The organism is Chelatococcus sambhunathii (assembly GCF_001418005.1).
GTDB classification, from domain to species: domain Bacteria; phylum Pseudomonadota; class Alphaproteobacteria; order Rhizobiales; family Beijerinckiaceae; genus Chelatococcus_A; species Chelatococcus_A sambhunathii.
The window spans coordinates 56,990-112,402 of record NZ_LIOL01000002.1 but is presented as its reverse complement, the minus strand read 5'-3'; the positions used below and the strand labels follow the sequence as shown (position 1 = coordinate 112,402).

At 67.6% G+C, this 55,413-nt stretch carries 53 protein-coding genes and 2 tRNA genes (1 of these 55 running past the window's edge); 19 read left to right on the top strand and 36 right to left on the bottom strand.

All coding sequences use genetic code 11. From position 1 onward, the window contains the following. The 4 genes in view from ASC46_RS04135 to phnG are tightly spaced (at most 8 nt apart) and all read right to left on the bottom strand, a layout consistent with a single transcriptional unit that may run on beyond the window. A protein-coding gene (locus ASC46_RS04135) for an alpha-D-ribose 1-methylphosphonate 5-phosphate C-P-lyase PhnJ (RefSeq protein ID WP_055458459.1) crosses the window boundary here: on the bottom strand, positions 1–164 show its beginning. Its footprint begins 760 nt before the window's first position; only the first 164 of its 924 coding nucleotides appear in the window; the start codon lies at positions 162–164; its stop codon lies beyond the left edge, outside the window. Positions 165–172: 8 nt separating this feature from the next. Continuing rightward, positions 173–1,282 (bottom strand): carbon-phosphorus lyase complex subunit, encoded by a 1,110-nt coding sequence (locus tag ASC46_RS04130; RefSeq protein WP_055458048.1) that lies wholly within the window; start codon positions 1,280–1,282, stop codon positions 173–175. 1 nt (position 1,283) lies between these two features. Continuing rightward, on the bottom strand, positions 1,284–1,883 hold the full coding sequence (gene phnH / locus ASC46_RS04125; RefSeq protein ID WP_055458047.1) for a phosphonate C-P lyase system protein PhnH: 600 nt from the start codon (positions 1,881–1,883) through the stop codon (positions 1,284–1,286). Beyond that, complete coding sequence (gene phnG, locus ASC46_RS04120; protein WP_072249436.1) at positions 1,883–2,377, bottom strand: phosphonate C-P lyase system protein PhnG; 495 nt, start codon at positions 2,375–2,377, stop codon at positions 1,883–1,885. Before phnG ends, phnH begins: the two co-directional genes overlap by 1 nt. Positions 2,378–2,445: 68 nt before the next feature. On the opposite strand from phnG, the gene phnF reads away from it, so the two are divergent. Further along, positions 2,446–3,252: a phosphonate metabolism transcriptional regulator PhnF gene (phnF, locus tag ASC46_RS04115; RefSeq protein WP_342585595.1), complete on the top strand. Its 807-nt coding sequence runs from the start codon at positions 2,446–2,448 to the stop codon at positions 3,250–3,252. Positions 3,253–3,508: 256 nt separating this feature from the next. Here the strand turns inward: phnF and phnE (ASC46_RS04110) are convergent, their stop codons facing one another. From phnE (ASC46_RS04110) to phnC, 4 genes are all read right to left on the bottom strand, one after another. Further along, positions 3,509–4,390 carry a phosphonate ABC transporter, permease protein PhnE gene (gene phnE, locus ASC46_RS04110; RefSeq protein WP_055458045.1) on the bottom strand — a complete coding sequence of 294 codons (882 nt, stop codon included), beginning with the start codon at positions 4,388–4,390 and terminating at the stop codon, positions 3,509–3,511. After that, a complete protein-coding gene (gene phnE / locus ASC46_RS04105) occupies positions 4,387–5,271 on the bottom strand; it encodes a phosphonate ABC transporter, permease protein PhnE (RefSeq protein ID WP_055458044.1) in 885 nt (294 codons plus the stop codon). The genes phnE (ASC46_RS04110) and phnE (ASC46_RS04105) overlap by 4 nt, the downstream gene beginning before the upstream one ends. A gap of 178 nt (positions 5,272–5,449) precedes the next feature. Next, complete coding sequence (gene phnD / locus ASC46_RS04100) at positions 5,450–6,376, bottom strand: phosphonate ABC transporter substrate-binding protein (protein ID WP_055458043.1); 927 nt, start codon at positions 6,374–6,376, stop codon at positions 5,450–5,452. A 62-nt stretch (positions 6,377–6,438) separates the two neighbouring features. Further along, a complete protein-coding gene (phnC, locus tag ASC46_RS04095) occupies positions 6,439–7,254 on the bottom strand; it encodes a phosphonate ABC transporter ATP-binding protein (protein ID WP_055458042.1) in 816 nt (271 codons plus the stop codon). 167 nt (positions 7,255–7,421) lie between these two features. On the opposite strand from phnC, the gene ASC46_RS04090 reads away from it, so the two are divergent. Beyond that, complete coding sequence (locus ASC46_RS04090; protein WP_210165965.1) at positions 7,422–8,042, top strand: DapH/DapD/GlmU-related protein; 621 nt, start codon at positions 7,422–7,424, stop codon at positions 8,040–8,042. Positions 8,043–8,049: 7 nt separating this feature from the next. Here ASC46_RS04090 and ASC46_RS04085 read toward each other — a convergent pair whose 3' ends face one another. From ASC46_RS04085 to ASC46_RS04060, 6 genes are all read right to left on the bottom strand, one after another. Then, a complete protein-coding gene (locus ASC46_RS04085) occupies positions 8,050–10,023 on the bottom strand; it encodes an alpha/beta hydrolase domain-containing protein (RefSeq protein ID WP_245280464.1) in 1,974 nt (657 codons plus the stop codon). 108 nt (positions 10,024–10,131) lie between these two features. Next, positions 10,132–11,646 carry a malonate--CoA ligase gene (locus ASC46_RS04080; RefSeq protein WP_055458040.1) on the bottom strand — a complete coding sequence of 505 codons (1,515 nt, stop codon included), beginning with the start codon at positions 11,644–11,646 and terminating at the stop codon, positions 10,132–10,134. Positions 11,647–11,674: 28 nt separating this feature from the next. Then, positions 11,675–13,033 carry a malonyl-CoA decarboxylase gene (locus ASC46_RS04075; RefSeq protein ID WP_055458039.1) on the bottom strand — a complete coding sequence of 453 codons (1,359 nt, stop codon included), beginning with the start codon at positions 13,031–13,033 and terminating at the stop codon, positions 11,675–11,677. Positions 13,034–13,052: 19 nt separating this feature from the next. Then, entirely contained in the window at positions 13,053–14,372 is a 1,320-nt protein-coding gene (locus tag ASC46_RS04070; protein WP_055458038.1) for a TRAP transporter large permease, read from the bottom strand. Beyond that, entirely contained in the window at positions 14,369–14,896 is a 528-nt protein-coding gene (locus ASC46_RS04065; RefSeq protein WP_055458037.1) for a TRAP transporter small permease subunit, read from the bottom strand. The genes ASC46_RS04070 and ASC46_RS04065 overlap by 4 nt, the downstream gene beginning before the upstream one ends. 108 nt (positions 14,897–15,004) lie before the next feature. Next, positions 15,005–16,003 carry a TRAP transporter substrate-binding protein gene (locus tag ASC46_RS04060; RefSeq protein ID WP_055458036.1) on the bottom strand — a complete coding sequence of 333 codons (999 nt, stop codon included), beginning with the start codon at positions 16,001–16,003 and terminating at the stop codon, positions 15,005–15,007. Between the two features lie 139 nt (positions 16,004–16,142). Between ASC46_RS04060 and ASC46_RS04055 the strand changes: the two genes are divergently transcribed. The 3 genes from ASC46_RS04055 (at position 16,143) to ASC46_RS04045 (ending at position 19,837) form a co-directional block, all read left to right on the top strand. Beyond that, the gene (locus tag ASC46_RS04055; RefSeq protein ID WP_055458035.1) at positions 16,143–16,799 is read left to right on the top strand and encodes a GntR family transcriptional regulator; all 657 of its coding nucleotides are present in this window, start codon (positions 16,143–16,145) and stop codon (positions 16,797–16,799) included. A 194-nt stretch (positions 16,800–16,993) separates the two neighbouring features. After that, positions 16,994–17,788, top strand: a complete 795-nt coding sequence (locus tag ASC46_RS04050; RefSeq protein ID WP_055458034.1) for a PstS family phosphate ABC transporter substrate-binding protein — start codon at positions 16,994–16,996, stop codon at positions 17,786–17,788. 9 nt (positions 17,789–17,797) lie between these two features. Beyond that, a complete protein-coding gene (locus ASC46_RS04045) occupies positions 17,798–19,837 on the top strand; it encodes a methyl-accepting chemotaxis protein (RefSeq protein WP_055458033.1) in 2,040 nt (679 codons plus the stop codon). 114 nt (positions 19,838–19,951) lie between these two features. Here the strand turns inward: ASC46_RS04045 and ASC46_RS04040 are convergent, their stop codons facing one another. Both ASC46_RS04040 and ASC46_RS04035 read right to left on the bottom strand, forming a co-directional pair. Then, positions 19,952–21,100, bottom strand: coding sequence for a 2Fe-2S iron-sulfur cluster-binding protein (locus ASC46_RS04040; RefSeq protein WP_055458032.1), 1,149 nt, complete (start codon positions 21,098–21,100; stop codon positions 19,952–19,954). Positions 21,101–21,171: 71 nt separating this feature from the next. Next, the gene (locus ASC46_RS04035; RefSeq protein ID WP_055458031.1) at positions 21,172–22,941 is read right to left on the bottom strand and encodes an ethylbenzene dehydrogenase-related protein; all 1,770 of its coding nucleotides are present in this window, start codon (positions 22,939–22,941) and stop codon (positions 21,172–21,174) included. Positions 22,942–23,120: 179 nt separating this feature from the next. Here ASC46_RS04035 and purU point away from each other — a divergent pair, with 179 nt between their 5' ends. Continuing rightward, positions 23,121–23,984 carry a formyltetrahydrofolate deformylase gene (gene purU, locus ASC46_RS04030; protein ID WP_055458030.1) on the top strand — a complete coding sequence of 288 codons (864 nt, stop codon included), beginning with the start codon at positions 23,121–23,123 and terminating at the stop codon, positions 23,982–23,984. 248 nt (positions 23,985–24,232) lie between these two features. Next, on the top strand, positions 24,233–24,448 hold the full coding sequence (locus ASC46_RS04025; protein WP_063185224.1) for a hypothetical protein: 216 nt from the start codon (positions 24,233–24,235) through the stop codon (positions 24,446–24,448). 140 nt (positions 24,449–24,588) lie between these two features. Here the strand turns inward: ASC46_RS04025 and ASC46_RS04020 are convergent, their stop codons facing one another. From ASC46_RS04020 to ASC46_RS03975, 10 genes are all read right to left on the bottom strand, one after another. Next, complete coding sequence (locus tag ASC46_RS04020) at positions 24,589–26,049, bottom strand: aldehyde dehydrogenase family protein (RefSeq protein WP_096335325.1); 1,461 nt, start codon at positions 26,047–26,049, stop codon at positions 24,589–24,591. Between the two features lie 140 nt (positions 26,050–26,189). Continuing rightward, a complete protein-coding gene (locus tag ASC46_RS21675; protein ID WP_055458028.1) occupies positions 26,190–28,031 on the bottom strand; it encodes an ABC transporter ATP-binding protein in 1,842 nt (613 codons plus the stop codon). A gap of 3 nt (positions 28,032–28,034) precedes the next feature. Further along, entirely contained in the window at positions 28,035–28,895 is an 861-nt protein-coding gene (locus ASC46_RS04010; RefSeq protein ID WP_055458027.1) for an ABC transporter permease, read from the bottom strand. Further along, a complete protein-coding gene (locus ASC46_RS04005) occupies positions 28,892–29,839 on the bottom strand; it encodes an ABC transporter permease (RefSeq protein ID WP_055458026.1) in 948 nt (315 codons plus the stop codon). The genes ASC46_RS04010 and ASC46_RS04005 overlap by 4 nt, the downstream gene beginning before the upstream one ends. 166 nt (positions 29,840–30,005) lie before the next feature. Next, a complete protein-coding gene (locus tag ASC46_RS04000) occupies positions 30,006–31,505 on the bottom strand; it encodes an ABC transporter substrate-binding protein (protein ID WP_082464691.1) in 1,500 nt (499 codons plus the stop codon). 224 nt (positions 31,506–31,729) lie between these two features. Next, positions 31,730–33,010: an acetylornithine deacetylase/succinyl-diaminopimelate desuccinylase family protein gene (locus ASC46_RS03995; RefSeq protein ID WP_055458025.1), complete on the bottom strand. Its 1,281-nt coding sequence runs from the start codon at positions 33,008–33,010 to the stop codon at positions 31,730–31,732. 103 nt (positions 33,011–33,113) lie between these two features. Beyond that, the gene (locus tag ASC46_RS03990; protein ID WP_055458024.1) at positions 33,114–34,394 is read right to left on the bottom strand and encodes a TRAP transporter large permease; all 1,281 of its coding nucleotides are present in this window, start codon (positions 34,392–34,394) and stop codon (positions 33,114–33,116) included. Then, a complete protein-coding gene (locus ASC46_RS03985) occupies positions 34,394–34,927 on the bottom strand; it encodes a TRAP transporter small permease (RefSeq protein ID WP_055458023.1) in 534 nt (177 codons plus the stop codon). Before ASC46_RS03985 ends, ASC46_RS03990 begins: the two co-directional genes overlap by 1 nt. A 317-nt stretch (positions 34,928–35,244) precedes the next feature. Next, complete coding sequence (locus ASC46_RS03980; protein ID WP_055458022.1) at positions 35,245–36,222, bottom strand: TRAP transporter substrate-binding protein; 978 nt, start codon at positions 36,220–36,222, stop codon at positions 35,245–35,247. Between the two features lie 118 nt (positions 36,223–36,340). Continuing rightward, a complete protein-coding gene (locus ASC46_RS03975; protein WP_055458021.1) occupies positions 36,341–37,162 on the bottom strand; it encodes a 2-keto-4-pentenoate hydratase in 822 nt (273 codons plus the stop codon). A 197-nt stretch (positions 37,163–37,359) separates the two neighbouring features. Here ASC46_RS03975 and ASC46_RS03970 point away from each other — a divergent pair, with 197 nt between their 5' ends. From ASC46_RS03970 to kduD, 3 genes are all read left to right on the top strand, one after another. Beyond that, positions 37,360–38,037, top strand: coding sequence for a GntR family transcriptional regulator (locus ASC46_RS03970; protein WP_096335324.1), 678 nt, complete (start codon positions 37,360–37,362; stop codon positions 38,035–38,037). A 64-nt stretch (positions 38,038–38,101) separates the two neighbouring features. Next, positions 38,102–38,944: a 5-dehydro-4-deoxy-D-glucuronate isomerase gene (kduI, locus tag ASC46_RS03965; RefSeq protein WP_055458019.1), complete on the top strand. Its 843-nt coding sequence runs from the start codon at positions 38,102–38,104 to the stop codon at positions 38,942–38,944. 11 nt (positions 38,945–38,955) lie between these two features. Continuing rightward, positions 38,956–39,744 (top strand): 2-dehydro-3-deoxy-D-gluconate 5-dehydrogenase KduD, encoded by a 789-nt coding sequence (gene kduD, locus ASC46_RS03960; RefSeq protein WP_055458018.1) that lies wholly within the window; start codon positions 38,956–38,958, stop codon positions 39,742–39,744. A gap of 356 nt (positions 39,745–40,100) precedes the next feature. Here kduD and uxuA read toward each other — a convergent pair whose 3' ends face one another. After that, the gene (uxuA, locus tag ASC46_RS03955) at positions 40,101–41,285 is read right to left on the bottom strand and encodes a mannonate dehydratase (protein ID WP_055458017.1); all 1,185 of its coding nucleotides are present in this window, start codon (positions 41,283–41,285) and stop codon (positions 40,101–40,103) included. Between the two features lie 169 nt (positions 41,286–41,454). On the opposite strand from uxuA, the gene ASC46_RS03950 reads away from it, so the two are divergent. Both ASC46_RS03950 and ASC46_RS03945 read left to right on the top strand, forming a co-directional pair. Then, complete coding sequence (locus ASC46_RS03950; protein ID WP_055458016.1) at positions 41,455–41,814, top strand: hypothetical protein; 360 nt, start codon at positions 41,455–41,457, stop codon at positions 41,812–41,814. A 198-nt stretch (positions 41,815–42,012) separates the two neighbouring features. Next, on the top strand, positions 42,013–42,294 hold the full coding sequence (locus ASC46_RS03945) for a hypothetical protein (protein ID WP_055458015.1): 282 nt from the start codon (positions 42,013–42,015) through the stop codon (positions 42,292–42,294). A 12-nt stretch (positions 42,295–42,306) separates the two neighbouring features. Here ASC46_RS03945 and ASC46_RS03940 read toward each other — a convergent pair whose 3' ends face one another. From ASC46_RS03940 to ASC46_RS03920, 5 genes are all read right to left on the bottom strand, one after another. Next, on the bottom strand, positions 42,307–42,813 hold the full coding sequence (locus ASC46_RS03940; protein WP_055458014.1) for a hypothetical protein: 507 nt from the start codon (positions 42,811–42,813) through the stop codon (positions 42,307–42,309). A gap of 292 nt (positions 42,814–43,105) precedes the next feature. After that, on the bottom strand, positions 43,106–43,822 hold the full coding sequence (locus ASC46_RS03935; RefSeq protein WP_141659664.1) for an amino acid ABC transporter ATP-binding protein: 717 nt from the start codon (positions 43,820–43,822) through the stop codon (positions 43,106–43,108). Between the two features lie 81 nt (positions 43,823–43,903). Then, positions 43,904–45,055, bottom strand: a complete 1,152-nt coding sequence (locus ASC46_RS03930) for an amino acid ABC transporter permease (protein WP_055458012.1) — start codon at positions 45,053–45,055, stop codon at positions 43,904–43,906. 10 nt (positions 45,056–45,065) lie between these two features. Next, a complete protein-coding gene (locus ASC46_RS03925) occupies positions 45,066–46,262 on the bottom strand; it encodes an amino acid ABC transporter permease (protein WP_055458011.1) in 1,197 nt (398 codons plus the stop codon). A gap of 306 nt (positions 46,263–46,568) precedes the next feature. Next, on the bottom strand, positions 46,569–47,585 hold the full coding sequence (locus ASC46_RS03920) for an amino acid ABC transporter substrate-binding protein (protein WP_055458010.1): 1,017 nt from the start codon (positions 47,583–47,585) through the stop codon (positions 46,569–46,571). Positions 47,586–47,942: 357 nt separating this feature from the next. Between ASC46_RS03920 and metC the strand changes: the two genes are divergently transcribed. Next, positions 47,943–49,121 carry a cystathionine beta-lyase gene (metC, locus tag ASC46_RS03915; protein ID WP_055458009.1) on the top strand — a complete coding sequence of 393 codons (1,179 nt, stop codon included), beginning with the start codon at positions 47,943–47,945 and terminating at the stop codon, positions 49,119–49,121. A gap of 79 nt (positions 49,122–49,200) precedes the next feature. On the opposite strand, the gene ASC46_RS03910 is transcribed toward metC, so the two are convergent. From ASC46_RS03910 to ASC46_RS03900, 3 genes are read right to left on the bottom strand one after another with little or no spacing between them, the layout of a single operon-like run. Further along, on the bottom strand, positions 49,201–49,542 hold the full coding sequence (locus ASC46_RS03910) for a lipid-A-disaccharide synthase N-terminal domain-containing protein (RefSeq protein WP_055458008.1): 342 nt from the start codon (positions 49,540–49,542) through the stop codon (positions 49,201–49,203). Next, complete coding sequence (locus ASC46_RS03905) at positions 49,542–50,294, bottom strand: glycosyltransferase family 2 protein (RefSeq protein WP_055458007.1); 753 nt, start codon at positions 50,292–50,294, stop codon at positions 49,542–49,544. Before ASC46_RS03905 ends, ASC46_RS03910 begins: the two co-directional genes overlap by 1 nt. Before the next feature lie 52 nt (positions 50,295–50,346). Then, on the bottom strand, positions 50,347–52,077 hold the full coding sequence (locus tag ASC46_RS03900) for an ArnT family glycosyltransferase (RefSeq protein ID WP_055458006.1): 1,731 nt from the start codon (positions 52,075–52,077) through the stop codon (positions 50,347–50,349). Between the two features lie 366 nt (positions 52,078–52,443). Here ASC46_RS03900 and ASC46_RS03895 point away from each other — a divergent pair, with 366 nt between their 5' ends. From ASC46_RS03895 to ASC46_RS03875, 5 genes are all read left to right on the top strand, one after another. Then, positions 52,444–52,653 carry a cold-shock protein gene (locus ASC46_RS03895; RefSeq protein WP_019402418.1) on the top strand — a complete coding sequence of 70 codons (210 nt, stop codon included), beginning with the start codon at positions 52,444–52,446 and terminating at the stop codon, positions 52,651–52,653. Between the two features lie 373 nt (positions 52,654–53,026). After that, positions 53,027–53,103, top strand: a tRNA-Pro gene (locus tag ASC46_RS03890). A gap of 87 nt (positions 53,104–53,190) precedes the next feature. After that, positions 53,191–53,496, top strand: coding sequence for an ETC complex I subunit (locus ASC46_RS03885; RefSeq protein ID WP_055458005.1), 306 nt, complete (start codon positions 53,191–53,193; stop codon positions 53,494–53,496). A gap of 22 nt (positions 53,497–53,518) precedes the next feature. Then, a tRNA-Arg gene (locus ASC46_RS03880) sits at positions 53,519–53,595 on the top strand. 147 nt (positions 53,596–53,742) lie between these two features. Then, positions 53,743–54,003 (top strand): glycine zipper domain-containing protein, encoded by a 261-nt coding sequence (locus ASC46_RS03875; RefSeq protein ID WP_055458004.1) that lies wholly within the window; start codon positions 53,743–53,745, stop codon positions 54,001–54,003. A gap of 80 nt (positions 54,004–54,083) precedes the next feature. Here the strand turns inward: ASC46_RS03875 and ASC46_RS03870 are convergent, their stop codons facing one another. Next, positions 54,084–54,398 carry a DUF2853 family protein gene (locus ASC46_RS03870; RefSeq protein WP_055458003.1) on the bottom strand — a complete coding sequence of 105 codons (315 nt, stop codon included), beginning with the start codon at positions 54,396–54,398 and terminating at the stop codon, positions 54,084–54,086. A gap of 311 nt (positions 54,399–54,709) precedes the next feature. On the opposite strand from ASC46_RS03870, the gene ASC46_RS03865 reads away from it, so the two are divergent. Further along, positions 54,710–55,021 (top strand): hypothetical protein, encoded by a 312-nt coding sequence (locus ASC46_RS03865; protein ID WP_055458002.1) that lies wholly within the window; start codon positions 54,710–54,712, stop codon positions 55,019–55,021. Positions 55,022–55,413 lie beyond the last annotated feature (392 nt).

Below are 55,413 nucleotides of genomic sequence, written 5' to 3'. Positions count from 1 at the left end.
GGCATCTCGCGGCTGGCAAACGGCACCTGATAGCCGGGAATGGCGATCGCCTTCAGGATCGCCCGCCGGATCATGCGCTTCGTCTGCTCGTCGAGATAGGCGAAGTTGTAGGCCTCCGTTTCCTTCCCCACCTCTGTGCGGGGAAAAGGAAGATCATCCCGCATCGCCGCCCTCATTCCGCTGCCTCCTTCATCTCGCTCGCCTCGCCACGACGGGCGGCATATTCGGCGCGCATGCGGCGCACGAGGTCGAGCTCGGCCTGGAAGTCGACGTAGTGCGGTAGCTTCAGATGCTCGACGAAGCCGGTGGCCTGCACGTTGTCGCAATGGGCGAGCACGAATTCCTCGTCCTGTGCCGGGGCCGTCACCTCCTCGCCGAAGTCGCGGGCGCGCAGCGCCCGGTCGACCAGCGACATCGCCATGGCCTTGCGCTCGCTCTGGCCGAAGACGAGACCGTAGCCGCGCGTGAACTGCGGCGGTACCTCGGCCGAGCCCTTGAACTGGTTGATCATCTGGCACTCGGTGACGTCGATCGTGCCGAGCGGCACGGCAAAACCGAGTTCCTCCGGCACGAACTCCACCGCGACCTCGCCGTAGCGCACCTCGCCGACGAAGGGATGCGTACGGCCGTAACCGCGCTGGGTGGAATAGCCGAGTGCGAGCAGGAAACCCTCGTCGCCACGGGCGAGCGCCTGCAGGCGCAGGTCCCGCTCGGCCGGGAAATCGAGCGGCTCGCGCGTCAGGTCGCCGACCGGCATGTCGCCGTCGGGCGCGACCTCGCGCTCGATCAGGTCCTCGCCGTCGAGGAGGTCCGTGACACGCGCCATCGGCTCGCCCTCGCCCGCCGCGGCCTCCGCCGGCTCGGGCGGCGTGGCGCCGGCGGCGAGCAGGAAGTCGATGAGCCGGTGGGTGTAGTCGAAGGTCGGCCCCAGCACCTGCCCGCCCGGCAGGTCCTTGTAAGTGGCGGAGATGCGGCGCTCGACGGCCATGGCCGCGGTGTCGACCGGCTCGCTGTAGCCGAAGCGCGGCAGCGTCGTGCGGTAGGCACGCACGAGGAAGATGGCCTCGACGAGATCGCCCCGCGCCTGCTTGATGGCGAGCGCGGCGAGATCCCGGTCGTAGAGCGAGCCTTCCGCCATCACCCGATCCGCGGCGAGCTTCAGCTGCCCGCCGATCTGCTCCGGGGAGATCTCCGGAATGGCGGGGTCGCCGCGCCGCGCATGGGCGAGCAGCCGGTGGGCGTTGTCGATGGCGGCTTCGCCGCCCTTGACCGCAACATACATGTCAGCCCTCCGGCAGGATCTGCGTGGTGCGGGGCAGCGCCGCGACAGAGCCCGGCGCGACGAAGACGCAGTCGACACCGCGCGGGAAGAGCGCCCGGTTCGCCGCGCGCTGGACGAGGAAGTCGCCCGGCAGCGGCGCGATGGCGATGTCGGCCCGGCCCAGAATGCCCGGCCCCTCGCAGGCGAGCCCCTGCCCCGCCGCGAGTCTCCGCACCGCCATGACGACGGTGGTGGAGCGGTCGGGATATTCGTCGGTGCCCACGGCGAAGGCGCCGAGCGGCGGCATCGCATCGGGCTCGGCGACGAGGGCGAAGGCCGCCTCGTCGGGCGCCTCGACGATACGGGCACCGGTGTGGAAGCGCAGATAGGCGGCAACCGCCGGCACGGCGGCGAGCGCCGCATCGAGCCACAGCGGCGCCTCGTGGTCGGCGAGCGCCAGAGCCACCGCGGCGAGCTCCGGCGTCAGCGGCGCCGGCGGCGCAAGGTCCGTGGCGAGCGGCTGGACGGTCGCCGGCCGCGCGGTGGCATCCATGACGGCGCGGAAGACGCGCTGCGCATCGAAGACGGGCTCGGTGAAGCCGGGTGCGAGGGCGATGCTCATCAATCCTCTCCGCGGATCATGGTGAAGAAGTTGACGCGCGTCGCCGCCGTGCGGCGCGCGGCCGTCTCGCGCTCGGCCGTGAGCCGTTCGTGCACCGGTGCGAGCGCCGCCTCCACAGCCTGCCGCCGGCCCGGCAATTGCCAGAGCGCGTCGATGACGGCGGCGGCGCGCGCCCGCGCCGCGTCGCGGCCGAGGTGATAGGCGAAGCCATTGACGGTGCGTCCGCCCTCCGCGATGCGCACCGCCGCGCGCGTCACCGTCGCCTCGCCGAGGTTGAACGGCGCCCCGTCACCGCCGGCACGCCCGCGCGTCATGACGAGGCCCGTCTCCGGCCGGCGCAGGTCGCTCGCCTCCGGCAGCGGCGCGAGCGCGGCGAGCACGCTGTCCAGCTCCTCGCGCCGTGCCGCGGCCGAAACGGCCATCACGGCTTGCCGCGCCGCGATTTCCCGATCATCGTCAGCTGGATGGATTTCACCTGGACCGACTGCGGTCATGATCACCCGCCCTCGCTGCCCTGTTGCAGCGCTTCAATAATCATTTGTCTAGTGGTATAGACAACTACATGAAAAAGTCCAGTGACACTTCCATGACGGGCGAGGCCATAGCGGATTTCGGCGACGAACCGATGACCGGGACGAGCGACGGCGCGCTCGCCCGCGCCGCCGGCGTCACCGCCTGGCGGCAGATCGCCGATGCCATCGAGGCGGATGTGATGAACGGGCGCCTGACGCCCGGCAGCCAGCTGCCGACGGAGGCGCGTCTCGCCGAGCGATTCGCCGTCAACCGCCATACCGTGCGCCGGGCGATCGCCGCGCTCGCCGCCAAGGGCCTGCTGCGCGCCACGCAGGGACGCGGTACCTTCGTGGAGGCGAAGCCCCTCGCCTATCCCATCGGCCGGCGCACGCGCTTCACCGAGATCGTCTCGCGCGAAGGCCATGAGGCGGGCGGCGAGCTGATGTCGGCGACCGAGACGGTGGCCGACGAGGAGACGGCCCGGCGCCTGCGCCTCATGCCGGGCGCGCCGGTGCTGCGGACGGAGGTGCGCCGCTTCATCGACGGCACGCCTGTCTCTTACGGCACGTCTTTTTTCCCCTTGCCGCGCTTTGCCGGCGTCACCGCCGTGCTGCGCGAGACGGGATCGATCACCCGGGCGCTCGCCGCCTGTGGCGTGACGGACTACATGCGCGCCGAGACGCGCATCACCGCCCGCCTCGCCACCGGCGACGATGCGGCGCGGCTCGACCTCTCGCCGGGGCGCATCCTCTTCGTCGTCGATGCGCTCAACGTCGACGGCACGGGCACGCCCGTGCAGGCGGCCCACGTCGTCTTCGCCGCCGACCGCGTCGAGCTAGTGGTCGAAAACGGCTAGAGCAGGACGAATGCAAGCCGGCCGCAAGGTTCTTGGCTTGATCCCTCCCCTCAAGGGGAGGGTGGATCGCGCCGAAGGCGCGAGACGGGTGGAGTCAAGACCGGGATCGACGCCCTTGTTGTCAACCCCTACCCCCTCCGTCGCCGCTTCGCGGCGCCACCTCCCCCATACGGGGGAGGATCAGCGCGCACCAAAGTGCATCCGCCCGCGAAGTGGATGCCGGCTGGGGGAATAGGCGGATGCGAACATAAACGGTTCAGGCCGCGATCTTCGCATTGCCGATGATGGCGAAGCGCAGCCGGCCTGAGACGAAGTCGATCACTGCCACCGTGAGAAGGATCATCAGAACGAGGAAGGAGACGTGCTGCCATTCGAGCATGCGGATCTGCTCGTAGAGATGCAGGCCGACGCCGCCGGCGCCGACCACGCCGATGATGGTGGCGGAGCGGGTGTTCGATTCGAAATAATAGAGCACCTGGCTGACGATGACCGGGAAGACCTGCGGCAGGAGGCCGAAGCGTACCTGATGCAGCTTGCCGCCGCCGGTTGAGGCGACGCCTTCCACGGCCTTCTTGTTCATCGCCTCGATGGCCTCGGAGAAGAGCTTGCCGAACTCGCCGAAATTGCTCGTCGCCACGGCGAGGATGCCGGCGAAGGGCCCGAGCCCGACAACATTGATCCAGATGAGCGCCCAGATCAGCACGTCGACGCCGCGCACCACATCGAGCCCGCGACGCAGCGAAAAATGCAGGAATACGTTCGGGATGACGTTCTTGGCCGCGAGGAAGCCAAAGGGAAAGGCAAGGATCGCCGCCGTCAGCGTGCCGAGGAAGGCGATCGCCAGCGTCTGCGCCAGCGCCATGAGATAGGTGAGGAAAGTCGCGTAGCTGCCCGGCGACGGCGGCAGCATGAAGCCGGCGAACTCGACGAGCTTGTCAAGGCCGCCGGCGATGCGGGCGAAGGAGAAGCCGAGCGCCCAGAAGCCCGAGACGAACAGGCCCGCGAGCACGGCGACGATCGCGACGCTCAGCAGCCGGCGCGGCCAGTTCACGCGGAAGATGGAAGGATGGCGCGCCGCGAGCCCCCTCAGGCCGGCGAGCGCCTCGGCCTCGAAACGCTGTGTCCGTGTCGCGCTCATGAGCGGCGCTCCATGCCGATCAGCGCATGGCGCAGCCGCTCGGTCGCAAGGTCGATGACCATGACGGTGGCGATGATGATGAGGAGGATGGCGCTGACGTCGGAATAGTAGAACTTGCGGATGGATTCGATGAGGTCCTGGCCGATGCCGCCGGCGCCGACGAAGCCCATCACGGCCGCGCCGCGCACGTTGATCTCGAAGCGCAGGAGGCCATAGCTGGCGAAGTTGGACAGCACCTGCGGCAGCACGGCGAAGCGCACCGTCTCCAGCCAGGTCGCGCCGGTGGCCGAGACGCCCTCGACCGGCTTCATGTCGATGTTCTCGACGACTTCGGAAAAGAGCTTGCCGAGCGCCCCGGTCGTGTGGATCGCGATGGCGAGCACGCCCGGCACCGGGCCTAGGCCGAAGGCCGCGACGAAGATGAGCGCGAAGACGATCTCCGGCACCGTGCGGCAGAATTCGAGCACACGCCGCACCAGCCAGCGCACCCGCGCCGAGCGCGAGAGATTGGCCGCGGCAAGGAAGCAGAGGCTGATGGCGCAGAGCCCCCCGAGCATGGTGCCGAGATAGGCTATGAGCAGCGTCTCGCCCATGAGCCGCAGCCAGTAGCCGAGCCCCCAATACCACTCGGCGAGATCCTCGCCGAGATGGGCGAGCCGGAGCGTCGGCACGATGTCGCCGATGTAGCTCGGGAAGCGCCAGAGATTGGCGAAGAACTTCGCAAGGTCCACCTCGCCCGCCCAGGCGGACAGGCCGACGAGCGCGGCAAGGACGAGGCCGCCGAGAAGAACCTGCCGGCGCTTGGCGGCGACGGCCGCGCCGTAGGCATCTTCGAGCGCGCGCAGGCGCGGCTCAGGCAGACGGGCGATGACGTGCGACATGAGATGGTTGCTTTGTCAGCCGGTGGGCCGGAGGCAGCACGCCGTCATGCCCGTCCCTGTTGCGGGCCTCCACGCCTGACCGCAAGCGCCGTCGAAGGCCATGGATGGCCGGGACAAGCCCGGCCATGACGATGGAATGCGCGATGGGCGGCAGGGATGGCCTGCCGAACGGATGCGCTCAGGACGCCTTCTTGCGCTTCAGGCGGTCGACGAACTCGATGAGTTCGATGGTCGCCTTGTAGTCCTCCGTGGTGATCGGCGCGAAGCCCTTGTCCTTGCCGTCGGAGAGCTTGTCGAAGGCGGCCTTGTTCTTCTGCGGCGCCTCCTGGAAAGCCTTGGCGATGGCCTGCTTGAGGTCCGCCGGCAGGTCGGTGAGATAGGCGTAGGGCGAGCCCTGGATGAGGTCCGACTTGTAGATGATCCGGAAGTTCTCCTTCTTGGCCATGCCCTTGTTGGCCATGCGCGTCAGGTTGGAATCGTTCTCGGAGTTCCACCAGTTGAAGGCGACGTCGACCGTGCCCTGCTCAAGCGCGGTAACGGCATTCTCGTGGCTGCCGGCATAGACCACCTTGCCGAAGAACTGCTCGGGATCGATGCCCTGCTTGTCGAGGGCAAAGCGCGGCACGTTGTTGCCCGAGGTCGAGTTGGGATCGACGAGGCCGAGGTTCTTGCCCTTGAGGTCGTCGATCGACTGGTAGGGGCCGTCCGCCTTCACATAGGCGACGGAATAATAGCCGACCGTGCCGTCGGAGTTGATCGTCGTCACGAAGGGCTCGACGCCGCCGTTCGTCACCTTGACGGCGCGGGAGAGCGAGGCCGGGCCATAATAGGCGATGTGGATGTTGCCAGCCTTCTGGCCCTCGATGACCGCGGCATAGTCGTTGGCGATGCGCAGCTTCACCGGCACGCCGAGTTCCTTCGACAGATAGGCGACGAAGTCGTCGTAGCGCTCGTTCACGCCCGAGGCGTTCTCGGCCGGCACGACGGCGAAGATGAGCTCGGGATACTTCGCCTTCCAGTCCCCAGCGAAGGCCGGAATCTGGGCCATGCCGGCGAAGGCGAAGGACGCGGCGGCGGCACCGATGAGGGCGCGGCGGTTCAACATCGTGGTCTCTCCTCAAGAGTAAGGTCCGGCGCGGATCGCTGCGCCGGCGTCCATCGCGGCGCTCAGGCCGGGATCGCGACAGGGGAACGGGCGCCCCATCCGGCGGCGGCCGGGGACGTTGCGCCCTCGCCGATGACGTCAGCGGCCTCGAGCCCGTAGAGCTCGCGCGCCACGTCGTCGGTCAGGCTTTCCGGCAGGCCGTCGAAGACGACGCGGCCCGCGGCCATGCCGACCAGACGGTCGCAGTAGCCGCGCGCCAGTTCGAGCGAATGCAGATTGCAGATGACGGTGATGCCGTAGGTGCGGTTGATGCGCTGCAGCGCGTCCATGACGATGCGCGTGTTGCGCGGATCGAGCGAGGCGATCGGCTCGTCGGCCAGGATGATCTCGGGCGACTGCGCGAGCGCGCGGGCAATGGCCACCCGCTGCTGCTGGCCGCCGGACAGAGAATCCGCGCGCTGCGCCGCGAGCCCGGCGATGTCGAACTGCTCGAGCGCCGCGAGCGCGATCGCCTTGTCCTCCACCCCCCACAGGCGCACGAGGGATTTCGCCGAGGGCGCGGCATTGAGCCGGCCCATGAGCACGTTGGTGAGCACGTCGAGCCGGCCGACGAGGTTGAACTGCTGGAAGATCATGGCGCAGCGCGCCCGCCAGTCGCGCAGCTCACGGCCCCTGAGGCCCGTCACGTCCACATCGCCGCAGCGGATGCGCCCGTCACTCGGGTCGACCAGCCGGTTGATCATGCGCAGCAGCGTCGACTTGCCGGCGCCGGAGCGGCCGATGACGCCCACGAAGGAGCCGGGAACCACGGTCAGCTCGACTTTGTCGACAGCCACTTTCGCACCGAAACGTCGGCTGACGCCTTCGAGAACCAGCATGCAGCAACCTCCATGATTGCTGCGTTAGCTAGATCGAGCAGACGACACTATCATGACAATCAATAAATTGATCAATTTGCCATATAACAACTTTTCAATACTGTTGATACCGTCACAACAGCGTCACATCGGCACACGAAACCTGCGCGCCACCTCCCGGGAGACGAATGATGGGCAAGCGCCTCGGCGAAACGCCGACGATCCACCCGACCGCCAGCGTGCTGCGCTCGACGCTCGGCCGCTACACGGAAGTCGGCGCGCGCACGAGCCTCGTCGAGACGACGATGGGCGACTACAGCTACATTGCGAACGACGGCGACGTCATCTACACCACGATCGGCAAGTTCTGCTCCATCGCCGCCCAGGTGCGGCTCAACCCGGGCAACCACCCCATGTGGCGGGCGAGTCAGTCCCACTTCACCTACCGCGCCTCGGCCTATTTCGAGGGAGAGGAGGACGAGAGCGGGTTCTTCGACTGGCGCCGGGCCCAGCCCGTCACCCTCGGCCATGACGTGTGGATCGGCCACGGCGTCACGGTGATGCCGGGGGTGACGATCGGCACCGGCGCCGTCGTCGGCTCCGGCGCCGTCGTCACGAAGGACGTCGCGCCCTACGCCATCGTCGCGGGCGTGCCGGCAAGGCCCATCAGGCCCCGTTTCCCCGCCGCCGTCGCCGAGCGGCTCATGGCGCTCGCCTGGTGGGACTGGAGCCATGAGCGCCTGCACGCCGCCCTGCCCGACTTCCGCGCGCTGCCGGTCGAGGCCTTCCTCGAGAAGTACGGCGGCTGATCCGGCCTCAGCGGGCGACGTCGGAGGCTTCCGCGGCACGGACGATGGTGTCCGCGTCCGCCGGCAGCATCAGCCGCTCGTCAACGAGCTTGCGCGCCGCGGCGGAGACCGCCGCCACATAGGCGGCATGATCGGGATAGCGCTCCTCCAGCGACAGGCGCCCGTCGCCGGCCTCCTGCCGCGCCGCCCTGGTGCGGGCAAGCGGGATTTCGGAGCCGGTCAGGCCGCAGATGGCGCCCTCGGCGAAGCCCGCCTTGCGCAGGTTCCAGCCGAGATAGGTCGCCGTGGGCGCCTCGATCACCGGCAGGCGGATGCCCGCGACCGCATGCCCGTCGGCATCGACGCGCGGCAGGAAGACGGGATAGGCCGGTCCTGCGACGGGCGGCATGCGCGTATGGTCGACGAGCGACTTTTCGTTGTGCTCGCCCGCGAATTTCAGGCCGGGAATGTTGTCGTAGCCGGCCTCCTGCGCCGCGACGAGCGTGCCTTCTTCCAGGCCCGGATAGCGGCTCGGCGGCGGCTCCCGGCCCTCGGTTACCCAGGCGTCGAGCGCGACGAGCAGCGCGCGCATGGGCGCGCCCGCATGCAGCGGGTTCGAGGGCAGCTGGCAGGCCGCCACCGGCGCGGACTTGGCGCCGAAGGGCGTGAAGTGCGGCAGCCCGGCGAAGTAATAGGCGCGCACGTTCTCCGGCAGCGCCAGGGGCTTGCCGGCCGTGTCGGTGACGACGAGCGACAGGCGCGCCTGCACCGCCTCCGTGTCGGTGTCGGTCTGGATCACCTTGGGGCAGGAGCCGGCGGCCTCGCAGCGCTTCAGGATGCCGTCCGTGGTGCCGCCGATCGGATCGAGGCTCGTCGCATAGGAAAACGGGAAGGCGTCGCCCGGATAAAGATGGTCCTCGTGATCGCGCGAATAGCGGCCCGGCTGGGCGAAGCGCGCATTGGTGAAGGTTCTGCGCGCGCCGGCGATATGCGGCATCAGGCCGTCGAACACGGGCCGCCCGCTCTCGTCGTCGTTGAACCCCTGGTAGAGGAGATCGCGCAGGAAGCGGCCGCTCTGGGAGATGCCGATGGCATAGGCGGCCTTCAAGGCCGGCGCGCCGTCCGTGGCGAGAGGATTGGCGCTCCCGTCCGGCGCCGCGCCCTCGTAGCGCAGGAAGGAGACGAGGTCGCGCACGGCGGCAAAGCCGAGGCCCATGACCTTCGGGTTCTTCGCCGTGTAGATGAACTCGTAGATGGCGCCCGCATCGAAGCCTGGCGCCTTCGTAATCTCGATGCGGGTCGGGCTCAGATAGGTGAAGGAGAGGCCGGCCGGCGTCTCGCGCGCATCGCCCTCCCGGGCTCGCACGGTCAGCCGCGCCTTTGCGGGATCAGGATCGGCCGCCGGGTAGGAGAGATCGACGGCAACCGCCGGTCCCTCTGTGCCCTTGGTGTCGTCGAAGACGAATTCCTCGCGGCTCTCCCCCGTCACGCCGGGCACGGTCGGCACGTCGAGGCCCAGAAGCCCGCCGGCGGTCGCGAGGTCGCCCTGCCATCCGCTCCAGACGAGCGTGTAGCCCTGGTCCATGAGGAAGCCGTTGCCGGCATCGGCGGCCGAGGCCGGGTCATTCACCATCGGGGCATCGTTCAGCAGGCTGAGCCCGAGCTTGCGGCCGCGGTTGGTGACTTCGTAGAGGAGCTTGCCGTTGCCGCGCGCGGGATCGGCCGGCTTCAGGATGTGCACGTCTGTCGAGAAGACCACTTCGCCGGCGGCGTTCCGGGGCGCGAGCGCCAGGTCCACGATGCCGGCGTTGCGCGCATCCTCCGGCTTCACCGCCATGGTGACGCGCGCCACGATCTTTTCGTAGAGGCCCGCCGCGAAGCTGCGGCCGGCGAAGGCCGGCGCCTCGGTGCGCGTGACCTCGAAGCCGACGACGCGCGCCTCGGCGCCGGCGGCGAGTGCGACGAAGGATAACCCGGCGAGCAGCAGTCCTTTCACGGCCATTCCTCCCTGCTTCGCCCGAACGGCCGCGGCGGCGCGGGACGCGCCGTCATCTCACCGTCGGGGATTGCCCTCGTGCCGCCGCGGGCCGCCGGTCAGGCGCGGGATGCCTCACCGCGCGTAGAGGTCCTTGTAGGTGTCCCGCAGCACGTTCTTCTGCACCTTGCCCATGGTGTTGCGCGGCAGCTCCGGCACGACGACGACGTGCTTGGGCTGCTTGAACTTGGCGAGGCGCCCTTCGAGCGCCTTCACGATGGCGGCGGCGTCGACGCTCGCCCCCTTTTCGGCAACGACGGCCGCCGTCACGCCCTCGCCGAAATCCGGGTGCGGCACGCCGAAGACGGCGCTCTCGACGACGCCGGGCATGGCGTCGATCTCGCTCTCCACTTCCTTCGGGTAGACGTTGTAGCCGCCGGTGATGATGAGGTCCTTGCCGCGGCCGACGATGTGGACATAGCCGCGCTCGTCGACCTTGCCGAGGTCGCCGGTGATGAAGAAGCCGTCGTCGCGGAACTCGGCCTTCGTCTTCTCCGGGTTGCGCCAGTAGCCCTTGAAGACGTTGGGCCCCTTGACCTCGATCATGCCGATCTCGCCCTGCGGCAGCGCCTGCCCGCCTTCTGGATCGACGACGCGCAGCGTGACCCCCGGCAACGGGAAGCCGACCGTGCCGGCGACCCGGTCCCCGTCATAGGGATTGGACGTGTTCATGTTGGTCTCGGTCATGCCGTAGCGCTCGAGGATGGCGTGGCCCGTGCGCTCGCGCCATTCGCGATGGGTGTCGGCGAGGAGCGGCGCCGAGCCGGACACGAAGAGCCGCATGTGGCGGGTGGCCTCGCGCGTCAGGCCCTCGTGCTGCAGGAGGCGCACGTAGAAGGTCGGCACGCCCATCATGGCGGTCGCCTTCGGCAGGAGGCGCATCACCTCGTCGGCGTCGAATTTCGGCAGGAAGAGCATCGACGCGCCTGCGGCGAGAACGACGTTCGTCGCCACGAAGAGCCCGTGCGTGTGGAAGATGGGCAAGGCATGCAGCAGCACGTCGGCGCTGGTGAAGCGCCAGTAGTCCACGAGCGTCAGCGCGTTCGACAGGAGATTGTCGTGGCTGAGCATGGCGCCCTTCGAGCGCCCGGTGGTGCCGGAGGTGTAGAGGATGGCGGCGAGATCGTCCGCGCCCCGCTCCACGTCGGCGAAATCGGGCGTCTCGCCGGCGGCGCGCTCCGTCAGGCTGCCTTTGCCCGCCGCGTCGAGCGTGTCGACCCGCGCCCCGTAGCGCTCGGCGACGGGCACGAGCCCGTCGCGGCTCTTCGGATCGCAGACGACGAGGGCCGGTTCGGCATCGCCCAGGAAATAGTCGAGCTCAGCGAGCGTATAGGCCGTGTTGAGCGGCAGGAAGACGGCGCCCGCGCGCAGGCAGGCGAGATAGAGCATGACCGCCTCGGGGCTCTTCTCCACCTGCACCGCCACCCGGTCCCCCGGCCCGACGCCGCGCGCCACGAGCGCATGGGCGATCCGGCCGGTGCCCGCGACAAGGTCGCCGTAGGTGATGATCCGCCCGGTCGGCGTCTCGATGAAGGGCCTCTCGGCAGCCGGCATGCGGGCGGCGAGTCGGGCGAAGAGATAGGATGGCATGGGCTTTGTCTTCGTTCTGTCTTCTTGTTCAGTCGGTGACGGGCACGAGCGTGCGTGACGCCCGCTCGCCCTTCAGCTGCTTCCTCACCGCCGCGGCGGCGATGACCTCGCCCGAACCCGCGAAGGCCTCGTGGTTCTTCTCGATGTCCTCGAGCGCGTAGAGATAGTTGACCATCAGGCCATGGGCCTGGCCGAGGCCTTTGGCGCTGGTGTCGCCGAGGAAGTTGAGCCGCTCCAGCCGCGCCCCGTTGCCGAGGTGGAAGCGCGCCACCGGATCGACCGGCCGGCCGTTCGGCGTCTTGGCCTTGAGGAAATACCAGGCGGCGGCGGGCAGCAGCACCTTGCGCACCTTCTCCGCCGTCGCCGGATCCTCGTGCCAGCCCTCCTCGTCGAGCGCCGCGAGCACCGTCTTCGCCTCGGCATCGAGCGCCTGCGAGGCCTCGAAGCCGCGCTCGCGCTCGAGCCATTTCGCAAAGCCCGGCACCGGCGACAGTGTGACGAAGGTCTTGAGGTTGGGCAGGTCGCGCTTGAGATCGTCCACCACCTGCTTGATCAGGAAGTTGCCGAAGGAGACGCCGCCGAGCCCGCGCTGGGTGTTGGAGATGGAATAGAAGACCGCCGTGGTCGCCGCCTCGGCCGCGATCGGCTTGCGGTCCTTGGCGAGGAGCGGCGCAATGGCGCCGGGGATCTCCGCCGTCAGCGCCACCTCGACGAAGATCAGCGGTTCGTCGACGAGTTGCGGATGGAAGAAGGCGAAGCAGCGCCTGTCCGGCGGCTCGAGGCGCCGGCGCAGGTCGTCCCAGTCGTGGATCTCGTGCACCGCCTCATAGCGGATGATCTTCTCGAGGATGTTGGCCGGCGTCGTCCAGTCGATGGGGCGCAGCACGAGGAATCCCCTGTTGAACCAGGACGAGAAGAGATGAACGAAATCGGCATCGACCGCCCTGAGGTCCGGCCGGTTCGGCAGATGCTCGATCAGTTCCTCGCGCATCCTGACGAGCGCGGCGGTGCCACCCGGCGCCAGGTTGAGGCGGCGCATCAGCTCCTGCCGGCGCGCCTCGGCAGCTGTGTGCAGGCGGTGCAAAGTCGCCGCATCCGGCTTCTCGCGATAGGCCGTGATCGCCTCCTCGACCTTCTGCGGATCGGCACCGAAGCGCTCGGCGAGCGCCGTGAGGAAGGCGAGGCGCGTGGCGAGCGGGGCATTGGCGTAGGTGTCGAGCACGGCCTTGGCGAGCGCCACGCCAGAGGCCTCGCCGCGACCGGAGAGCAGGTGCTCCGACAGTTCCACGACGTCGCCGCGCGCCGCCGCATCGCGCGCGAGCCCGAGCATGGCACGACCTCGCTCGCTGAGCTGCTGCAGGAGTTCGTTGAAGAACGAGTTCGGCATCCGCCTCTCCTTGATCCTGTCAGATTGCGGGCCCCATCACGACATCCGGCAGCCACGTGGCGATCTGCGGAAAGATGCACAGAAGGAGGATACCGAGGAACATCACGAAGACATATGGCAGCGAGCCCCACAGCACCTCCCGCGTCGGCACCTGCGGCGCGATGGCGTTGATGACGAACAGGTTGAGGCCGATGGGCGGCGTGATGAGCCCGACTTCCATGTTGATCGTCAGCACCACCGCGAACCAGTAGGGGTCGAAGCCCGCCTGCGTCACGATGGGGAAGAGCAGCGGCGCCGCCATGACGATGACCGCGACGGGCGGCAGGAACATGCCGGCGACCAGCAGGAAGACGTTGATGACGCCCATCAGCAGCCAACGGTTGATCTCAAGCGAGGCAATGGCGCCGGCGATGGTCTGGGTGATGAAGAGCGAGGACAGCGCGAAGGCGAAGAGCTCCGCCGCCGCCATGATCATCATGATCATGATGCTCTCGCGCATCGCCGTGCCGAAGATCTCGACGACGGGCCCGGCCCGGAACAGCCGGTAGACGATGATGACGACGCCGAGCGTCAGGAAGGCGCCCGCCCCCGCCGCCTCCGAGGGCGTCGCGACCCCGCCGTAGAGCACGAAGAGCACGCCGAGGATGATGACGAGAAACGGCAGGACGCGTGGCAGCGTGGCGAACTTCTGCACCAATGTGAAGCGCCCGCGTCCGGCAGCGCCGAAGCGGAAGCCCTTGCGCTTGGCATCGATCAGCGCCCAGGCCATGAACATCGCCGTCAGCATCAGCCCGGGCATGACGCCGGCGAGGAACAGCCGGCCGATCGATGTCTCGGTGGCGATGCCGTAGACGATCATCGTGACCGACGGCGGGATGAGGATGCCGAGCGTGCCGCCGGCGCAGATGGAGCCGGTGGCGACGGAGGCGGGATAACCCCGCTTCATCATCTCGGGAATGCCCATCTTGCCGATGGCAGCGCAGGTGGCCGGGCTCGAGCCGGTCATGCCCGAGAAGATGGCGCAGGCGCCGAGGTTCGACAGCACGAGCCCGCCCGGCACGCGGTTGAGCCAGCGGTCGAGCGCCTCGTAGAGGTCCTTGCCCGCGGGCGAAGCCGCGACGGCGGCGCCCATGAGCACGAACATCGGGATCGACACATAGGCGAGATTGGCGATGCCAGCATACATGGTCTCGCCGAGGACGTCGAAGATGCCGAAGCCTTCCTCCACCAGGAGCCCCGCGATGGCGGCGAGGCCGAGCGCGAAGGCGATCGGCATGCCCGTCGCCAGGAAGGCGAAGAGCGAGCCGACGATGACATAGGCAGCGATGGAGAGTGTCATGCATCGGCTCCTGCGGCGTGCGGCAGGCGTTGCGCCGCCGGCGTCGAGGTGAAGAGTTTCAGGATCTCCGCAACGTATTGCAGGCTGAGCAGCCCGAAGCCGACAGGCAGCGGGATGAGCGGGATCCACAGCGGCGGCGCCCAGACGGTCGACGTGGTCCAGCCGCCTTCCCACGCCTCGTGGAAATAGAGGACGGAAGCGACGAACATCGCGATGCAGAAGGCAAGGCCGAGAAAGGCGCCGAGGATGGCGAGCGCCCGCCGCACCGGCGCGCTGGCCAGGGTCTCGATGACGTCGACCCCGACGTGCCCCTTGCGCAGGAGAACGTAGGGCGCGCCGAGGAAGATGGCCGCCGTGGCGCTGAAGACGACGAAATCGGTCTGCCAGATGGTCGGCGCGCGAAAGACGTAGCGCATGAAGATCATCTGGCAGATGACGACCATGGCGGCGGCGATGAGGACGCCGGCGACGATGCCGAACAGGCGCGATACGTTGTCGACACCGGCAACGAAGGCTCGAACCATTTGCGTGTTCCGTTCCCCGCGGGCATGGCAGAGGAGCGCCGGGTACACCCTCTGCCCGCCCGCGGGGAGAAGGTCCATCCGGCACCCCTGCGGCCGTCCGGCCTCGCCTCACTCGACGGCCAGCGCCTTTTCGATCAGCTCCTGGCCGCCCTTCACCTTCTCGGCGAAGTTCTTGTAGGAAGATTCCTGCGCCACCTTCAGCCACGCCTCGTAGTCCGCCTGGGACATCTCGACGACTTCCACCCCTGCCTTCTTGAAGGTGTCGATCAGCAGTTGGTCGCCCTTCTTCGCTTCCTCGTTGAAATAGGCTTCCGACGTCTTGCCGGCATCGAGGATCGCCTTCTGCTGCTCGGGCGTGAGCTTGTCGAAGACGCGCTTCGACATCAGCACCGGCTCATACATGAACCACAGCGCGTTCTCGCCCGGCGCCGTGAGGCACTTCACCTGCTCGTAGAGACGATAGGAGATGAAGCTCGACGAGGAGGTGTTGGTGGCATCGAGCACGCCGGTTTGCATGCCGGTGTAGATTTCCGACGAGGGCATCGACGAGATCGAGGCGCCGGCCAAGGCCAGCATCTGCTCGAAAGCGGGGCCGGCGGCGCGCGTCACCTGTCCCTTGATGGAATCGGGGCCGGTGATGCAGTTCTTCTTGGAGGCGAAGCCGCCCGACAGCCAGGCATCGGCGATGACGACGGCGCCAGCATCCTCGATGATCTTCTTGATATCCGCCATGAAGGGCGAATTGTTGAGCCGCTCGGCGCGCTCGTAATTGCGCACGAGGCCGGGCATCAGGGTGGCCGAGAACTGCGGATGGCGGCCCGAGGCATAGTCCAGCGGGAAGGCCGACATGTCGAGCTGCCCCTTGGTCAGGGCGCCCCACTGCTCGTTCGGCTTGAAGAGCGAGGCGCCGGGGAAGACCTGGATCTTGAGGCCGACATTGGCCTTCTCCACCTCGCGGGCGATGATCTGCACCATCTCGTCGCGCGGGTCTCCCTTGCCGCCCGGGAACTGGTGCGAGGCTTTAAGCACAATCTCCGCGGCGGCGGGCATCAGGCCGCCGATCAGAACGGCCACGGCACTGGCCGTCGCCAACAACGTCTTGCGCATGTCGTTTCCTCCAAATGGTCTGGCTCCCCGGGAGCCGGGGCCTCTTGCGGGCCTCGACGGCCATCGAAATCAAACTTGCATCCGCTGTCAACGATTTTGTATACAATATAGATCGTATCGTATGCGATGGTGCTGTCACATGAGCGGCAAACGCGGCTTCGTCCTCAGGGACGCCCTTGAGAACGACATCGCGATGGGCCTTCTCAAGGCAGGCGAGCGGCTGGACGAGGCGACGCTCGCGCAGCGCTTCGGCGTCTCGCGCACGCCGATCCGTGAGGCCCTGCTGCAGCTAGCCACCACCGGCCTCGTCGAAATCCGCCCACATCGCGGAGCTGTCGTCGCACAGGTGGGCCCCTCGCGCCTCATGGAGATGTTCGAGGTCATGGCCGAGCTCGAGGGTATGTGCGGCCGCCTCGCCGCCCGCCGGGCCGACGGCAGCGACATCACGGCGTTGGTGGCGGCGCAGCGGGATTGCCGCGCTGCCGCGGAGGCCGACGACGCGGATGGCTACTACTACGCCAACGAGCGCTTTCACCACGCCATCTACCAGGCCTCCCGCAACGGCTTCCTCGCCGAGCAGGCGACGCTGATGCACCGGCGGCTGAAGCCCTATCGGCGCCTCCAGCTCCGCGTCCGCGGTCGCATCCGCACCTCTCTCGCCGAGCACGACGGCATCCTGGCCGCCATCGAGCAGGGCGATGCGGAAGTCGCCTCGACCCTCCTGAAGGCGCACATCATCATCCAGGGCGAGCGCTTCGGCGACCTTGTCGCCAATCTCGCCGAGCACACGGCCTGAGCGCGTGGCGCCGATTTAACGCTCATACATTGTAAATACTGATCTGACTTGTGAAAGTAGCCGACAGTTAACCAACAAATTGCCCGAGCGTGGATGCATTGCACTGAACGCTACAACTTTCGGTAAGTTCACCTTTCATTACCCTCTGTCTCCTATCATGCAAGCCTTCGGGCAATAACGAGACACGAGGAAACATGCGCAAGCTCGTCGGCCTGATCTGCGCCGCAATCGTTGGCCTCGGCGCCCCGGCAGCCGCCACCGCGGCAGAACTGCGTATCGTGGGCACCGGCGACGGGATCGATATCCTGAGCGCCGTCGGCAAGCTCTATACGCAGCGCAACCCCCAGACGACGATCGTCGTGCCGCCAAGCATCGGCTCGGGTGGCGGCATCGCGGCCGTCGGATCGGGCAAGGAGATCCTCGGGCGCATCGCGCGGCCGCTCACGGATGCCGAGCGCTCTCAGGGCCTGGTGGCGACGCCGTTTCTCAGGCTGCCGTCCGCTTTCTATGTCAATCGCAGCGCCGGTGTGTCAGCCCTCACCGGCGCGCAGATCCGGGCGATCTTTTCCGGCGCGGTCGAGAACTGGCGCGAGGTGGGCGGCAGGGACCTGCGCGTGCGCGTCGTACGCCGCGAGGACGCCGACAGCACTCTTCAGGTACTGCGCGCCTCCATGCCCGGTTGGGACAAGCTCGTCTTCACGGACAAGTCGAAGACCGCCTTCACCACCCAGGAGGGCATCGACACGGTCCGAGAGGTCGAAGGCGCCATCGGCTTCGGCCCGTTCAGCAACAATCTGCCCGATGAGCTGGCGGTGTTGCGCGTCGACGGGCTGTTCCCGACCGACGACGGCTATCCGAGCGCCGTGACCGTGGCGATCATTCACGATCCCAAAACCGTGACGCCGGAGGCCCTGAACTTCATTTCCTTCCTGTCCTCGCCGGAGGCGCAGGATGCCATGCGTCAGGCCGGCGGCGTTCCCGTGAAGTGAGGCCCTGCCTTGAAAAGCCTTTCCTCGCTCGGCACGCGCTTTACGATCGCGATCGTCGCCACTGCGCTCGCGGCCTTCGCCGCGCTCGTCGCGCTGACGGTCATGCGCCTCGACCGCGGGCTGAACCGACAGGCAATGCAGCTCGAAGCGCTGGCCGAGACGAAACTGTCCGAACGACTGGAGGCCGACGCGAGGCTCGCGGCAGCGCGCCTCAGGAACATCTTCGACGAGGTCACCTACCGCATCAACGCCATCGCGCTGAGGGCGGACGTCTCGCGCGCGATCGCCTCGGGCAATGTGGTGGCGATGAGCGAACTCCTCTCGCGCGCCGCCGAAGTCGCCAAGATCGACGGCATTCTGGTTGTCGATAACAAGATGCGGGTGATCGGCGCGCACGACCAGTGGCTCGACATTCTCGGCGCGAACGACGCACTGCAGAAAAGCCCGCTCGCAGAGCAGATCCGGCCCCTCATGACCGAGAACGACCGCCGCCGGCCGCGCATCCTCGAGACGGTCAGGCCACTCGACGAGGCGCTGGCGACGGCCGTTGGTGCCGTTGCCCCGGCCCCTGCCGCCGCCATCGTCGTCACGCCCATCTTCGACGATTTCGGCGATGTGGTGGCCGCGCTCATCGCGCACCGGGCGTTGCGCGCCAGCGAGCCGATTCTCAACGAGTTTTCGCGCCTGACCAACACTGGCGTTGCCGTGCTTTCCGGAGATCGCGTCGTCTCCCGTTCGGGCCTGCCCCCGCTGACGGGCAACTTCTCGGCGCATGAGGATACAAACCTGCTCGCGACGCCCGATCAGCAGTTCTTCTCGCGCTGCATCGACTTTCCCGCGAATCTCAGCGTGTGCGCCCTCGCGCCCCGTACCGAAGCCTACCAGCTCAGGGACGAGACAGTGCGCATCGGAGCCGCCGAGACGCGCGCGCTCGTCGCCTGGCTCGTCGGCGGCGCCAGCTTGGCGCTCATCGTCTTCGCCGCCATCGCGCTCGCCACGGCTCGCCACGTTACCCGGCCGTTGGAGCGCATCACCGAGGCCGTCGGTGCCGTCGCGCAGGGCGACTGGCGCACCCACGTCTCGGGCGCCAATCGCAAGGACGAGGTGGGCGATATCGCGCGCGCCGTCGTGCTGCTCCAGCGCTCGCTGCAGGAGCGCGACCAGCTGCGCACGCATGTCGCCTTCGCCGAGACCGTCAAGCAGCGGCGGGAAGCTCTGGAACAGGCCATCCACCGCTTCGACGAGACGATGCGTTCGGTCCTCGCCCGCGTCGGTAGCGGTATCGATACGATGGATGCCATGGCACACCAGCTTGCCGACGTTTCGGCCGCGGCCGAGAGGGAGGCTGTCGAAGCCGTCGCCGCCTCGGAAAGCACGGTCTCGAGCGTTACGCTCGTGAAACATGCGACCGAGCAGCTCAGCAGCTCCATCGCCGAGATCGCCGGCAAGGTGCAGGAGACGGCCACCGTGGTCGACGACGGCAATGCCGTCGCCCGCACGGCCACGGCCAAGGTCGACGGCCTGGCGGAGGCGGCGAGCAAGATCGGCGCCGTCGTGCGTCTCATCGACGAGATCGCGGCCCAGACCAATCTCCTCGCTCTCAATGCCACCATCGAGGCCGCCCGTGCCGGCGACGCCGGCAAGGGCTTCGCCATCGTCGCCAACGAGGTGAAGGCGCTCGCTGGACAGACGGCGAAGGCCACCGACGAGATCGCGAGCAAGGTCGCGGCCATCCAGGAGGCCACCGGCGAGGCGGTGAGCTCGATCGAGATGATCGCACGCACCCTCGAGAACGTCATGACCCATACGAAGGCGATCGAGATCTCCATCGAGCGCCAGACCGTGGCGACGCAGGAGATCGCGGGCAGCGTCCATGCCGCCTCCAACGGCACCGTCGACCTGTCGCACAGCGTCGACCGCCTCAAGGCGACGATCGGCGACGCCCGCAGCACGTCGGTTCATGTCGTTAACACGGCGACTGTCATGGTCGAAGAGGCCCGCCGCCTCGACCAGACCGTCCGCACTTTCCTGACGGAAGTGTCAGCCTAGTGCGTCGTCCGCTCAACGCGCTACCGGCCGGACGGGAAAAGGGCTGCCATTATAATAAAATAGGCGCTCGTTCTGATTCATTTCCGTCGGAACGAGCCATGATGTGCGATTGGCCTACTCCCGACGCATCAGCCGCCGAGCGGCGAACAGCGTCTCCTGCAGCGGCCGCCGTGCCGCGGGCCGGCTGGCCGGCCGTGCGGCCGGCACGCGGCCGGCGTCGTCCGCTCCCGCCATCTGCGGAGCGAACAGGCCGGCATCCTGCGGCACAGGTGTGCGGCCGGGCGTGCGCAGGAGCCGCGCCATCCTGTCCATGAAGGACATGCGCTGTTGGCTGGGCAGGAAGGGGTCGGCGAAGCAGAAGGCACCGGCCGACAGCGCCTTCAGCTTGACGGCATCGACCAGCCCCGGCGCTCCCGCCACATAGACCATGTCTGACGGCCCCAGCAGCGGCAGATAATTCGTCGGCCGTCCCGAGCGGACGAGCCCACCCCCGCCCTGCCGCGATGTCGCGATGACCTCGCGCGCGCCATGGTCGCGCAGCCAGTCGAGCGACTGGCGCATGTAGAGCCCGTCATGGTCGCGCGCGCCGACGATGACGATGATGTCGCGGCGCGGCCGGGCCCGCACCGCCTCGTGCGCCACGGCCCAGATGGGCGCCCAGCCGGTTCCGCCGGCGACCAGCACCATGAGCCCGTCGCCGCGGCGGAAGAAGGCATGGCCGAATGGCCCTCGCACATCCACCCGGTGCCCGGGCGTGATGCTGCGGCCGAGCTCGGACGAGACGATGCCGTCCGGCAGCATGCGGATGTGGAAGACGAGTTCGTGCGCCGCGCGTGTGCCGTCCCAGCGCAGGGTCGGGCTGTAGTCGCGCGGCGGAAAGCCGGCGAAGGTCACGCTCACATATTGCCCCGGCAGATAGTCGAGCGGGCTGCGCAGCTCGACGATCACTTCCACCACGTCGCGCGAGAGGGCGCGCATCGCCGCCACCTGGCCCGCGCGCTTGGTCGCCTCCGGCACCTCGTCATAGGTAATGACCGCATCGCCTTCGAGCGTCGCCTGGCAGGCGAGCACCGTGTCGCCCTCCCCGGTGCCCTGGTCGTCGACCGACCCGGAGACGACGCGCACGCGGCAGGTCTCGCATTGCCCCGAGCAGCAGTCGTGCGGCACGGCGATCCAGCCCCCCATGGCCGCATCGACCAGCGTCTCGCCGACGCTGGCCCGAACCGTGCGTCCATTGACCGTCAGATTGCACTTGCTTGCCATGTCTCACCTCTGGCGCGGCATCCGCCTCGCAGGCGCGGCACAACACGGGTCCGCGCCGCGCAGCAGGCGCATCACTCGATGACCAGCTTGACGGGGCGCACGTGGCGCGTGTGCCGGGTCTGGGTGTGGTCGAAAACGGCGACCCACATGTAGAACGGCTCGCCCGGCACGAAATCGACGTCGTATTTGCTGCCTGTCGTCAGCGCGCGCCTGGTTTCCAGCGTCCACCAGCCGTCCGACCAGCGGGCAGCGCCGACAATGTCGGCGCGGTCGCCGCTGTACTCGCCCATGATGAGCACGCCGGGGATCACCGTGCCGACAGGGATGGCGGCGTCGAGCTCCGGCGAATAGGGGACGGTCTCCGCCTCCATCATCCACCACTGAGCACCCTCGCTGTCGCTGCTGTCCGGGTCGAGGTCAAAGGTCTTGAGCTTGGCGGCGGTCTGCCGGTAATCGGCCGGCAGGCGCTTCAGCTGGACGGGGCCGCGATAGCCGCCCGGCGGTTCGGAGACATAGTTGTAGACATAGAAGGCCTTGCCCGGATCGCCGGTGTAGCCGCCCTGATAGCGGGCCGTCTTGTTCCAGTCCGCCTCCTTCGGCTCGATCGGCGGGCCGATGAACTGGTCGTCGACCCGGCCGAGCAGCCCGCCGCGCGAAGCCTTCCACTGCCACATGTCGATATAGCTGCCGTCGGTCGTGTAATGCAGGCCGCGGTTGTTGAGCGCGCCCGGCTTGTCTGAAAGCGGCTGCGGGCCGAGATGGGTGGAGGCGCCGCCGCCGAAGGCCTGCGAGCGCGAGAAGATGACGGACAGCTTGTCCTCATAGAAATTCATCACATCGGCGATGTCGGCGTGATCGTGGATGAGGTGCCAGCCGTCCTCCCGCTTGATGAGCGGCAGGCGGCGCAGCGAGCGCGTCGGATCCTGCCAGCGGAAGGCGAAGTAGATGTTGTTGGCATCCCGGACCGCCCGTACCTCGACGAGCGATTCGCCGCTGCCGCCGAGATTGGCGCCCTGCTGGGTGCGGATGCGCACCGGGCCGGCCCTCCGCCAGGCGGCATCGTCGAGTACGCCGTCGAGCGTCGGCGGATCATCCACTGCGCCGACCGTCAGCGTATCGCGCGTGCCCCAGTCGAAGGCGGCAATGGCCCCCGCGACCGGCACGCCGACGAGGACCGCCGTCAGCAGGGGCCGGGCCCTCATGCCGCTGTTGGCCATGAGCCGCGTCGGCCGGAACAGCCGCAGGATCTGCGGCCATCCGCCATAGAGGAAATGCGCGACGACATGAATGAAGATGTAGGCCAGCACGGCAATGGCACTCGCGGCATGGACCGCGACGATCCAGCCACCGTAGCCGATGTACAGCGCGATGCCCGTCGCCGTCAGGATGGCGACGAGCCCGTAGACCACCCAGTGCAGGATGACGTTGACGGCACCCCAGCGCAGGCGGCTGGCTGCCGGCATGACGAGCGCTCGCGTCTTCTTCAGTGCCACCCGATGGCGCAGGCCGCTGCGCAGCATGTAGAGCGCATAGGCCGTCGCGGAGAAGAAGAGGACGAGGCTGGCCACGAAGTGGACCGTCCAGATTTCCCCCTGAGGCAGGATGGGTTCCAGCGCCTTGGAGAGCACTGCCTCGGGCGCATCGGCCGAGATGCGCAGGCCCGTCAGCAGGCTCACGACCATCGCGATAGCGACGAGCCAGTGCAGAAAGATGGTGCCGATATCGGTGCGCGGTGGCCCCTCCCTGTCGCGCGTTGCGGTCTGCCTTGCCGCTTCGGCCGCGGCCCTTCGGGTCGGTCGGGATCGGTCGATCCCCTCTCGCAGATGTCCGATATCGGCCATGCCTGTCACCCGTATCGAGGAAGTCGGATCCGTGAATGCTGTTTTGATTTAAATTTTAATCTATCTTTTATCAAATCAGAACGATCGCCAATAGCCAAGACTGATCGTGCGGCGAAATTCTGTGGTGCTGCGACGCCATAGCCCTTGCAGATTCCGGAAAAAGGCTCAAAAGGGCGGCCATGTCACAGCCGCACTATGTCCTCACCCTGTCCTGCGCCAACCGCCCCGGCATCGTTGCGGCGGTCTCGACCCATCTCTTCGAATCGGGATGCAACATCCTCGACGCGCAGCAGTTCGACGACACGCAGAGCAACTGCTTCTTCATGCGGGTTGTCTTCAACCCGCTGAACGGTGCCCCGACGCTGGAGGACCTCAGGAAGAGCTTTTCGGAGGTCGCCGAGCGCTTCGCCATGACCTGGACGATGCGCGACCGGGCGGAGAAGCGGCGCGTGATGATTCTCGTCTCCAGGTTCGACCATTGCCTCGTCGACCTGCTTTATCGCAGGCGCCTCGGCGAATTGCCGATGGATCTCGTGGCCGTCGTCGCCAACCACCCGCGCGAAACCTATGGCTCGCTCGATTTCGACGGCGCGGCCTTCCACCACCTGCCCGTGACGAAGGAGACGAAGCTCGAGCAGGAAACCCGTCTGTGGGAGCTCATCCGCGAGACTGGGGCCGAGGTCGTCGTGCTTGCCCGCTACATGCAGGTGCTGTCCGACGGTCTCGCGGCCAAGCTCGCGGGGCGCTGCATCAACATCCACCATTCGTTTCTGCCCGGCTTCAAGGGCGCCAAGCCCTATCACCAGGCGCATGCGCGCGGCGTGAAGGTCATCGGGGCGACGGCCCACTACGTCACCTCGGACCTCGACGAGGGTCCGATCATCGAGCAGGACGTGGAGCGCATCAGTCACCGCGATACGCCGGACGACCTCGTGCGCAAGGGCCGCGACATTGAGCGGCGCGTGCTCGCCCGGGCCCTGCGCTACCACCTCGAGGACCGCGTCATCCTCAACGGCCAGCGCACGGTGGTGTTTACGGATTGATCACGGCCCGAGCGCCACCGGGCGCTTGAGGGAAGTTGAAACAAAGGTCGCGCCATGAAATGCACATGGCACGTATAATATAAATATATATTCCGAATTTAACTGATCGCCGCACCTGCAATTTCCATATCGAGAACAGACAGAACTTGCAGAAACCTCTATTTCACAGATTGGCAACACCCGACATTTGCATGAATAGAGATTCGACCATGCCAAATCCCCCCAAGATCGCCCCGGAGCGCGGATACATGCCCGGAACGCACCTGCCGGGACAGAGCATTGCCGCCCAGGCCGATGCCTGGACGCGAGGTCTCACCCAGACCATCCAGCAGCTCCCGCCCGGCCAGCAGCACCTTGCCGTGAACCCGGCCAATCCCGGGATCGGCGCGGGCAACGCGGCCAATCCCGCAAACGCCGCCAACCCGGGAGCCGGCGCCAACAATCCCGGAAATGCCCCCGGATGAAATGAACGAATCCGGGCTGCGGCAACGCCGCACCCATCGACCGGCAGGTGACGCGCGCCCGCGGGGCAGCGAGGACGGCATCGCGCAACACGGATTTTCACGATGCGTGATGCCGTCCTTCAACCAGCCCTATTGACCGCCTAGCCGTGCAGGATGGCCACCGTCTTCAGCACCGAAAAGCCATAGAGGGCCTCGAATCCCTTCTCCCGGCCGTGGCCGGAGCGCTTGACGCCGCCGAAGGGCAGTTCGACGCCGCCGCCTGCGCCATAGTTATTGATGAAGACCTGGCCGGACTTGAGCGCCCGCGCCATGCGCAGCTGGCGGCCGCCGTCGCGCGTCCACACGCCGGCGACGAGGCCGAAGTCGGTGCCGTTGGCGATGCGCACGGCCTCCTCCTCGCCCTCGAAGGGGATGACGACCTGCACCGGTCCGAAGATCTCCTCCTGCGCCAACCTGTGGTCGCCCGACACATTGGCGACGAGCGTAGGCCGCACGTAGCAGCCGCCGGCCGGCGCATCCGCCACGATGCCACCCTCGCCGGCGATGGCGAGGCCGTCGGCCCTGGCGATGCCGATATAGCGCTCGACGATCTCCTTCTGCCGGGCCGAGACCATGGGGCCCACATCGAGGTCCGCCAGCGCAGGTCCCACCTTCAGCGCCCGATAGCGCTCCGCCATGCGCGCGACCACCTCGTCGAAGACGACGCGCTCGACGAGGATGCGCGAGGAGGCCGAGCAGGTCTGGCCGGCGTTCTGGATGCCGGCATTGACGAGGAAGGGCAGCGCCGCGTCGAGGTCGGCGTCCGCAAAGACGACCTGAGGCGACTTGCCGCCGAGCTCGAGCGTCACCGGCACCGCGTTCTTCGCCGCGGCGGCCTGCACGAGCGCTCCCGTCGCAACGGAGCCGGTGAAGGAGAGGTGATGAACGCCGCGATGCGCCGAGAGCGCCGCCCCCGCGGCCTCGCCCGTGCCCGGCACCACGTTGAGCGCCCCGGCCGGCAGCCCTGCCTCCTCAGCAATATAGGCGAAGGCGAGCGCCGTCAGGCAGGCTTCCTCGGCCGGCTTCAGCACGGTCGCATTGCCCATGGCGAGCGCTGCGCCGACCGAGCGGCCTATGATCTGCATCGGGTAGTTCCATGGCACGATATGGCCGGTGACGCCGTGCGGCTCGCGCAGGGTCAGGACCGTGTAGCCGTCGAGGTAGGGAATGGTCTCGCCGTGCACCTTGTCGGCCGCGCCGCCGTAGAACTCGAGGTAGCGCGCCAGCGCCAGCGCATCGGCCTTCGCCTGCTTCAGCGGCTTGCCGACATCGAGCGCCTCGAGCCGGGCAAGTTCGTCCGCCTTCTCGGCCACGAGCCGCCCCATGGCCGAAAGGACGCGCCCGCGCTCGGTCGCCGTCATTCGCCCCCAGGCGCCGGACAGGGCCTCCTCCGCCGCGCCGACGGCAGCATCGACATCGCGGGCGCCGCCGGCGGCGATGCGCGCCAGTTCGCTGCCGTCGGAAGGATTGACGAGGGGAAGCGTCTCGCGGCTCGCCGGCGCCCGCCATTCGCCGGCGATGAGGACGCGGTCGGTCGCAAAGGCAGTGGTCATCTCGTTCATCCGTTCGCTGATCTGTCGCTGACGCTGTTCTAGAGCATTTTCCGCCGAAGTGGATACCGGTTCGGCGAAGAAAAAACTCTATTCTCAAAAAGATAGACGCTCTTTCCAATTTAATTGAATCGCAAAGAGCTATCGCCGCTTCAGCCGCCAGAGGGGACCTCGCCCGCCGCCGGGCTCTCCCACGCCGGGCGCATGGCTCGCGCCGCGAGCGCCCGGGAGAGGTCGGGCGCGGCGGCGAGAAGCTCGCGCGTATAGGCGTGCCGCGGCGCCGCGAACACCTCCGCCGTCGGCCCCTCTTCCACGATCCGGCCGGCGCGCATCACGAGCACCCGGTCGGTGATGGCCCGCACCACCGTGAGGTCGTGCGAGATGAAGAGGTAGGCGAGCCCGTGCTCGGCCTGCAGGTCGGCGAGAAGGTCGAGCACCTGGGCGCGGATGGAGACATCGAGCGCCGACACCGGCTCGTCGAGGATGATGAGCGACGGCCGCGTGATGAGCGCCCTTGCGATGGCGAGGCGCTGGCGCTGCCCGCCGGAGAATTCGTGCGGATATTTGTCCGCATCTTCCGGCTTGAGGCCGACATCGCGCAGCACCGCGGCGATGCGCCGGTTGCGTTCCGCCGCGTCGATCTCCCCACGCAGGAGATGGAGCGGCTCGGCGACGAGCCGGCCGGCCTTGTGCCGCGGATCGAAGGAGCCATAGGGATCCTGGAACACCACCTGCACGGCCCGCCGCATGGCGGTGAGATCGGCGGCCGAGAAACCGGCCAAGGAGCGGCCGCGAAACAGCACGGCTCCGCCCTGCGGCGGCTCCAGCGCCATGAGCGTGCGCGCGAGGGTCGACTTGCCGCAGCCGGATTCGCCGACGAGCCCGACGCTTTCGCCCGGCCGGACGGCGAGGCTCACGGCATCGACGGCGCGCCGCTTCTCGGGCGCGCTGAAGAGCGACCGGCGCCGGCCGCGATATTCACGGACGACGGACTGCGCAACAAGGATAGGAGTGCCTGGTCCCTCCTCTCCGCGAGAGGGTGACGGATACGGCTGATCCCTCCCCTTCAGGGGAGGATGGCTCGCGCCTCTCGGCGCGAGACGGGTGGGGTCCGGGCTGGGAGCAGTGCCCTCGACGGCAGCCGCGTCGCCCCCTCCGTCGCCGCTATGCGGCGCCACCTCCCCCTCACGGGGGAGGATCGGTGGCGCCGTCAACTTGCGCCTTGCCGGCACGTGAGTCGACGCTTCCAGCAGCGCCTTCGAATAGGGATGCCGCATGCCGGAGAAGAAGGCCGCCGTCGTGCCCTCCTCTACCACCTCGCCGTAACGCATCACGGTGACGCGGTCGGCCATCTCGGCGACGACGGCAAGGTCGTGGGTGATTATGAGGAGGCTCGTGCCCTCCTCGGCCACCAGCTCGCGCATCAGTTCGAGGATCTGGGCCTGCGTCGTCACGTCGAGCGCCGTCGTCGGCTCGTCGGCGATGATGAGCTTGGGCTTCAGCGCCACCGCCATGGCGATGACAACCCTTTGGCGCTGGCCGCCGGAGAGCTCGTGCGGATAGCGGTCGAGCGGAAAGCGCGACGGCGGCAGGCCGACCCGCTCCAGCGCCTGCCCGGCCCAGGCCATACATTCGGCGCGCCGGGCACCGAGGTGCTGGGCAAAGCATTCCGCCACCTGCGCGCCGATGGTCTTCAGCGGATTGAGCGCCGTCATCGGCTCCTGGAAGATCATGCCGATGTCGCGCCCGCGCAAGGCGCACATCTGCACCTCGCTCTTGGAAAGAAGATCCTCGCCGTCGAGCAGGATGCGGCCCGTCGCGCTGGCACCGCGCGGCATCAGCTGCATCGCCGCGAGCGCCGTCATGGACTTGCCGGAACCGGATTCGCCGACGAGCCCGAGGATCTCGCCCTCGCCCACCGAGAGCGAGACCCCCTTGAGGATCGGCAGGCCGTAGATGGAAAGGTCGAGCCCCTCGACGCTGAACATGGCCATCGCTCAGCGCTCCCGGGCAAGGCGCGGGTCGAGCAGGTCGCGCAACCCGTCGCCGAGGAGGTTGAGGCCCATCACCGTGACGACGATGGCAAGGCCGGGCACCAGCGCAAGGCGCGGCGCGAGCGCCATCAGCGTCTGCGCCTCGTTGAGCATGCGCCCCCAGCTCGGCGCCGGCGGCTGCACGCCGAGCCCGACATAGGAGAGGGCCGCCTCGGCCAGCACGCCGAGCGAGAGCTGGATGGTGGCCTGCACGATGACGAGGCTCAGCATGTTGGGCAGGATATGCTCGAGCGTGATGAGCCCGCCGCCCTTGCCGGCGACACGCGCCGCCATGACGAACTCGCGGGTCCACAGGGGCAGCGCCGCGCCATAGGCGAGCCGCGCGAAGACCGGCACGTTGAAGATGCCGATGGCGACCATGGCGTTGACGGCGCCGGGGCCGAAGATGTCGCGCAGCATGATGGCGATGATGAGCGCCGGAAAGGCGAAGACGAAGTCGTTCGCCCGCATCACCGCCTCGCCGACGAGGCCGCGCTGCGCGGCCGCCAGAAGCCCGAGCGGCACGCCGAGCCCGAGCCCGATGCCCACCGCCACGAAGGACACGGCCATCGACGTGACCGCCCCGTGCATGATCATGGACAGGACGTCGCGGCCGTACTGGTCGGTGCCGAGCCAGTGCGTCGCCGAGGGCGGCTGCAGCTTGCGGGCGATGTCGAGCACCGTCGGGTCGTGCGGCGTCCACACGAAGGACAGGAGCGCCATGGCGGCGACGACGAGCGAGATCGCGGCCCCCAGGAGGAAGCTCGGGTGGCCGAGCGCGCGGATGGCGAGGCGGCGCCGGCCAGGGGCCATGGTCGCGCTCATGCCCGCCTCCTCAGGCGCGGGTCGACGGCGGCATAGGCCACCTCGACGAGGAAGTTGACGATGACGACGCTCGCGACGAGCAGCATCACGATGCTCTTGACCACGATGAGGTCGCGCTGGGTGATGGCCTGGAAGACGAGGCGGCCGAGGCCCGGCAGGAAGAAGACATTCTCGATGATGATGGTGCCGGCGAGCAGGAAGGAGAACTGCAGGCCCATGATGGTGAGCACGGGAATGAGCGCGTTGCGCAGGGCGTGCCGCCGCACCACCTCGCTCCGGCTCAGGCCCTTGGCACGGGCGGTGCGCACGTAGTCCTCGCCGAGCGCGTCGATGAGGGAGGAGCGCATCACGCGGGCGAGGATCGACGCCTGCGGCAGAGCGAGCGCCACCGCCGGCAGGATGAGCGAACGCCCCGCCGGCCACAGGCCCGCCCCCCAGCCGGGAAAGCCGCCGGCGGGCAGGAGCCGAAGGCTCACCGCAAAGACGAAGACGAGCAGCATGGCGAACCAGAAGTTCGGCACCGCTATGCCGACCTGCGTCGCCGCCATGATGCCGACATCGGCCGGTCCGTTGCGCCGCGTCGCCGCGAGCGCGCCGACGGGCACGGCGATGAGGACGGTGAGAAGCAGCGAGATGGCGGCGAGCGGAAGGCTGACCCACAGGCGCTGCGCGACAAGCTCGCCGACAGGCACCGAATAGGTATAACTGCGGCCGAGGTCCCCCTGGACGAAACCTGCCACCCAGGCCGCATAGCGCTCCGGCGCGGGCCGGTCGAGGCCGAAATCGGCCCTGAGCGCCGCAAGCGTATCCGGCCGCGCATTGGTCCCCAGCATGATCTCGGCGGGATCTCCGGGCAGCACCTCCATCACCGCGAAGATGACGAGCGAAGCGATGACCAGCGTCGCGGCGAGCGAGGCGAGGCGCTTGGCGAGATAGACGAGCATTCAGGTCAGCCCCACCTGAACGTCGCCATCGACAGACGTCCGACTACTTCGCTTCGCGAGCGGACGTCAGCGACACGAACAACGCTGTCCCCCTCCTCCCGCTTGCGGTGGGGAGATGGAGAAGGAGCCGCCGCGAGCGGGGAGCCGGACACGACCGAGATCACTGCTACTCGCGCCACTTGACTTCCGTCAGGTCATTGGCCGGCACCGGGGTGTTCTCCCACAGCCCCTCGAGCCGCGCGTCCCAGATGCCGATCTTGGGCAGGAGGAACAGCCAGGCGTTGACGGCGTCGTCCGCCAGCTTTTCCTGCAACTGGCCGAGGAGCGCGAGCCGCTCGCTCTCGTCGGTCGAGGCGACGAAACGCTCGTAGAGCGCGCGGTAGTCCGGGTCCTTGTAGCCGAAGTAATAGTCGTCGCGGGCATAGATATCGAGGTCGAGCGGCTCCACGTGGCTCACGACGGTCATGTCGAAGTTCTTGTTGCGGAACACTTCGCTCAGCCACTGCGCCCATTCCATCGGCACGATCTCGACCGAAATGCCGACGTTGCGCAGCTGCGCCGCCAGCACCTCGCCGCCGCGGCGGGCATAGTCCGGCGGCGGCAGCACGAGCCGGACGGAGAGGTTCTCCGCCCCCGCCTCCTTCAGAAGCGCCTTGGCCTTCTCTGGATCGAACGGATACTTGCCCGTGAGGTCGACATAGCCCTTGTCCTGCGGCGCGAAATGCGAGCCGATGGGCTTGCCGTAGCCGTACATGGCGCCCTCGATCAGCGCCTTGCGGTCGACGGCGTGGGAGACGGCGCGGCGCACGCGGATGTCGTCGAAGGGCTTCTTGCCGTTGTTCATGGCAAGCACGGTCTTGCCCTCGGTGTCGCCGACGACGACCGTGAAGCGCGGGTCGGCCTCGAACTGCGGCACGTTCTCCGGCGCGGGGAAGATCGGGAAGGCGTCGACATCGCCGGCCATCAGCGCCGCGAAGGAGGCGGTCGGGTCGCCGATGATCTTGAAGGTCGCCTTCTCGAGGGCGACGGGCTCGCCCCAATAACCGTCGCTGCGCGTCAGCGTGACGTGGTCGCCCTTCACCCATTCGGCGAGCTTGAAGGGACCGGTGCCGACCGGCGCCGTCTTGTTGTCGGCGGCGCTCTCGGGCGCGACGATGACGGCGGCGGCCCAGCCGAGGTTGAACGGCAGGCTGCCGCTCGGGCGCTTCAGCGTGATCCGCACTGTCTGCGGGTCCACCACCTCGACGGTGTCGATGGGCTCGAAAAGGCCTTTCTGCGGGTTGACGCTGTCGGCCGCGCGCGCCCTGTCGAGCGAGAACTTCACGTCCTCGGCGTCGAAGGTCGTGCCGTCGTGGAACTTCACGCCCTGCCGCAGGTGGAAGGTGTAGACCTTGCCGTCCTCCGACACCTCCCAGCGCTCGGCGAGCGAGGGCTTCACCGTCCCGTCGCGGTCGATGCGCGTCAGGCCCTGGAAGACGTTGTTGTAGACGATTTCCGCGATCGCCGCCGCGGCGCCCGCCGTCGGGTCGAGATGCGGCGGCTCGAGCCGGATGCCGAGAATGACGTCCGTCCGCGCCGCCAAGGCCGGCGTGCCAAGGAGGATGCCGGCCGATACGGCGACAGCGGCCGTCCCCCTCACCAGATGCTGCATCAGACGGCGATACATTCCGGCCCCTCCTTCGTCGCAAGGTCACTTGTTGTCGATATCATGCCAGGCACGCCTTTCGTCATCGCCGGGCTCGTCCTCGCAAGGCGGGCTTGCCCGACTTGCGACACTTCCCGTAAGCGCAGCGCGTGTCCGCGCTGCATTACCATCCACGCCTTCTGCGCAGGCTGCAGGGCGTGGATGCCCGCGACAAGTGCGGGCATGACGGCGCGTGCACAACACGCTCACGCCTTGCCGCCACCCTCCAGAAGCTCATGCAAGGCGCGCGCCATCACCCTCGCCGAATCGACCATGTCGTCGATGCCGACATATTCGTCCGGCTGGTGCGCCAGGTCGAGAATGCCCGGACCATAGGCGATGCAGTCCTTCAACCGACCGATGCGATCGACGTGCTTCTGGTCGTAGGTGCCAGGCGAGACGACATAGCTCGGCTCCTGGCCCATGACCTCGCGGATCCCGCCCGCAACGGCCTGCACCACGGGCGCCTCGCGGTCGGTCATCGTCGGCTGCACCTCGAACAGGTCCTCGATGGCGTAGGCAAAGTCCTTCCGCTCCCTGGCCAGCCGGTCGAGGATGCCGATCACCTCGGCCTTCACGTCCTCGATCTTCTCTTCCATGAGGAAGCGGCGGTCGATGACCATGCGCGCGGAATCCGGCACGCAGGGCGACGGCAGGCCGTCATGGTCCTCGCCTTGCCCGCCGTGGATGGAATTGATGTTGAGGGTCGAACTGCGCGCGCCCGGCGGGATCACGGGCATCGCCGTGCGGCGCGCGGCGAGCGCCGGGATGAGCTCACACTCGAAGGCATTGAGGACCGCGCCCATGTGGCGCACGGCGCAATCACCGAGGAAGGGCATGGAGCCGTGCGCGATGCGGCCCTTCGTTTCGATCTTCGCCCACCACACGCCGCGATGGCCGAGGCAGATGCAGTCCTTGTTGAGCGGCTCGGGAATGATGACGTGATCGGCGCGCGGCTTCGAGAAGAAGCCCTTGCCCGCGAGATAGGCAACGCCGCCGTAGCCGCCCGATTCCTCGTCGGCCGTGCCGGAGATCTCGATGGCGCCGGGAAAACCGGGCATGAGATCGATGAAGGCCTCGGCCGCGATGATGGAGGCTGCGAGCCCGCCCTTCATGTCGCAGGCACCGCGGCCGTAGACCTTGCCGTCTTCGATCTGCCCGCCGAAGGGGTCGCGCGTCCAGCCCGCCCCGGCCTCGACGACGTCGATATGGGAATTGAAATGGACGCAGGGACCCGGCCGGGCGCCCTCCTTGCGCGCGATGACGTTCCAGCGCGGATAGCGGTCGCTGTCGCCGGGCGTTCCCTCCGCGCGGACATAGGCGATGTCGAAGCCGCGCCGGCGGAGCCGCTCGCCGACGAATTCGGCGCAGTCGCGATAGTTCTCCCCCGGCGGGTTGACGGTCGGGATGCGGATCAGGTCGGCCGTAAGGGCGGCCAGCTCATCGCGGCGGTCTCGAACGGCTTCAAGGACGTCTCGGATAGACATGACCGTCTCGGATCGGTTGGGCCCGGCATGGTTTCACCACGCCGGGCCACCTGCAAGACAGTTTTCGTTTGCACACACACGTTTTCGGACGGTTTTCGCATCGTTACCGGAAGAGGGCCGGGAGCCACAGCGACAGCGACGGCACGTAGGTGACGAGCATCAGCACGGCGAAACACGCCCCGTAGAAGGGCCAGATGGTCCTGACCGCCTGCATGATGCCGATACGAGCGACGGCGCAACCGACGAAAAGCACGGATCCGACCGGCGGCGTGCACAGGCCGATGCCGAGGTTGAGCACCAGGATGACGCCGAAATGCACCGGGTCCATGCCGAAGGCGGTGACGACCGGCAGGAAGATCGGTGTCGTGATGATGATCAGCGGCGACATGTCCATGAAGCAGCCGAGCACCAGCAGGATGAGGTTGATGAGGAGGAAGATGACGATGGGATTGTCGGACAGCGCACGCATGCCCTCCACCATCGCCGTCGGCACCTGCAGAAGCGCCAGCAGCCAGCCAAAGGAGGCGGCGCTGCCGATGACGAGCAGAACCATCGCCGTGGTGCGCACGGCGCCCAGCGTCGCCTCGACGAAGTCGCGCCAGCCCATCTCGCGATAGACGAGTACCGTGACCGCCACCGCATAGACGACGGCGATGCATGAGCTCTCGGTCGCCGTGAAGACGCCCGAACGCACCCCGCCGAAGATGATGCCGATGAGCAGGATGCCCGGCACCGCCCCGACGAGGATCGGCAGCATGGCGCCCCAGCCCGGGAAGACCCCGGCCGGATAGCCGCGCCACCGGGCAACCACATAGGCGGCCACCATGAGGGCGGCAGCAAGCAGCAGCCCGGGGATGATGCCGGCGGTGAAGAGGTCGGCGATCGAGATGCGCCCGCCCGCCGACATCGAATAGATGATCATGTTGTGCGAGGGCGGGATCATCAGCGCGATGATGGCCGAGGTCACCGTGACGTTGACGCCGTAGTCGGCGGCATAGCCGCGCTCGCGCATCTGCGGGATCATCAGCCCGCCGACCGCCGAGGCGTCAGCAACTGCCGAGCCGGAGACGCCGCCGAAGAGCGTGGAGGCGACGATGTTGACCTGCCCGAGGCCACCGCGCAGGTGGCCGACGAGGGCGGCCGCGAGGCGCACCAGCTTGCCGGCGATGCCGCCGCGCACCATGAGGTCGCCGGCATAGACGAAGAAGGGAATGGCCATCAGCGCAAAGGCGTTGATGCCGGAGTTGAGCCGCTGGAAGACGACGAACGGCGGCATTCCCATGTAAAACACCGTCGCCAGCGACGCGATGCCGAGGCAGAAGGCCACCGGCGTGCCGAGGACGAGCAGGCCGAAGAACGTGCCGAAGAGGACCCAGAGTTCCATCAGTGCGCCTCCAGATCCGCGGCGGTCTTGGCGGCCACGATGTCTTCGCGCGGGTGGGCGATCATGCCGACGAGCCGCTCGACGGCGAAAAGGGCGATGAGCCCGCCGCCGACGACGAGCGGCAGGTAGTCAATGCCGCCGGGGATTCCCAGCACCGGGATGGTAGCTGACCAGGTGCCGACGACGAGCGTCCAGCCGAACCACGCCATGGCGAGGCCGAAGCCCGTGATGGCGACGAGGCTGATGCCGTCCATGAATCGTGCCATCCGGTCAGGCGCGAAGAAGCGCACGATGTCGAGCCCGAGGTGGAAGTTCTCGCGCACCCCCACAGCCGCCCCGAGCAGGATGAACCAGCTCATCAGGAGGAGCGAGATCGGCTCCGTCCAGCTCGGCGTGTCGTTGAGCACGTAGCGGCCGAAGACCTGCCAGGCAACGGCGGCGGTCATGGCCACGAGCCCGGCGGCGGAAAGCCAGAGCGCCACCGTCGACAGGACGCGCAGCAGGCGATGCAGGGATGTCAGGATGGATGTCATGGGCGGTCCGATGGCGGTCCGGTATCTAAAAAGGGGCTTGGGAACGACATTTATGGCTCGTCATGGCCGGGCTTGTCCCGGCCATCCACGATCTTGCCGTTCGTCACAAGCTACGACGTGGGTGCTTGAGACCCCTCTTCGCCCATCATGGCCGGCAATGCGTATACGCATTGCCGTCGCCATCCGCGCCTTCAATCTGCGCGAGCGTCACGGCGTGGATGCCCGCGACGAGCGCGGGCATGACGGTGTGCGGTCGGGGGCCGGCGCTTCCACTCCGTCCGGATCCATGGCCCGGACGGAGTGATCCACCGACGTTGTCACTGCACCGCGCGGATCTTCTCCACCAGCGCCTGCAGCTTGGGATCCTTCACGAAGGAGGCGTAGAAGGGCTTCATCGCTTCCTCGAACGGCTTCTTGTCGATGGTGATCACCTCGACGCCGGCCTGCCGTACGATCTCCTCGGACTTCTTCTCGCGCGCCTGCCAGAGCTCGCGCATCTTGACGACGGACTTCTTCGCCGCGTCGCGGAAGGCGGCCTGATCCTCAGGCGAGAGCTTGTCCCACACCTTCTTCGACATCACCAGCACCTCCGGCGACAGGGAGTGCTCGGTGAGCGTGTAGAACTTCGCCACCTCGAAGTGCTTGGAGCTCTCGAGGCTCGGCCAGTTGTTCTCGGCCCCGTCGATGACGCCCGTCTGCAGCGCCGAATAGACCTCGCCGTAGGGCATCGGCGTCGGATTGCCACCCATGGCCTTGACCATGCCGATGAAGAGGTCGGACTGCTGCACGCGGATCTTGAGCCCCTTCACGTCATCGAGGCTGCGCACCGGCTTCTTCGTCGTGTAGAGGCTGCGTGCGCCGGAATCGTAGAAGGCGAGCCCGACGAGGTCATGCGCCTCGAAAGCCTTCAGGATCTCGTCGCCAATCGGCCCGTCGACAACCTTGTGCATGTGGTCGACCGAACGGAAGAGGAATGGCAGCGACAGCACGCCCGTTTCCGGGATGAGGTTGTTGAACGGCGCCATGTTGACGCGGTTGAGGTCGAGCACGCCGAAGCGCGTCTGCTCGATCGTGTCCTTCTCGCTGCCGAGCTGCTCGGAGACGAAGACCTTGATGTCATACCGCCCGTTAGTGGCCTCCTTGAGCAGGGAGCCCATGTATTTCACGGCCTCGACGGTGGGATAGCCGTCGGGGTGGACGTCCGCCGAACGAAGGACGGTCTGCGCCGACGCGGGCGCGATGGCAAGCGCCGCAGCTGCGAGCGCCGTGCCGATGAGAGTGCCGAATTTAAGCATTCAAGATGCCTCCCTGGAAATGGAACCGGGGCTTTTCGCCCTCGTTTTCTTGGCGGACCCGACAGGCCGCAGCGGCGGCGGTGGCGCGGGGGAGCCCCTGGCGCCGGCCGACCGCGGATCACCCCTCGCCGACGGCGCGGGTAACAGAAAGACGGATGTCGCCGGCCGCGCCGCACGACACGATCGCCTCCATGCCCGGTCGCACCGGATGGATGCCCGTGCTCGCCCCGGTCGAGACGATATCGCCGGTCTTGAGGCCAACGCCTCGCGCGGACAGGCAATTGGCGGCGAAGAGGAGGGCGCCGAGGGGTCCGCCCGGCACCTTCGCTGCACTGCCCTCGCCGACGGTCGCACCGTCAACCACGACACGGGTCGCGAGCGCCTCGAGCGGCGCATCGCGCCAGCCCCTCACCGCCGGCCCGAGGATGACGCCGGCATTGTTGCCGAAGCCGCTGATAATGGCAGCCGGCCCGAGATCGTTGATGACGGCGAGCGGATTGCTGGCAACCTCCACGGCGAGGAAGAGGTCGTCCACCGCTTGCGTCACGTCGTCGAGGCCGTAGGGCGCATCGCGCGCCGGCAGGTCGGCGCCGAGACGGACCGCGAACTCGGCCTCGATGGCCGCAAAGCCGCCCTCGATCACCGGCGCGGCCACCGCTTCCCCTCTCGCCTCGACCAGCGTGCCGGCGAAGACCGGGCCGACGAGTCGCTCCGCGCCGCCGTAGGCCGGGCGAAGGTCCGGATGGATGAGCGCGACCTTCCAGCCCACGACGGGTGCGCCCCATTGGCGGATCGCTTCGTCTTGAACGGCATAGGCCCCATCAACGGAAGCGGGCAGCGGACCGGGAAAGGAATCGAGCGCCACTGCCGCGCGACGGGCCGCCACGAAGCGCTTTGCGATTTCGGCGGAAGCTGCAGGCGAGCGCCCGAGATCCTGCATGTCTCCTCCCCTTCCCCCTACCGGTATTGCCCGGCCATCTTGTCATTCCAGATTGCGCCCCTGGCAGTGAATGTCGACCGCCGCGGCGTCCTCCGCAATCGTATATTTGTGTATGGTAGTATGCTCTGCTATATGGAGCAACAGCCATTTGAACCGTTTCAAACATAATTTGAACCGTTTGAATAGGGTCGAAAACCGTGCGAGCAGAATCGCAGACCACTTTCGAATCGGCGGCGCGACGCGTCGAGCGCGAGTTGCGGCGAGCCATCATCACGCTTGCCATAGCCCCCGGAACACGCCTGTCGGAGGTGGAGATCGCCCAGCGCTGGGGCGTCTCGCGCCAGCCGGTACGCGAGGCGCTCATCGCGCTTGCGAGGTCACGCCTGGTCGAGACGCTGCCCCAGCGCGGCACTGTCGTTGCCCTTCTCTCCGTACGCCAGATGATGGAGGCGCGCTTTGTGCGCGAAGCGGTGGAGGCGGCCGTCGTCCGCCGCGCCTGCGAGGGCTTTTCCTCCCAGAGCCGCCAGCGCATCGACGACCTGCTCGACCTGCAGGAGAAGGCGGCCGAGCGCGGCGACCATACAGCCTTCCAGCGCACGGACGAACTGTTCCATCTGGCCCTCGTCGAGGGCACGGGCAGCATCCTTGCCTGGCAGGCAATCGAGGACCTCAAGGCTCACATGGACAGGGTCTGCTATCTCACCCTGCCCGGCACCGAGGCGATGCGCCCGCTCGTCACCCAACATCGCGCCATCATGACCGCCATCGACGCGCGCGACGCCGACGCTGCCGAGAAGGCCATGCGCTACCACCTCAACGAGATCCTGCGCGCTCTCCCGCGCGTAGAGGCCGACCACCCTCACCTCTTCGAGTGAGCCGGCGGCGGCGCCATCCATCCGCAACCACGAGGCCCAACCTATGCCCGCCCAAGGAACCACCATGTCCATCGAGACCCGCCACGCCATCCACTGGCGCGAGGCGGAGACCTTCGACACGGAAGCGCTGCGCGAGAATTTCCTCGTGCCCGGCCTGCTCGTGCCCGGCGCGCTCAACGTCACCTACACCCACTACGACCGGCTGATGCTCGCCGGCGCCGTGCCGCTCGGCGAGCCCCTCGCCTTCACCGAGGCCCATGCGCAGCTCGTCGGCAGCGAGCATCATCTCGCCCGCCGCGAGCTCGGCCTCGTCAACATCGGCGGCCCCGGCCGCATCACGGCCGACGGCACAACCTTCGACCTCGGCTTCCAGGACGCGCTCTATCTCGGCTCCGGCACGGCCGACGTGACCTTCGCCAGCGTCGATCCCGCCAATCCGGCCAAGTTCTACATCAACACGGCCCCGGCCCACGCGCGCCATCCCGCCCGGCACATCACCAAGGAGGCGGCGAAGGCCGTCCCGCTCGGCAGCCAGGAGACCGCCAACAAGCGCACCATCTTCCAGTACCTGCATCCGGACGTGCTGCCGACCTGCCAGCTCGTCATGGGCCTCACCCGCCTTGAGAGCGGCAGCGTCTGGAACACGATGCCGGCCCACACCCACGACCGGCGCATGGAGGCCTATCTCTATTTCGAGCTGCCGGAGAACGCCTTCACGGTGCACCTGATGGGCCGGCCCGAGGCGACGCGCCATCTCGTCGTGCGCAACGAAGAGGCCATCGTCTCCCCGCCCTGGTCGATCCACTGCGGCGCCGGCACCACGAGCTATGCCTTCATCTGGAGCATGGCCGGCGACAACCAGGCCTTCACCGACATGGACATGATCGCCATGCAGGACCTGCGCTGAGGAGCCGGCCCATGACGACCACGACCAGCACTGCGCCGGCTTTCGCCAGCCTCTTCGACCTCTCCGGCAAGGTCGCCCTCGTCACCGGCGCGCGCACCGGCCTCGGCAAGGCGCTGGCCGAGGCGCTCGCCAGTGCCGGGGCGGACGTCGTCGGCCTCGGCTCGCGCCCCATGCCGGAAACGGCCCGTGCCGTCGCCGCGCAGGGCTGCAGCTTCCACGAGGTCGTGTGCGACCTCGAGAAGCCGCAGGACTTCCCTGCCCTCGTCGCCGACATCGTCGCAAGGGCCGGTGGCGTCGACATCCTCGTCAACAACGCCGGCATCATTCGCCGCGAGAACGTGCTCGACTATACGGAGGCGGACTGGGACGCGGTGATGACCGTGAACCTCAAGAGCCTCTTCCAGCTCTCGCAGGCGGTCGGGCGGCACATGGTGGCGAGCGGCCGGCCGGGCCGCATCGTCAACATCGCCTCGCTCCTCTCCTTCCAGGGCGGCATCCGCGTGCCGGCCTACACGGCGGCGAAGCACGGCGTCGCCGGCCTCACCAAGCTCATGGCGAACGAGCTGGCGCCGAAGGGCATCACCGTCAACGCCATCGCCCCCGGCTATATGGAGACGGACAACACGGCGGCCCTCAGGGCGGATCCCGAGCGCACACGTCAACTCATGGATCGCATCCCTGCCGGCCGGTGGGGCGCGCCGCAGGACCTCGCCACCGCCGTCCTCTTCTTCGCCGCCCCGGCAAGCGGCTACGTCACCGGCACGGTGCTGCCGGTCGACGGCGGCTGGATGGCGCGGTGACGGCATACGGATAGCCATCGCGGCCGAAGTCTCCCCGCACCGCCGAGGCCTGCCCCGCGTGCCGCAACGTGTGCACAGGCCGCTGAGTCTCGTGCGGACGAGCAACGCTTCCCCGGGGTTATGGCCGGGCCTGTCCCGGCCATCCACGCCTTTTGCGCTCCTGCCAGCATCGCCGCGCGGATGCCCGCGACAGGCGCGGGCATGATGGCGGGGGACTTGCGCTGCGCGGCTTGTCGCGCAGGCGGCCGATCAGGCGCGGGGCATGACGACTGGGGCGTTGCACTCCGTGGCTTCGTCTTGCCAAACGACGGCCATGGACGAGCGCGGCCATGCCCCCGGCGATGGCCGACGCCCCCTTACGCCCTGCCCTGCACCCGCTGCAGCGCCATCATCGCGCCGCGCAGTTCGGCGAGGCCGCGCAGGCGGCCGATGCAGGAATAGCCGGGGTTCGTCTTCTTGCCGACATCGTCGAGCATGAGGTGGCCGTGGTCCGGCCGCATGGGGATGACGGCATCCGCCCGCCCCTCGGCACGGCGGCGCGCCTCCTCGTCGAGGAGCGCCCCGATGACACCGATCATGTCGGACGAGCCGGCGAGATGGTCGTCCTCGAAGAAGGAGCCGTCGTCCTCGCGCTTCACGTTGCGCAGGTGGGCGAAGTGGATGCGCGGGCCGAATTCGCGCACCATGGCGACGAGGTCGTTGTCCGCCCGCGCGCCGTAAGATCCGACGCAGAAGGTCAGCCCGTTCGCCGGCGTGTCCGCCGCGGCCAGGACGGCACGGGCGTCCTCTGCCGTGGAGACGACGCGCGGAAGGCCGAAGAGCGAGAACGGCGGATCGTCCGGATGGATGCACAGGCGCGCGCCGACCTCCTCCGCCACCGGCGCCACCTCCTGCAGGAAGGCAACGAGATTGGCGCGCAACTCGGCCGGGCCGATGCCGTCATAGGCGGAGAGCAGCTTGCGCATGCCCGCGCGGTCGTGAGTAAAATCCGAGCCCGGCAGGCCGGCGATGATGTTGCGCTCGAGCGCGTCCTTGTCGGCCTCGCTCATGGCGGCGACGCGGACGCGGGCCGCCGAGAGGATGGCCTCGGGATAGCTCGCCTCGGCGCCCTGACGCTCCAGGATGAAGACGTCGTAAGCGGCGAAATCCACCATGTCGAAGCGCAGGGCAAAGCTGCCGTCGGCGACCTGCCACATCAGGTTGGTGCGCGTCCAGTCCACCACTGGCATGAAGTTGTAGCAGATGGTGGTGACGCCGCCGGCGGCGCAGGCGCGCAGCGAGGCGATCCAGTTGTCGATGTAGCGCCGGAAGTTGCCCGAGCGGGTCTTGATGTCGTCGTGGACCGGGATGCTCTCGACGACGGACCAGGTGAGTCCCGCCTGCTCGATCAAGGCGCGCCGCTCCGCGACGGCCTCGACGGTCCAGGACTCGCCGCTGGTGATCTGGTGCAACGCGCTGACGATCCCGGTGGCACCGGTCTGGCGCACATCGGCCAGGGTTACCGGATCCTGTGGGCCGAACCACCGCCAAGTCTGTTCCATCACAGCCCCTCGCTCATCGGGCGCAGCGCGCCCATCGCATTCTCACTGCGGCGTCTTATATCGATTTAGCTGGCTGCGCGAAGCCCCCTACCGCCACTGTCCACTTTGCGGCCTGCGATGCCGCGCGCTATAGCGAAGCCGAAACGGCAGGAGAAGGGTTGCACGGACGGTGACGGAGCGCTCCCACGCACCGCTGACATTGCTGGCGCTGCTCGCAGGCATCCTCTTCCTTGCCTTGCAGGGCGGGCGGCCGCTTGTGCCGCCGTCCCCCGACATCGTCGTCACGGCACAGGCCGTCGCCACCGGCAATCTCTCGCCGGCCGCCCTCCACGATGTTCTTACCCCGCGCGGCGGAAGCAGCCAGCCGTTCGCCGGTCCCTCCGACCCGCCGGCACCGCTGACGCCCCATGCGACTGCCGCGGCCGCGCCCGAAGCCGCTCCGCGATGCACATTCGGCCAGCCGGCAGCCTGGCCGGCGCGCTCCCATGCTCCCTGCGCCCGTCCGCAGACGGGCCCGCCCGCGGCGTGAACCGGCGGCGCGGTTCGCCGCGCCGGTTTCACGCAGTCGGCCATGCCGGCTGGAGCTTGCCTCGCCGCCTGTCGGGCGGCTGACGAGGTCACATCCATGTATTCTTCGACCCATTCTGCGGCCGCTGCCGGCTGCTTGCGCGCGGCTGCGTGCGTGCCCCACCCCGCCACCGTTCTGCCATTGCCGCGGAGGTGAGCGATGTCCGTCCAGTTTTCCAGGAAGGGCGTCGCCCGCGCGACCGCCGTGAGCGCGGTCATTCTCGTCGGCACCGAGATCCTCGGTGTCGCGGTCGCCACCGGCTGGGCCATCGGTGGCCTCATGGAACTTGGCGACGTCGCAACCCTGATGCTGACGTTCCTGCTCGCCGCCGGCGGGGTTGCCGTCCTCGCGAAGTTCACCCGCCGAGTGATCGACGTCGAGCTGAAAGGCCATTCCGTCGAGATCCTCGACCGGCAACCGGCCGAGGACCGGAGCCCCTGAGGCTCGGGACGCTCACCGCGCCGGCGCGTCCTCGACGAGCCGGCGGCCGGCGCTGAACAGCACCGCGAGCGTCATCACCGCCTCGAGCATGAACCACGGTCCCGCCAGCCTGTCGAAGCCGACGGAGGCGACCTCGCTGGTGCGCAGCCACCACAGCTGTGCGCTGCAGGGGCAGACACCCTGGAAGGTGGCGAGCACTGTCATGCGCGCCGCCCAGATGACCTGCACCAGCATCAGCGCGCCGAGACCGAGGAGCAGCCGCCTGTGCCGGCGCTCGACCTCCGCCTGCGCCAGCGCGAACCAGCCGACCACGAAGAAAGGCATGGACACGAAGGCGCCGACGCTCAGCGCCTCTGTCCAGCATTGGCTGCAGGCCGTGATGATGGTCGAGAGGATGCCGCTCGCCGCACCGACAACGAAGGCTGCCGCGGCGACGAAAACGCCCCTGCGCCCGAGAATGAAGGAAATCGCGAAGGCAACCGCAAGGGCGGCAGCGATCAGCAACACGAGGCGCAACATGCTCTTCCCCCCAAAGGCCGTCGGGCGGACCGCCCGGCCCGCCCGATGGTTTTCATACGCTGTTGCACTGCCAATGAGGATGCAAGGCGACACGAGTGATGCCTGCGCCCGTCACGCCGGCTCGTTGCAGGGCATGCACGCCTCGAAACGCCTGCAAGGTCAAAGGCGTGGGCGGCCGGGACGGACCCGGCCATGACGCGGCAAACGTAGCGAGTCGCTCCGCAGGTCCCCGCACTCCGTCAGCCGGCAGCCCGGGAAGCGGCCCGGCCGGCAGGCTCTCAAGGGCCCGTCCTCAGTGCAGAATCTGGCTGAGGAAGAGCTTGGTACGCTCGTGCTGCGGATTCTTGAAGAACTCGTCGGGCGTGTTCATCTCGACGATCTGTCCCGCATCCATGAAGATGACGCGGTTCGCCACCTGCCGCGCAAAGCCCATCTCGTGGGTGACGACGAGCATGGTCATGCCCTCTTCCGCGAGCGTGACCATGGTATCGAGCACCTCCTTGACCATCTCCGGGTCGAGCGCCGAGGTCGGCTCGTCGAACAGCATGATCTTCGGGCTCATGCACAGCGAGCGCGCGATGGCGACGCGCTGCTGCTGCCCGCCCGAGAGCTGGCCCGGATATTTGTTGGCCTGCTCGGGGATCTTGACGCGGGTGAGATAGTGCATCGCGATCTCTTCCGCGTCCTTCTTCGGCATCTTGCGCACCCAGATCGGCGCCAGCGTGCAATTCTCGAGGATAGTGAGGTGCGGGAACAGGTTGAAGTGCTGGAACACCATGCCGACGTCGCGCCGGATCTCGTCGATCCGCTTCAGGTCGTTGGTCAGTTCCACGCCATCGACGATGATCTTGCCCTGCTGGTGCTCCTCAAGCCGATTGATGCAGCGGATCATGGTCGACTTGCCCGAACCCGATGGACCGCACACGACGATGCGCTCGCCGCGCGTCACCTTGAGATTGATGTCGCGCAGCACATGGAACTCGCCGTACCACTTGTGCACGCCAATCATCTCGACCGCGGTCTCGGTCTTCAGCGAAACGGGCTTGAGCTGGGCCGGACGGTCCGTTGCGGTTGCCATTGCCATCGTTTCTTACCTCTTTTGTCCAGCCGCGAGCCGGCGTTCCACCGCCAGCGAATAGCGCGACATGCCGTAGCAGCAGATGAAATAGAAAAGCCCCGCGAAGGCGTAACCGGTGAGCCGTGTCACGGGCGTCGCCCAGGTCGGGTCGACGAGCGTCACCTCGACGGTCTTGATGAGGTCGAAGATGCCGACGATGGACACCAGCGTCGTGTCCTTGAACAGGCCGATGAAGGTGTTGACGATGCCGGGGATGACGATGCGCAGCGCCTGCGGCAGGATGATGAGGCGCATCATCCGCCAGTAGCCGAGCCCGAGCGACATCGCCCCCTCGTACTGGCCCTTGGGGATCGCCTGCAGCCCGCCGCGCACCACCTCGGCCATGTAGGCGGAGGCGAAGAGCGCGACGCCCACCAGCGGCCGCAGCAGCCTGTCGGGCGACATGTTGCCCGGCAGGAAGAGCGGCAGCATCGTGTTGGCCATGAACAGCACGGTGATCAGCGGTACGCCGCGCACGACCTCGATGAAGATGACGCTGGCGAGCCTGACGAGCGGCAGGCGCGAGCGCCGGCCGAGAGCGAGCAGCACGCCGAGCGGCAGCGACACGACGATGCCGACGATGGAGACGACGAGCGTCACGAGGATGCCGCCCCACAGCGAGGTGTCGACCCGCTCGAGGCCGACGGCCGTCGAGCCGCGCAGCAGGATGAAGGCGACCACAGGGAAGATGACGAAGAAGTAGAGAGCCCCGAGGTTGCGCTTCGGCGCGTCGAGCCACAGCAACCAAGCGATGCCGATGGCGCCGAGCACGAAGACGATGTCGACGCGCCAGCGCTCGTCCCACGGATAGGATCCGTAGACGAAATAGCTGAACTTGGCGTCCACATAGGCCCAGCAGGCCCCCACCTCTCGGCCGACGCTGGCCGCGAGGCACGCCTCGCGGTCGCTGCCCGTCCATACCGCATCGAGGAAGAAGAAGCGGATCGCCGGGGGCACGACGAGATAGATGATGTAAAGCGCGATCAGCGTCAGGATGGTGTTGCCGACGGACGAGAACAGGTTCTCGCGCACCCAGGCGACCCAGCCACGCGCCATCAGCGGCGGCGGCTGTTCAGCGATGGGAGTGCCACGGACGTAGGCGACGGGTTCGGTCGTGATGGCCATCGTCACCTCCTCATCGTTCGACGATCGCCGCACGGCGGTTGTAGATGTTCATCACCAGCGAGGTGATGAGGCTGATGGCGAGATAGACCGCCATGGTGATCGCGATCACCTCGACCGCCTGCCCCGTCTGGTTGAGCACGGTGCCCATGAAGACCTGCGCGAGGTCCGGATAGCCGATGGCCACTGCCAGGGACGAGTTCTTGGTGAGGTTGAGATACTGGCTGGTCAGCGGCGGCACGATGACGCGCATCGCCTGCGGGATGACGACGAGCCTGAGCGTCGGCCCCTCGCGCAGGCCGAGCGCGTGCGCCGCCTCGGTCTGCCCGCGCGATACGGCAAGGATGCCAGCACGCACGATCTCGGCGATGAACGCAGCCGTATAGGTCGACAAGCCGACGAGCAGCGCCACGAACTCGGGAAAGATCTGCACCCCGCCCGCAAAATTGAAGCCGCGCAGTTCGGGATAGCTGAGGGCGATAGGCCGCCCGGCGAGCAGGAACACGAGGAGCGGCAGGCCCACGATGAGCGCCAGCGCCACGGTGCCGACGGGCGCCTGCTGTCCCGTCATCTCTTGGCGTCGCCTTGCCCAGCGCCGAAAGATGAAGGCGCCGACGATGCCCGCGACGGCTGCGCCGATGACGAGGCCGGCCCCGGGCTCGAGCAGCGGCTGCGGCGCGAAGAGGCCGCGGTTGTTGAGGAAAATGCCGCTCCCCACCTCGTAAGACTGGCGCGGATTGGGCAGCGCCTTCAGCACCGCGTTGTACCAGATGAACAGCTGCAGCAGCAGCGGCACGTTGCGGATCGCCTCGACATAGACCTTGGCGAGTTTCGCTACGATCCAGTTGGACGACAGGCGCGCGACGCCCACGATGAAGCCAAGGATCGTGGCCAGCACGATGCCGATGGCGGCGACCAGCAGCGTGTTGAGCAGGCCGACGATGAAGGCGTCGCCATAGGTCGAACCGCCCGAGCTGCTGAAGGGAATGAGCGTCTGATTGACGTCGAAACCCGCCGTCGTCGACAGGAAGTCGAACCCCGAGGCGATCCTCGCCCTGCGCAGGTTCTCGATGGCATTGGTCGTCGCCTCGTAGATAAGCAGGGCGAGAATGGCGACGAGGATCACTTGATAGGCAATGCCGCGCACCCTGGGGTCGTTGATCAGACTCGTGCGCGGACTTGTGCTTTGGGTAACGTCGGTCACTGACATGCCTCCCGACACGGGAACGTGCGGAACGCTCCCGTCTTGGCAACTACATTGCGGCCGACATGAAAGATGTCGGCCGGCGTTCGCTTGTCGGTCAGGCTAACAGCCGAAGCACCCCACTCCCGTCATCTTGCGTTCTTTTTTCATTTTCATTCCCCTTGTAACGGCAGGCGTCTGGCGGCCCACCTTGGACGTTTGTTATTATAGCACCCGCCCGCCGGTCTGCTTAACCTGTTTACAGGCAGTTGCTTGCTTGTGACCGTCACCGGTGCCCCGGACCGTCCTCCCCGGCCCGGGGCACCGCTCTTCTCAGCGGATCGGCGGCGCGTACTGCAGACCGCCCTTGGTCCACAGCGCGTTGAGGCCACGCTTGATCTTCAGGAGCGATCCCTCGCCCACGTTCTTCTCGAAGATTTCGCCGTAGTTCCCCACGTGCTTGATGACCCGGTAGGCCCAATCATTGGTGAGGCCGATGGCCTCTCCGAACTTGCCTTCGGCGCCGAGCAGGCGCTTGATCTCGGGATTGTCAGACTTCAGCTGCTCGTCGACATTGGCCTTGGTGACGCCGAGCTCCTCGGCATTGAGCATGGCGTAATGCACCCACTTCACCACGTCGAACCACTGGTCGTCGCCATGGCGGACGGACGGGCCGAGCGGCTCCTTGGAGATGATCTCCGGCAGGACGATGTGATCATCGGGGTTCGTCAGCTTCAGGCGCTCGGCGTAAAGGCCCGAAGCGTCGGTGGTGAAGGCGTCGCAGCGGCCCGAATCATAGGCCTTGACGGTTTCGTCCGACGTCGCGAAGGCCACCACCTCGTACTTCATGTTGTTGGCGCGGAAATAGTCCGCGAGGTTGAGCTCCGTCGTCGTGCCCTGCTGAGTGCACACCGAGGCGCCGTCGAGCTCGAGCGCCGAGGAGATGCCGAGGCTCTTGCGGACCATGAAGCCCTGGCCGTCATAGTAGTTGACGCCCGTGAAGTTGAGGCCGAGCGAGGTATCGCGCGACATCGTCCAGGTGGTGTTGCGGATGAGGACGTCCGCCTCGCCCGACTGAAGGGCCGTAAAGCGGTCCTTCGCCGACAGCGGGATGAACTTGACCTTGTTCGGATCGTCGAAGACGGCCGCGGCCAGCGCACGGCACAGGTCGACGTCAAGGCCGGTCCAGTTGCCCTTGTCGTCCGGCACGCCGAAACCGGCAAGGCCGGTGTTGGCGCCGCACTGGATGAAGCCTTTCTGCTTGATCTGGTCGAGCGTCGCAGCCGAAACGGCCGTTGCCGCGAAGCCGGCCGCCAGCCCGACTACGACCGAAGCGATCATACGTTTCATTGATTGAATCTCCCACTCTGAAGGTCCGTCGGAACCGGAAAAGGCCTGTTCATCGGACCTCCCCTCGCTCCGGGCAGGCCCATCGCGACCGGCCACCATACCCGACCAGGCGGGGGACGGCATCTCCGGCGCAGGCTCCATGCATCACGGACTGTTATGCATCACATTCGACTTTGTTGAGCCGGTCAAGCACAACCGTGACAAACTCATGGCACAAAAGGGGCAGAACGACGGTCGGTCGCCGCTCTCCCCGCAAAACACGTGGCTCCGTCGCAGCGGCACGGCTTGACGGCAGCGGGAACGCCAGTCCAAACATCCGGACATCCACGCTCACGACCCCCAGGGTTTTCCACAGGCATGTCTTCCAGCACCGACAGACCGCGCGGCATCCGCACCCGCCTCGTCACCGCCGGGCGCAACCCCGACGAGCAATTCGGCTTCATCAACACCCCGGTCTACCGCGGTTCGACCGTGCTCTATCCGACGATGGACGCGCTGGTCCATCGCAAGGCGCGCTATACCTATGGCACCAAGGGCACGCCGACGATCTCGGCCCTCGAGAGCGCCTGGACGGACCTGACCGGCGCCGCCGGCACCATCGTCGTCCCCTCCGGCCTCGCGGCCGTCACGATCGCGCTACTCGCCTCGGTCAAGGCGGGCGACCACGTGCTCGTGACCGACAGCGTCTACCAGCCGACGCGCCATTTCTGCGACACGGTGCTGAAGCGCATGGGCGTCGCGGTCGACTATTTCGACCCGCTCGTCGGCGCCGGCATCGCCGCTTTGATGAAGGACAACACGTCGGTCGTCTTCACCGAGACGCCGGGCTCACAGACCTTCGAGGTGCAGGACGTGCCGGCCATCGCCGAGGTAGCCCATCAGCGCGGCGCCCTCGTGCTGCTCGACAACACTTGGGCGACCCCCCTGTTCTATCCGCCGCACGAGCGCGGCGCCGACATCGCCATCGAGGCCGGCACCAAGTATCTCGGCGGCCACTCCGACCTGCTCATCGGCCTCGTCTCCGCCACAGACCGCTGCTGGCCTGCCCTGCGCGCCACCTTCGATGCCTTCGGCGCCTGCGCCGGCCCGGAAGACACGTTCCTCGCCCTGCGCGGCATGCGCACGATGCAGCTGCGCCTCAAGGAGGCCGAGAAGCAGGCGCTCGACCTCGCGGCCTGGCTCGAGGCGCGCCCGGAGGTGAAGCAGGTGCGGCACCCGGCGCTCACCTCCTGCCCCGGCCACGAGACATGGAAGCGCGACTTCCTCGGCTCGACCGGCGTCTTCTCCATCGTTCTTCATCCGGCATCGCAGAAGGCCGTCGCCGCCCTCCTCGACGGGCTCGAACTCTTCGGCATGGGCTTTTCGTGGGGCGGCTTCGAGAGCCTGATCATCCCCTTCGACTGCCGCAGCTATCGCACGGCAAGCGCCTGGAACCCGGGCGGCCCGTGCCTGCGCCTGCAGGTCGGTCTCGAGGATCTCGACGACCTGAAGGCCGATCTCGATGCCGGTTTCGCGCGGCTGAAGGCTGCCGGCTAAGCGGATTCACTTTCCGAGCAACGGGGCATAACGCATTGCTCCCGCTTGCGTTTCCCGCCCGACAACCAGCGCGGCGCCTTCAGCCCTTGGCGGCCGAGCGCGCGGCGCGCCGCTCGCGGGTGATGAAGACGAGGTTGCGCAGGTAGATGAAGATGCTGAATGCTTGGCCCAGGATGATCACCGGCTCGCGCTTGTAGAGCCCGTAGACGAGCGTGATGAGCCCGCCGCCGATGGAGAAGAACCAGAAGGCGACCGGGATGACGCTGCGCTGCTCGCGCTCGCTCGCCACCCACTGCACGACGAAGCGCATGGCGAAGAGCAGCTGGCCGATGAGGCCAAGCGCCAGCCAGAAGTCGAAGTTGGCGATGAAGACCTCGTAGAGGTAGCCGCCGATTTCGCGCGACAACGAGATGACGAGCATTACTTCAACTCCTCGGCGGGCGCCGCCCGCCGGCAGCGGCGGATGAGCCACCAAACGCCGCAGAGATCGAGGATCCCGACCCACAGACGGTCGAACAGCCCGTAGTTGGACTGCCCGGTCAGGCGCGGCCGGTCGACCACGTCGACGAGCACCACGTCGTAGCCCTCGCGCTTGACGAGGGCCGGCATGAAGCGATGAATGGCGTCGAAGTAGGGCAGGCTCAGGAAGATGTCCCGCCGCACCGCCTTGAGGCCGCATCCCGTATCGCGGGTGCCGTCGCCGAGGACGGCGCGGCGGACCTTGTTGGCGATGCGTGACTGCATGCGCTTGAAGCCCGTGTCCTTGCGTCCGAGACGCTGGCCGGCCGCAAGCCCGACGCCCGGCCCGCCCGCTTCGAGCGCGGCGACGAGCTTGGGGATGAAGGCGGGGTCGTTCTGGCCGTCGCCGTCGATGGTCACGATGATCGGCGCCCGCGCCACGCGCGCGCCCGCCCGGACGGCGGCGCTCTGCCCGGCCGAGCGCTCGCGCCGCAACCGCCTCAGCCACGGCCGCTCGGCCGCCAGCCGCGCCAGCTCCATGCCGGTGCCGTCGCTCGACCCGTCATCGACGTAGATCACCTCGAAGGGGGCAAGGCCGGCGCAGGCGCGCTCGATCTCGGCCACCAGCGGCGCGATGTTGCCAGCCTCGTTCTTCACCGGCACGACGATGCTCACGCGCGGTGCCGGGGCATCGATCTGCGATTGATCGTTCATCTCAAACCTTGCAGGCAACCGGACAGCCGGCGGGGCTCACAAGCAATGGTCCTCATTCGCCCGTGACGTAAACGCCGACATCGAGCTTGCGCCCTCCGTTGATATTGAATCCCGGCACCCGTGTGACGAGACGTGGTGTTTTTCCCATCTCGCCGAGCGACGCAAGGAATTCCTGTTCCGCCCGCGCCTCAACGAGCGCGATGCGGCACCCGGGGCCGTCGAGGAAGGCGGCCGCCGCCTGCCCGTCCGAGGCCATCGCCAGATCGGTGCCGACGAGGAAGACCAGGCTCGGCTCGCGATAGCCGACCGTCACGACCTGCGGCGACGGACAGTCGATCGATGTGACCGCCTCCGCGAGCCGCGGCGACAGCTTCAGCGCGCGCAGCAGCGGCTGCGTGAGCCCCCACACGGAGGCCGACAGCACGAGCGAGGCGGCGATGGCGAGCACCGCCGTCTTGATGACCGCCCCGCGCCGGAAGGCGAGCCAGGCCCAGACGGCGACGAGGGTGGCGACGAGCATCCCCGGCATGCCCGCATAGGGCGGCACCCCGTCGAGCTGATGGCCGGCGATGCCGAGGCCAATCAGCAAGCCGAGTGGAATGAAGGGAATGAGCAGCGCCGCCGGTACGGCCGCGGGGCGATGCGGCCCGACCTCGCCGAGCTCCATGACCTTGACCGTGAAGATGGCAAGGGCCGGATAGAGGGGCAGCACGTAATGCGGCAGCTTGGTCGGCACGGCCTCGAAGATGATCCAGGACGGCAGCACCCAGGCGAGGCACACCGCGACCCAGGGCTCCGCCCGCCATCGCCAGGCGAGCGGCAGGGCGATGGCCGTGAGCACGGCCGCCGGCCAGAACGTGCCGAAGAAGGCGAGGAGATAGAAGCCGGGCGGAGCCCAGTGCTTCTCCTGGCCCGAGCCGACCTTGGCCAGCATGTCCTTGCCGACCGATTCATCGAAGAAGGCGCCGCCCGTCTTCATGGCGATAGCGATGAACCACGGCGCGACGATGAGCGCCGTCAGCAGCAGTCCCCAGCCGGGCCTGAGGCCCTTCAGCCAGCCGACCGCGCGGGCGCGGACCGACAGGGCCGCCCCGGCGAGGCCGACCACCATGGGGCCGATGGGTCCCTTGACAAGGATGGAGAGGGCGAAGGCAGCCCAGAAGGCGGCTATGGTGCCAGCCGGAATGATCCTGTCGCGCCAGAGATAGAGCCGCGCCAGGGAGCCGAACATCACCACGGTCGTGGCTGTCAGCACCGCATCCGTCTTGGCGAGCCGCGCCTCGACGCCGAGGAGGATGGAAGCGGCCATGAAGGCGCCGGCAAGCAGCGCCCCACCCGGCGACACGAAGGCGAGCGCCGCCCAGTAGGTGACGAGCACCGTCGCCACCGCGCCGAGGAAGGAGGGGATGCGATAATAGGCGATGGTGGCGCGCGCGTTGTCGACGCCGAGCGCCTCCGCCCCGGCGACGACCGCGCTCTGCAGCCAGTAGATGCCGACGGGCTTCTTGTGACGCGCCTCGTCCTGGAAGCGGATGTCGACGAAATCGCCGGTCTCGAGCATCTGCTTGCTCGCCTGGGCGAAGCGGGGCTCGTCCCGGTCCATCGGCTGGAGGGAAGCGAAACCCGGCGCGAAGACCGCGCAGGACAGGAGGAAGAGGACGACGAGCGCCCTCGCATGGCTCGCACTCAGGGCCGCGACGAGCCGCTGCGCCCAGTCGCCGCCCTGCACCGCGCCCTTTTTGCGCACACCGGCTGGCGCCGTGCTTTCATCGATCAAGGCCATTCTCTCGCCCGTTCCGGAAATCCCGCCCGGCGCCGCCATCGGCGCCCGTGCTTCCGCGCTCGCCCCGGCGCTCTCGCATGTCGAACGAGCGCCGTTTTAGCGGCGGCTTGCGCAGCCGGCAATGGCTCGCCCCGACGCCCTCCGCCCCTTGGGGCATCCCTGCCGACGCGTCCGGCCAACCGCCTTGCATCGACCACAATTGGGCCCTATCGTCACCTTATCGGGATTTGGCCGGAATATTGGTCTGTCACGCCTCGCAGTCAGGCGCACCTACCTACTTCTTCCCCAAAATCTGCGACGACAATGGCGCTCGCCCGCTTGGCGTGCGCGCGCCCGCGTGCAACCTGAAGACGAAGGATACGACAAATGAGCACCGGCACCGTGAAGTGGTTCAACGAGCAGAAGGGTTATGGCTTCATTCAGCCGGATGACGGCGGCAAGGACGTGTTCGTCCACATCAGCGCCGTCGAGCGCGCCGGTCTGCGCAGCCTGAACGAAGGCCAGAAGATCTCCTACGAGCTCGAGACGGACCGCCGCACCGGCAAGACCTCGGCCGGCAACCTCCAGGCCGCCTGAGACCTTCTCCGGCGGGAGGGCGCATGCGCCCTCCCGCAAGTGTCGTGCGGTTTCCGGGTCTTTTCTTCGATCCTTTGCCGCTTGCGCCGATCCCGGCCCTTGCGCCGGCAGCGTCATCGCGACCGCGCCCTTCCCGTCGGCCGCATCGCCGCATGATTAAGACATGGCCGCAGGTCTGGCCGCCGCAGATGTCCTGCCCGCCGGCCATGCGAAGCTGCCCCGCGCAGCCGCGGACGCGATGCCGCCCTGCAGCCGTCTCGGCGCCAAGCTGTGCGCCGCTGTGCATCTCGGCTCCCTTTCGCTCCGATTGTGCACGCGATGCCCTTGCCTTCGCCCGCCGAAAACACTAGGAAAACCTTGGACATGAACGGTACGGGGCATAGCGCAGTCTGGTAGCGCATCTGCTTTGGGAGCAGAGGGTCGCAGGTTCAAATCCTGCTGCCCCGACCATCATGTCTGAGGCTGCTCCGGCAGGTGCCTTCCGGCGTCTGTCAGGTGTGGCTGCAGCCCGTTTCCACAGGAAGCCGCGACCGAGCAATGATCGCACGCATCTACAAGCCGACGAAGACGGCCATGCAATCCGGCACCGCCAAGACGAAGCGCTGGCTGCTCGAATACGAGGCGGAGAAGCCGCGCGAGGTCGAGCCGTTGATGGGCTGGACGAGTTCGTCGGACATGCGCCAGCAACTCAGGCTCTCCTTCGACAGCCAGGAAGAGGCCGAAGCCTACGCGCGCCGCAACGGCATCGCCTATCGCGTCGAGCAGCCGCTTGCCCCGAAGCGCCGCATCATCTCCTATTCGGACAATTTCAAGTTCAACCGCGTGACACCCTGGACGCACTGACGCGGCCGGCGAACCACGCGACGGCCCCTTAGCTCAGCTGGATAGAGCAAGTGCCTTCTAAGCACTAGGTCGCAGGTTCGAGCCCTGCAGGGGTCGCCACGTCAAACATCCGGATCGGCTTTCGCGGCGGCCGCGGCATCGCTCAGGTGCGCAAAGGCCATTTGCTTTCCGGCTCCGGCCACGTATGAGGAAGGATGCCGGGCGTGGTGCGCCCGGATTCGCTTGTTCCTTTCGAGGGGCCCGTTCATGAAAAAGATCGTTCTTCTGGGCGCACTGGCCTTCGGTCTCGCCGCCTGCAACACCAGCAACCCGGGCGACCGCGCGGTCGGCGGCGCCCTCATCGGCGGCGGCGCCGGCGCCCTCGTGGGCGGCCTCGCCACCGGTACGGCGGGCGGCGCGCTGGTCGGTGGCGCCATCGGCGCGGCCGGTGGTGCCATGATCGGTGCGGCGACGGCGCCCCAGTGCCAGACCTACTACTACCGTGGCCGTCGCTATCGCGACTGCTGAGGCCGCTGCGCGCGATGCCGAAGGCCGGCGGATCTCCGCCGGCCTTTTTTGGCTGGATGTTCCGGCGTGACCCTTCCGCCTCAGGCGAAGGTGTCCAGCTTTCCGAAATGTTCGGCCAACAGGTAATAGAAGGTCAGACGCGACTTCGTGCGGTCGTCCTTCATCGTCTGACAGACCGCCTTGATGGCGCCGTCGAGATCGCCGCTCGTCAGTCCCAGCTTTTTCTTCAGGAAGTTCTCGCGGATGCGGGCGCATTCGTCCGGATCGGAGCAGGCGACATAACGGCTGTCGGCCCTGCCGAGCACCAGCTGGTACGTCTTGGCGAGACCTGCCAACGCGGCTTCGTTGACAGGTTTCTTCGCATATTTCTGAACATCGGCGAGTTGTTCCGACATCGTCCCTCTCCGGGCTTGGGTTGCTGGATGGAATTACGCAACACGAGCTGTAAAGATCAGGATGAGAAGCGCCGGCCTGTTGCCTCCTCGAATCGCCGGGCATCAGAGGCGGCGGAAGCGCCCCGGCGCCATTCAAAGCTTTGCTGCCCGGTTTGGCAATCACCGGACCGCTGGTCCCCGCGCTGCCCCGCCACGCATCCGACACAGAAACCCGCTGAGATGGCGCTGGTGCCGCCGGCCCGGACGCGCTACAGCCCCAACCGGAACGGCGCAGAGGCTTTCGCGCCGCTTCCCGAGATGAAGGACCTCACATGTATACACTGGAAATCGGCCGCAAGGCTGTCGCCGTGATCGACGCCGACGAGGAACAGGCCCGCGCCGTCTTCGATCAGGAGGCCTTCAGGAACGACCTCAGACAGATGACGAGCGATGGCGAGCCTCTGTGGGACGGCATCATGCCGCTCAGCCTGCGCCCGGCAAGCGAGGAGGAAGCCGAGACCTTCGACCTCATGATGGAGGAGGACGCGGAGGCATTCGACGAGGACGAACCCCTCGACGGCGAGGAGGAGGGCCTTGATGTGCTCTTCCTCGTGCCGATTGACGACGGGGAAGACGGCGTCTGACGCCACAACAGAGCGAATTGACCACGGGAGCAACATCATCGGGGGCGAGAGCGCCCCGAACGCTTCGCACGGCACAGGCGGCCCGCATCCGCCGAGAGCCCGCCGCAACACCGCTGCGCCGAGCCCGATGATCGTGTTCGACCTCGACTGCAGCCGGTTTCAATCCGCGCCCCCGCGTAGGGAGCGACAGCAGGCCGATGGCCGCATACTCGGTATCGAGCACGTTTCAATCCGCGCCCCCGCGTAGGGAGCGACTCCTCGAAAACAACCGCCACGGGGGGCCGAACATGTTTCAATCCGCGCCCCCGCGTAGGGAGCGACATGGTGCCATGATCCAATCTACAGCCTCCCCGTTCGTTTCAATCCGCGCCCCCGCGTAGGGAGCGACCTCA

Excerpts from the sequence above, each read along its gene's own strand:
- ASC46_RS04130 (WP_055458048.1), bottom strand. The coding sequence starts at position 1,282 with ATGTATGTTGCGGTCAAGGGCGGCGAAGCCGCCATCGACAACGCCCAC.
- phnH (WP_055458047.1), bottom strand. The coding sequence starts at position 1,883 with ATGAGCATCGCCCTCGCACCCGGCTTCACCGAGCCCGTCTTCGATGCG.
- phnG (WP_072249436.1), bottom strand. The coding sequence starts at position 2,377 with ATGACCGCAGTCGGTCCAGGTGAAATCCATCCAGCTGACGATGATCGG.
- phnF (WP_342585595.1), top strand. The coding sequence starts at position 2,446 with ATGAAAAAGTCCAGTGACACTTCCATGACGGGCGAGGCCATAGCGGAT.
- phnE (WP_055458045.1), bottom strand. The coding sequence starts at position 4,390 with ATGAGCGCGACACGGACACAGCGTTTCGAGGCCGAGGCGCTCGCCGGC.
- phnE (WP_055458044.1), bottom strand. The coding sequence starts at position 5,271 with ATGTCGCACGTCATCGCCCGTCTGCCTGAGCCGCGCCTGCGCGCGCTC.
- phnD (WP_055458043.1), bottom strand. The coding sequence starts at position 6,376 with ATGTTGAACCGCCGCGCCCTCATCGGTGCCGCCGCCGCGTCCTTCGCC.
- phnC (WP_055458042.1), bottom strand. The coding sequence starts at position 7,254 with ATGCTGGTTCTCGAAGGCGTCAGCCGACGTTTCGGTGCGAAAGTGGCT.
- ASC46_RS04090 (WP_210165965.1), top strand. The coding sequence starts at position 7,422 with ATGATGGGCAAGCGCCTCGGCGAAACGCCGACGATCCACCCGACCGCC.
- ASC46_RS04085 (WP_245280464.1), bottom strand. The coding sequence starts at position 10,023 with ATGGCCGTGAAAGGACTGCTGCTCGCCGGGTTATCCTTCGTCGCACTC.
- ASC46_RS04080 (WP_055458040.1), bottom strand. The coding sequence starts at position 11,646 with ATGCCATCCTATCTCTTCGCCCGACTCGCCGCCCGCATGCCGGCTGCC.
- ASC46_RS04075 (WP_055458039.1), bottom strand. The coding sequence starts at position 13,033 with ATGCCGAACTCGTTCTTCAACGAACTCCTGCAGCAGCTCAGCGAGCGA.
- ASC46_RS04070 (WP_055458038.1), bottom strand. The coding sequence starts at position 14,372 with ATGACACTCTCCATCGCTGCCTATGTCATCGTCGGCTCGCTCTTCGCC.
- ASC46_RS04065 (WP_055458037.1), bottom strand. The coding sequence starts at position 14,896 with ATGGTTCGAGCCTTCGTTGCCGGTGTCGACAACGTATCGCGCCTGTTC.
- ASC46_RS04060 (WP_055458036.1), bottom strand. The coding sequence starts at position 16,003 with ATGCGCAAGACGTTGTTGGCGACGGCCAGTGCCGTGGCCGTTCTGATC.
- ASC46_RS04055 (WP_055458035.1), top strand. The coding sequence starts at position 16,143 with ATGAGCGGCAAACGCGGCTTCGTCCTCAGGGACGCCCTTGAGAACGAC.
- ASC46_RS04050 (WP_055458034.1), top strand. The coding sequence starts at position 16,994 with ATGCGCAAGCTCGTCGGCCTGATCTGCGCCGCAATCGTTGGCCTCGGC.
- ASC46_RS04040 (WP_055458032.1), bottom strand. The coding sequence starts at position 21,100 with ATGGCAAGCAAGTGCAATCTGACGGTCAATGGACGCACGGTTCGGGCC.
- ASC46_RS04035 (WP_055458031.1), bottom strand. The coding sequence starts at position 22,941 with ATGGCCGATATCGGACATCTGCGAGAGGGGATCGACCGATCCCGACCG.
- purU (WP_055458030.1), top strand. The coding sequence starts at position 23,121 with ATGTCACAGCCGCACTATGTCCTCACCCTGTCCTGCGCCAACCGCCCC.
- ASC46_RS04025 (WP_063185224.1), top strand. The coding sequence starts at position 24,233 with ATGCCCGGAACGCACCTGCCGGGACAGAGCATTGCCGCCCAGGCCGAT.
- ASC46_RS04020 (WP_096335325.1), bottom strand. The coding sequence starts at position 26,049 with ATGAACGAGATGACCACTGCCTTTGCGACCGACCGCGTCCTCATCGCC.
- ASC46_RS21675 (WP_055458028.1), bottom strand. The coding sequence starts at position 28,031 with ATGGCCATGTTCAGCGTCGAGGGGCTCGACCTTTCCATCTACGGCCTG.
- ASC46_RS04010 (WP_055458027.1), bottom strand. The coding sequence starts at position 28,895 with ATGAGCGCGACCATGGCCCCTGGCCGGCGCCGCCTCGCCATCCGCGCG.
- ASC46_RS04005 (WP_055458026.1), bottom strand. The coding sequence starts at position 29,839 with ATGCTCGTCTATCTCGCCAAGCGCCTCGCCTCGCTCGCCGCGACGCTG.
- ASC46_RS04000 (WP_082464691.1), bottom strand. The coding sequence starts at position 31,505 with ATGTATCGCCGTCTGATGCAGCATCTGGTGAGGGGGACGGCCGCTGTC.
- ASC46_RS03995 (WP_055458025.1), bottom strand. The coding sequence starts at position 33,010 with ATGTCTATCCGAGACGTCCTTGAAGCCGTTCGAGACCGCCGCGATGAG.
- ASC46_RS03990 (WP_055458024.1), bottom strand. The coding sequence starts at position 34,394 with ATGGAACTCTGGGTCCTCTTCGGCACGTTCTTCGGCCTGCTCGTCCTC.
- ASC46_RS03985 (WP_055458023.1), bottom strand. The coding sequence starts at position 34,927 with ATGACATCCATCCTGACATCCCTGCATCGCCTGCTGCGCGTCCTGTCG.
- ASC46_RS03980 (WP_055458022.1), bottom strand. The coding sequence starts at position 36,222 with ATGCTTAAATTCGGCACTCTCATCGGCACGGCGCTCGCAGCTGCGGCG.
- ASC46_RS03975 (WP_055458021.1), bottom strand. The coding sequence starts at position 37,162 with ATGCAGGATCTCGGGCGCTCGCCTGCAGCTTCCGCCGAAATCGCAAAG.
- kduI (WP_055458019.1), top strand. The coding sequence starts at position 38,102 with ATGTCCATCGAGACCCGCCACGCCATCCACTGGCGCGAGGCGGAGACC.
- kduD (WP_055458018.1), top strand. The coding sequence starts at position 38,956 with ATGACGACCACGACCAGCACTGCGCCGGCTTTCGCCAGCCTCTTCGAC.
- uxuA (WP_055458017.1), bottom strand. The coding sequence starts at position 41,285 with ATGGAACAGACTTGGCGGTGGTTCGGCCCACAGGATCCGGTAACCCTG.
- ASC46_RS03945 (WP_055458015.1), top strand. The coding sequence starts at position 42,013 with ATGTCCGTCCAGTTTTCCAGGAAGGGCGTCGCCCGCGCGACCGCCGTG.
- ASC46_RS03940 (WP_055458014.1), bottom strand. The coding sequence starts at position 42,813 with ATGTTGCGCCTCGTGTTGCTGATCGCTGCCGCCCTTGCGGTTGCCTTC.
- ASC46_RS03935 (WP_141659664.1), bottom strand. The coding sequence starts at position 43,822 with ATGATTGGCGTGCACAAGTGGTACGGCGAGTTCCATGTGCTGCGCGAC.
- ASC46_RS03930 (WP_055458012.1), bottom strand. The coding sequence starts at position 45,055 with ATGGCCATCACGACCGAACCCGTCGCCTACGTCCGTGGCACTCCCATC.
- ASC46_RS03925 (WP_055458011.1), bottom strand. The coding sequence starts at position 46,262 with ATGTCAGTGACCGACGTTACCCAAAGCACAAGTCCGCGCACGAGTCTG.
- ASC46_RS03920 (WP_055458010.1), bottom strand. The coding sequence starts at position 47,585 with ATGAAACGTATGATCGCTTCGGTCGTAGTCGGGCTGGCGGCCGGCTTC.
- metC (WP_055458009.1), top strand. The coding sequence starts at position 47,943 with ATGTCTTCCAGCACCGACAGACCGCGCGGCATCCGCACCCGCCTCGTC.
- ASC46_RS03910 (WP_055458008.1), bottom strand. The coding sequence starts at position 49,542 with ATGCTCGTCATCTCGTTGTCGCGCGAAATCGGCGGCTACCTCTACGAG.
- ASC46_RS03905 (WP_055458007.1), bottom strand. The coding sequence starts at position 50,294 with ATGAACGATCAATCGCAGATCGATGCCCCGGCACCGCGCGTGAGCATC.
- ASC46_RS03900 (WP_055458006.1), bottom strand. The coding sequence starts at position 52,077 with ATGGCCTTGATCGATGAAAGCACGGCGCCAGCCGGTGTGCGCAAAAAG.
- ASC46_RS03895 (WP_019402418.1), top strand. The coding sequence starts at position 52,444 with ATGAGCACCGGCACCGTGAAGTGGTTCAACGAGCAGAAGGGTTATGGC.
- ASC46_RS03885 (WP_055458005.1), top strand. The coding sequence starts at position 53,191 with ATGATCGCACGCATCTACAAGCCGACGAAGACGGCCATGCAATCCGGC.
- ASC46_RS03875 (WP_055458004.1), top strand. The coding sequence starts at position 53,743 with ATGAAAAAGATCGTTCTTCTGGGCGCACTGGCCTTCGGTCTCGCCGCC.
- ASC46_RS03870 (WP_055458003.1), bottom strand. The coding sequence starts at position 54,398 with ATGTCGGAACAACTCGCCGATGTTCAGAAATATGCGAAGAAACCTGTC.
- ASC46_RS03865 (WP_055458002.1), top strand. The coding sequence starts at position 54,710 with ATGTATACACTGGAAATCGGCCGCAAGGCTGTCGCCGTGATCGACGCC.